33 protein-coding genes (1 of these 33 only partly in view) are annotated in these 57,671 nt (G+C 51.1%); 14 read left to right on the forward strand and 19 right to left on the reverse strand.

What is annotated here, in order from left to right; all coding sequences use genetic code 11:
* Positions 1–33 precede the first annotated feature (33 nt).
* The 9 genes from BUB73_RS04370 to BUB73_RS04410 form a co-directional block, all read right to left on the reverse strand.
* Positions 34–828 carry an ABC transporter ATP-binding protein gene (locus BUB73_RS04370; protein WP_073157190.1) on the reverse strand — a complete coding sequence of 265 codons (795 nt, stop codon included), beginning with the start codon at positions 826–828 and terminating at the stop codon, positions 34–36.
* Positions 829–840: 12 nt separating this feature from the next.
* Complete coding sequence (locus BUB73_RS04375) at positions 841–1,623, reverse strand: MlaE family ABC transporter permease (RefSeq protein WP_073157193.1); 783 nt, start codon at positions 1,621–1,623, stop codon at positions 841–843.
* Positions 1,624–1,635: 12 nt separating this feature from the next.
* Positions 1,636–3,153: a replicative DNA helicase gene (gene dnaB / locus BUB73_RS04380; protein WP_083539636.1), complete on the reverse strand. Its 1,518-nt coding sequence runs from the start codon at positions 3,151–3,153 to the stop codon at positions 1,636–1,638.
* Positions 3,154–3,261: 108 nt separating this feature from the next.
* Positions 3,262–4,209, reverse strand: a complete 948-nt coding sequence (locus BUB73_RS04385) for a uracil-DNA glycosylase family protein (RefSeq protein WP_073283866.1) — start codon at positions 4,207–4,209, stop codon at positions 3,262–3,264.
* A gap of 2 nt (positions 4,210–4,211) precedes the next feature.
* Positions 4,212–5,531 (reverse strand): bifunctional phosphopantothenoylcysteine decarboxylase/phosphopantothenate synthase, encoded by a 1,320-nt coding sequence (locus tag BUB73_RS04390; protein WP_073283869.1) that lies wholly within the window; start codon positions 5,529–5,531, stop codon positions 4,212–4,214.
* Positions 5,532–5,992: 461 nt separating this feature from the next.
* Positions 5,993–7,741, reverse strand: a complete 1,749-nt coding sequence (gene rpsA / locus BUB73_RS04395; RefSeq protein WP_073157201.1) for a 30S ribosomal protein S1 — start codon at positions 7,739–7,741, stop codon at positions 5,993–5,995.
* A gap of 35 nt (positions 7,742–7,776) precedes the next feature.
* On the reverse strand, positions 7,777–8,445 hold the full coding sequence (gene cmk, locus BUB73_RS04400) for a (d)CMP kinase (protein WP_073157203.1): 669 nt from the start codon (positions 8,443–8,445) through the stop codon (positions 7,777–7,779).
* An 87-nt stretch (positions 8,446–8,532) separates the two neighbouring features.
* Positions 8,533–8,997 (reverse strand): hypothetical protein, encoded by a 465-nt coding sequence (locus BUB73_RS04405; RefSeq protein WP_139258204.1) that lies wholly within the window; start codon positions 8,995–8,997, stop codon positions 8,533–8,535.
* 359 nt (positions 8,998–9,356) lie between these two features.
* Positions 9,357–9,971, reverse strand: coding sequence for a hypothetical protein (locus tag BUB73_RS04410; RefSeq protein ID WP_073157207.1), 615 nt, complete (start codon positions 9,969–9,971; stop codon positions 9,357–9,359).
* Positions 9,972–10,085: 114 nt separating this feature from the next.
* Here BUB73_RS04410 and BUB73_RS04415 point away from each other — a divergent pair, with 114 nt between their 5' ends.
* From BUB73_RS04415 to BUB73_RS04425, 3 genes are all read left to right on the forward strand, one after another.
* Entirely contained in the window at positions 10,086–11,270 is a 1,185-nt protein-coding gene (locus BUB73_RS04415) for a TraB/GumN family protein (RefSeq protein ID WP_073157417.1), read from the forward strand.
* Positions 11,271–11,561: 291 nt separating this feature from the next.
* The gene (locus tag BUB73_RS04420) at positions 11,562–13,343 is read left to right on the forward strand and encodes a pectate lyase family protein (protein ID WP_073283871.1); all 1,782 of its coding nucleotides are present in this window, start codon (positions 11,562–11,564) and stop codon (positions 13,341–13,343) included.
* 84 nt (positions 13,344–13,427) lie between these two features.
* The gene (locus BUB73_RS04425; RefSeq protein WP_073283873.1) at positions 13,428–13,979 is read left to right on the forward strand and encodes a pseudouridine synthase; all 552 of its coding nucleotides are present in this window, start codon (positions 13,428–13,430) and stop codon (positions 13,977–13,979) included.
* Between the two features lie 144 nt (positions 13,980–14,123).
* Here the strand turns inward: BUB73_RS04425 and BUB73_RS04430 are convergent, their stop codons facing one another.
* A complete protein-coding gene (locus tag BUB73_RS04430; RefSeq protein ID WP_073283875.1) occupies positions 14,124–15,758 on the reverse strand; it encodes a fumarate hydratase in 1,635 nt (544 codons plus the stop codon).
* A 1,073-nt stretch (positions 15,759–16,831) separates the two neighbouring features.
* Here BUB73_RS04430 and BUB73_RS17540 point away from each other — a divergent pair.
* A complete protein-coding gene (locus BUB73_RS17540) occupies positions 16,832–17,491 on the forward strand; it encodes a hypothetical protein (protein ID WP_073283877.1) in 660 nt (219 codons plus the stop codon).
* A 433-nt stretch (positions 17,492–17,924) separates the two neighbouring features.
* Here the strand turns inward: BUB73_RS17540 and BUB73_RS04445 are convergent, their stop codons facing one another.
* Positions 17,925–19,025, reverse strand: a complete 1,101-nt coding sequence (locus BUB73_RS04445) for a hypothetical protein (RefSeq protein ID WP_175547633.1) — start codon at positions 19,023–19,025, stop codon at positions 17,925–17,927.
* 136 nt (positions 19,026–19,161) lie between these two features.
* On the opposite strand from BUB73_RS04445, the gene BUB73_RS04450 reads away from it, so the two are divergent.
* From BUB73_RS04450 to BUB73_RS04470, 5 genes are all read left to right on the forward strand, one after another.
* On the forward strand, positions 19,162–25,824 hold the full coding sequence (locus BUB73_RS04450; protein ID WP_175552187.1) for a glycoside hydrolase family 9 protein: 6,663 nt from the start codon (positions 19,162–19,164) through the stop codon (positions 25,822–25,824).
* Positions 25,825–25,918: 94 nt separating this feature from the next.
* Positions 25,919–31,822, forward strand: a complete 5,904-nt coding sequence (locus BUB73_RS04455; RefSeq protein ID WP_073283886.1) for a glycoside hydrolase family 9 protein — start codon at positions 25,919–25,921, stop codon at positions 31,820–31,822.
* Between the two features lie 85 nt (positions 31,823–31,907).
* Positions 31,908–34,193, forward strand: coding sequence for a PAS domain-containing sensor histidine kinase (locus tag BUB73_RS04460; RefSeq protein ID WP_073235557.1), 2,286 nt, complete (start codon positions 31,908–31,910; stop codon positions 34,191–34,193).
* Position 34,194: 1 nt separating this feature from the next.
* A complete protein-coding gene (locus BUB73_RS04465; protein ID WP_073157234.1) occupies positions 34,195–34,569 on the forward strand; it encodes a response regulator transcription factor in 375 nt (124 codons plus the stop codon).
* Between the two features lie 24 nt (positions 34,570–34,593).
* Complete coding sequence (locus BUB73_RS04470; protein WP_073157238.1) at positions 34,594–36,120, forward strand: sigma-54 dependent transcriptional regulator; 1,527 nt, start codon at positions 34,594–34,596, stop codon at positions 36,118–36,120.
* Here BUB73_RS04470 and BUB73_RS04475 read toward each other — a convergent pair.
* The 3 genes from BUB73_RS04475 to BUB73_RS04485 form a co-directional block, all read right to left on the reverse strand.
* On the reverse strand, positions 36,117–37,070 hold the full coding sequence (locus tag BUB73_RS04475; protein WP_073283889.1) for a class I SAM-dependent rRNA methyltransferase: 954 nt from the start codon (positions 37,068–37,070) through the stop codon (positions 36,117–36,119). The genes BUB73_RS04470 and BUB73_RS04475 overlap by 4 nt on opposite strands.
* Positions 37,071–37,102: 32 nt before the next feature.
* Positions 37,103–37,546, reverse strand: coding sequence for a transcriptional regulator NrdR (gene nrdR / locus BUB73_RS04480; RefSeq protein ID WP_073157245.1), 444 nt, complete (start codon positions 37,544–37,546; stop codon positions 37,103–37,105).
* A 147-nt stretch (positions 37,547–37,693) separates the two neighbouring features.
* Complete coding sequence (locus BUB73_RS04485) at positions 37,694–39,763, reverse strand: transketolase family protein (protein WP_073157248.1); 2,070 nt, start codon at positions 39,761–39,763, stop codon at positions 37,694–37,696.
* A gap of 225 nt (positions 39,764–39,988) precedes the next feature.
* Between BUB73_RS04485 and BUB73_RS04490 the strand changes: the two genes are divergently transcribed.
* The 4 genes from BUB73_RS04490 (at position 39,989) to gmk (ending at position 46,168) form a co-directional block, all read left to right on the forward strand.
* Positions 39,989–41,953, forward strand: coding sequence for a M6 family metalloprotease domain-containing protein (locus BUB73_RS04490; protein ID WP_158535426.1), 1,965 nt, complete (start codon positions 39,989–39,991; stop codon positions 41,951–41,953).
* Complete coding sequence (locus tag BUB73_RS04495) at positions 41,950–44,556, forward strand: NPCBM/NEW2 domain-containing protein (RefSeq protein WP_073283896.1); 2,607 nt, start codon at positions 41,950–41,952, stop codon at positions 44,554–44,556. The genes BUB73_RS04490 and BUB73_RS04495 overlap by 4 nt, the downstream gene beginning before the upstream one ends.
* A 20-nt stretch (positions 44,557–44,576) precedes the next feature.
* Positions 44,577–45,488, forward strand: coding sequence for a glycosyltransferase family 2 protein (locus BUB73_RS04500; protein ID WP_073157257.1), 912 nt, complete (start codon positions 44,577–44,579; stop codon positions 45,486–45,488).
* Between the two features lie 119 nt (positions 45,489–45,607).
* Positions 45,608–46,168: a guanylate kinase gene (gene gmk / locus BUB73_RS04505; RefSeq protein WP_073157260.1), complete on the forward strand. Its 561-nt coding sequence runs from the start codon at positions 45,608–45,610 to the stop codon at positions 46,166–46,168.
* Positions 46,169–46,295: 127 nt separating this feature from the next.
* On the opposite strand, the gene BUB73_RS04510 is transcribed toward gmk, so the two are convergent.
* Both BUB73_RS04510 and BUB73_RS04515 read right to left on the reverse strand, forming a co-directional pair.
* Entirely contained in the window at positions 46,296–47,267 is a 972-nt protein-coding gene (locus BUB73_RS04510) for an L-threonylcarbamoyladenylate synthase (RefSeq protein ID WP_073235541.1), read from the reverse strand.
* 103 nt (positions 47,268–47,370) lie between these two features.
* Positions 47,371–50,271 carry a DUF349 domain-containing protein gene (locus BUB73_RS04515; protein WP_073283898.1) on the reverse strand — a complete coding sequence of 967 codons (2,901 nt, stop codon included), beginning with the start codon at positions 50,269–50,271 and terminating at the stop codon, positions 47,371–47,373.
* 128 nt (positions 50,272–50,399) lie between these two features.
* Between BUB73_RS04515 and priA the strand changes: the two genes are divergently transcribed.
* On the forward strand, positions 50,400–52,487 hold the full coding sequence (priA, locus tag BUB73_RS04520) for a replication restart helicase PriA (RefSeq protein WP_073283979.1): 2,088 nt from the start codon (positions 50,400–50,402) through the stop codon (positions 52,485–52,487).
* Positions 52,488–52,555: 68 nt separating this feature from the next.
* Here the strand turns inward: priA and BUB73_RS16570 are convergent, their stop codons facing one another.
* From BUB73_RS16570 to BUB73_RS04540, 3 genes are all read right to left on the reverse strand, one after another.
* Complete coding sequence (locus BUB73_RS16570) at positions 52,556–54,682, reverse strand: PEGA domain-containing protein (protein WP_139259113.1); 2,127 nt, start codon at positions 54,680–54,682, stop codon at positions 52,556–52,558.
* Between the two features lie 119 nt (positions 54,683–54,801).
* A complete protein-coding gene (locus BUB73_RS04535; protein WP_083539647.1) occupies positions 54,802–55,485 on the reverse strand; it encodes a M15 family metallopeptidase in 684 nt (227 codons plus the stop codon).
* A 42-nt stretch (positions 55,486–55,527) separates the two neighbouring features.
* Positions 55,528–57,671: the 3' portion of a peptidase associated/transthyretin-like domain-containing protein gene (locus tag BUB73_RS04540; protein WP_073283901.1), read on the reverse strand. The gene runs 202 nt beyond the window's last position; only the last 2,144 of its 2,346 coding nucleotides appear in the window; its start codon lies off the right edge, out of view — the gene reads right to left on this strand; its stop codon occupies positions 55,528–55,530.

Raw genomic sequence — 57,671 nt, forward strand, 5'->3', positions numbered from 1 at the left:
CTAAGTCAAAACGTTACAGGTTAAAGGGTGTTTTTACCCCTGATGATCCTCTTCTACAGAGATTTTACGCTGTCCCGTAATAAATTGGTGCACATATGGGTTACTGGTGTTCTTTATTTCGTCTACCGTACCCACTTCAATGATACGTCCATTGTAAAGCATGGCGATTCGGTCAGCCACCTTGAAGGCGCTCACCATGTCATGGGTCACCACCACGGAGGTCACACCAAGCTTGCTCTGCATATCCAGGATCAGGTCGTTAATCACGTCGCTGGTAATGGGGTCCAGACCGGTTGTGGGTTCATCGTACAGCAAGATTTCGGGATTCAGGGCAATGGCGCGGGCCAGGGCAACACGCTTGCGCATACCGCCAGAAAGTTCAGAAGGCATCTTGGTTCGGAATTCCGGTACCAGGTTGATCATCTGAAGTTTTTCGGTCACCACATCCTGAATCTGTTTTTCAGACAGTTCCGGATGATGTTCGCGAAGAGCGAAGGCAATGTTCTCACCGGTATCCATGGAGTCGAACAAGGCGCCCATCTGGAACAGCATGCCCATCTTGCGACGAATGGTATGGGTATCAAAAAATTTAGGCGTACTGATAGTCACACCGTCCACAGTCACTTCACCACCATCGGGCTGCAACAGACCGATCATGTGCTTCAGAATCACAGACTTACCACCACCGGACTTACCGATGATCACCATGGTCTCGCCACGGCGGATATCCAGGTTCACATCGCAAAGCACGTCCTGAGGTCCGAAGGACTTCTTAAGGCCCTTCAGGCGGATAGCGATATCGTTCGGGTCAATCTTCACATTGGGCATAATCTACCTGCTCTAGAAGAATAGGAATGCATCCAGGACAAAGTCAGCAATCAAGATCATAAGGCAACTGGACACAACAACGCTCATGGTCGCAAGACCCACACCTCGGGCGCCGGCCTTGGCATTAACGCCATGGTAGTAACCCAACAAGAAGATGAGGGTTCCAAAAACAAAGGACTTCAACACACCAGACCAAAGATCCATAGGATCGAACAAGTACTGCATACCCGTCACATAGGTGTAAGTCGTAATATCCAGACCCAACACGCAAACAATCCAACCACCGATAATGGCCAGGGCATTAGAAATAATGGTCAGACAGGGAATCATGGTAAAGAAGGCCACAAAGCGAGGCAACGCCAGGTAACGGTACGGTTCCAGTCCGAGCACGGTGTACGCCGCCAGTTCTTCCTTTTCTTTCATGGAACCCAGTTCTGCGGCAATGGCGCTACCTACACGGCCAGAAAGCACAATAGCAGTAAGCAGGGGGCCCAGTTCGATAAGCACCATCTTACAGGCCGCAGTACCGACAAACTTATCGGCCACCAAATTGTGGAATTCGAACTTTGCACAAACCGTAGCCACCATGCCCGTAAATAGAGAGGTCACAAACAACAACGGAAGAGACGATACGCCAATGGAAATCATCTGCTTCGCAATAAGGTCAGGATTCTTGTGGATGTAACGGAGCTGCTTCAGCGTATTCAACAGAATGCAGACAACCTCACCGATATTGGAAATACCGGTTACGATGATTTCGCCAATCCAGGCAAAAGGACGAAGGAGCAGAGGCATCAGAAATTCTCCTTAAAAGTCCGCAAAGTCGGGAGCGCCGCCCCCCATATCGCCACCATCATCATAGACGTAGGCTCCACCATCACCACCTTCACCCATATCATCGGGTGCGGCATCGTAGAAGGTGGTATATTCGGGAATGAAAGTCATCCTGATATCCTTAACGGAACCGTTACGATGCTTGGCCACAATTAGTTCCGCCTGATTGCGGTCTTCTTCCTTATGGGTCTGCACGAACTTACGTTCCACGAACCACACCATGTCGGCATCCTGTTCGATAGAACCTGATTCACGAAGGTCAGAAAGCTGAGGACGTTCGCGACCCTTTTCTTCCACCTTACGGGAGAGCTGGGCCAAAGCAATCACGGGCACCTGCATTTCCTTGGCCAGGATTTTAAGACCACGGGAAATGGCGCCGATAGCCACGGCACGGTTTTCTTCCTTGCCGGTCTTCATCAACTGCAAGTAGTCGATAATCAAGAGATCCAGCTTGTTCTTGCGCTTGAGCTGGCGGGCCTTACTCATCAGTTCCATAATGCCAAGGTCAGCATTGTCGTCCACGTACAAAGGAGCCTGGCTAATGGGAGTCACAGCGGCAATAAGCTGGCGCTTTTCGTCGTTGGTCAAGTGGCCGTTACGAAGGCGGCTCTGGTCGATGCCAGCCTGGGAGCTCAGTAGACGCTGAGCCAACTGCACACCATCCATTTCTAGGCTGAAGAAGGCCACGTTCTGATTGAACTTGATGGCGGCGTTTGCGGCAATGGTCATGGCGAAAGAGGTCTTACCCACACCAGGACGGGCTGCCAGAATAATCAAGTCGGACTTCTGTAGACCGTTGGTCAGTTCATCCAGTTCGGTAATGCCGGTTCGAATGCCGGTAATGCCATCCTTACGGTTATTCAGACGTTCCAGGAGAGGCGTCATGAACTGGTTAATAGGCTTCAGGGAATCGCGGACCTGGTCATCGGCGATGGCAAACATATCGCGTTCGGCATCTTGCAGCACCTCGTCGGGAGCGGCAGCCGGATCCATGGCATTCCTGATAATGGTGGAACTCATATCGATGAGTTTACGCAAAGAAGCCTTCTTGCGGAGCAGCTCCATATGCCAGGAAGCGTTTGCCGAAGACGCCACCGATTCCATCAAATCGAACAGATACTCACGACCGCCCACCAAAGACAGCTTGCCCATGGTTTCCAGTTCAGAAGCCAAGGTCACCAGGTCAATAGGGGTAACGTTACGATTTAACGTACACAAGGCGGTCCATATCAGCTGATGTTTTTCCAGGTAGAAGTACCCTTCATCTTTAATAATCATGATGGCTTCGCCCATCACTTCAGGATCGCGCAAGATGCTGCCCAGCAGGCAACGTTCCGCATCCAGGTCCATAGGGACCTGACGGCCTTCAAACTTTCCAGAATCGGAGCCACGCTTCTTCGGCGTATATTCCGGTTCGCTGTAGTTCGGTTCCGAATAGCCCTGATCGAATTCCGGCTCAGGGAAGTTCTGTTCGTTATCAAATTCTGACATAATAATTTTCCATTTTGAAATATAAAATTTGAAAAGGCTCCCATTTTCAGGGAGCCGTTATTCATCGTATCAAAACGGTGTTTTTTTGAAAGGATCGCAATGCAATTCCTAGACTTTTGCCTTGAACAAACCACTGCGGGGAATGTGAATTTTCCAGGTGAGCCATTTCATCTGCTTATCGTTCACCATGGCGTAGGGGTCCACCAGGCTTACGGTTCTTACCCCTTCGAAGTCCTGGGCGGTACCAGCCAATTCGTCAAAATTCTTGTTCTTGCCCATGACCTTGTAGAACAGGGGCTGACCAAAGGTGACCATGATTTCAGGCTTGATAAAGGAAACTTCCTTGGCCAACATTTTCTTGAGGGCCGCGTCCAATAGGGGGGCCAGGGGGCGATCCGTAGACTTGAAGAAGTACGTGATGCCGATATCCGCTACATCATAGCCTAGGCTAACAAAAAGGCGTCCAAGCATTTCACCCACAGGAGCGGTCAAGAAATTCTCAGTAGTTTCGCCCTGCTTGGCAGCCTGCAAAAGGAACAGCAACTTGGGATTGGCAGGTCCGGCATAACGCAAGACCTGCGGTTCCTTGGCGTACAAGGCCTCGGACTTGATGGCTTCGTAAAAGTCGTTCAGGCTCAGCACTGATTCGTAAGCGGAAGCGGCTCTCTTGACGGTGCGAGGTGCCGGAGCGGGAACAGCAGCCTGTGCAGGGGCTGCAGGAATATCCCCAAAGAAACTGCCCGTAAGTCCGGTATTGTCGGGAATGGGCATATTTGGAATAGACAAGCCTTCCGAAGAGTCTTCCATGGATTCCTGAGAAGCGGGCCTTGCATTGGGGAATGTAGGCGGCAAGTTCCTGGGAACCGGACGGGGAGCCGCTGCGGGGGCGGGGGCGGCCTGGGGTCTGGGAATCGGCGGCAGGTTACGGCCTGCAGGACGGGCGACAGCCTTCTTCACGGGAGCCCAAGGTTCATCCATCAGCAAGTCTGCATCACCCAGGTCAATCTGGGCGGCCAGATAATTGCGTAGAGCGCTAAAATTGTATTCTTCAGACATGCTTACCCCTCAACTCGATTTTGGGTCAGACGGGACATACAGAAACTGACGATGGTCTCTGCCAGGGAAACCTTGCTGCCCATGGAAAGTTCCGGAATAGGCTTGTCGTGCTCCACCAGGGCAAAGCGCACGTTATCCTTTCCGAAGCCGCTATCCGAAGCCACAGGCGCATTCAGGAGGAGAGCATCGGCTCCGGACTTCTGGAATTTTTCGGCAGCATGTTCCTTGAAATGATCTGTTTCCAGGGCGAAACCGACAATCACCTGTCCCTGCTTTCGGGCAGCGGAACAGTCCCGCAAGATGTTGGGATTGGGAACCAGTTCGATAACCAGCTGACTGCGGCTATCCTTGATTTTTTCGTTAGCCGGATTGGCAGGGCGGTAATCAGCCACGGCCGCACAATGGACAAGGGCATCTACGTGGGGCTGGCGGGCAAGAACCGCGTCATGCATTTCACAAGCGCTCTTGACTCGGGTCACCTTGACGCCACCGGGGAATTCAGCTTCCATGGGACCGGCCACCACTTCTACGTCAAAACCATTTGCCAGGAACACCGCAGACAAGGCGACAGCAGTCTTTCCGCTGCTGCGATTAGAAATATAACGGACCGGATCGATAGCTTCTTCGGTTCGACCGGCAGTAATCAGAACTCGGCGAGTCGAGGCTTCAGGCGACAGGTTACAGGCACCAGGTAAGTCAAGTTTAGCAGACTCCTCAAGGAACTTCTGAGCGTCAGAAACCTGCGGTTGGGCCACAGACTTTTCGCACTCCGTTCGACGTTCCTCTCTCGCCTCCAAAAAATCCGCAATCTGCGCGGGTTCCAGAAGCCTTCCCTGCCCCACTTCGCCGCAGGCCAAAAAGCCAGCGGGACTTTCCAGCACACAGGTATTTTCAAAATGACGAAGTGTTTCCAAATTGCGCTTGACCGCCGGCGAATTATACATAGCCACATTCATGGCAGGCGCCACAAAACGTTCGCAAGTGCAACTCATAAAGCAAAGGCTTACAGGATCATCGGCAATGCCGTAGGCGAACTTACCGATTACATTGGCCGTGGCGGGGACCACCAGGTAGATGTCGGCCCATCGGGGGAAATCAATATGCTGGAAAGGACGAGCCTCCACCGCCCCGTTCTTCAAATACACGGGACACTTGGAAAGGCTAGCAAACGTCAGGGGCGCCACAAACTGAGTTGCAGCCTCCGTCATGCAGACGCGCACCTCGGCCCCCTTCTTTTGCAACAGTCGCAAAAGTTCGCAGGACTTGTAGGCGGCAATCCCGCCAGAAACACCAAGTAGAATTTTCTTTCCAGCTAAATCCATGTCCTAAATTGTAGAAAAATTAAAACTTAAATCCTGCAGAAAATCTAACAACATCAGGTCGAATTTAAATGCAAAAGGACCGTTTCGGGCATAAATGGGCTCCAAACCGAGCGATCATGTTTATTTGGAGTCCATAATTTAGAATAAATTAACGCAAAAAGTCAATTATCCCCATTAATTTTTCTAACAGATGGGCTCCAAATTTCCCCAAATACGCTAAATGGAGTCCATATTGACCTTAATCGCACTCTCGTATATACAAACAACGTAAATAAAAGGACTCCAAACCATAATTTTTCCCGCAATTGGAGTCCAAATTTTCACCAAATCAAAAAAAGAAACCCCGCGGCGTTAACCACGGGATTCCTCAAGCTATGTGTTTTGAGAAATGAGGCATGAGTCTTGAGTCACCTCAAAGCAAGCCGAAGGCTTGCGACCTCATACCTCACAGCCCTTCGCTATTAAGCTTCCTTCTTAGCGGACTTCTTAGCCTTGGGAGCAGCGTCACCGATAGTGGTGCCGTTTTCGCCCGGCTTATGAGAGTCCATCCAAGCCTTCAGTTCAGCAGATTCACGGCTCTTGAAGTAGTCGACAACAGAGAGGTAAATCTTGCGGTTGTTCTGATCGATTTCAGTAACAACAGCCGGAACTTCGTCACCAACCTTGAATGCATCGGCAGGAACCTTGATGTATTCAGCAGTCAGCTTGGAAACGGGGATGAAGCCTTCGATGCCTTCGCCCAGTTCAACAACAACACCGCGGTCCAGCATGCGAACGATCTTGCCGTTCACTTCTGCGTTAACCGGATAAGAAGCATCGATGGAATCCCACGGATCTTCGGTGAGGTGCTTCATGGACAGAGAAATGCGGCGCTTTTCCTTATCGACAGCGAGAACGACGCATTCGACCTTGTCACCCTTCTTGACCATTTCGTTCGGATGGGTGATCTTCTTGGTCCAGGACATGTCAGAAACGTGGATGAGGCCATCAACACCTTCCTTGATTTCGACGAATGCGCCGAAGGAAGCGATGTTGCGGATTTCACCAACCACGCGTGCGCCCGGGGGAAGTTCGGTTTCGATGGTATCCCACGGATCGGATTCCAGCTGCTTCATGCCGAGAGAGATACGTTCTGCATCTTCTTCAACCTTGAGAACGACAGCTTCGACTTCCTGACCGACGGTGAGAATCTTGGACGGGTGCTTGACGTGCTGAGTCCAGGACATTTCAGAAACGTGGATGAGGCCTTCAACGCCGGAATCCAGTTCAATGAATGCACCGTAATCGGTGATGGAAACAACCTTACCCTTAACGATAGCGCCTTCGGGGTAACGTTCAGCGATATCCTTCCAGGGATGCGGCTTAAGCTGCTTCATGCCGAGAGAGATACGTTCCTTCTTGTCGTTGAAGTCGAGCACCATGACTTCCACTTCCTGGCCGAGCTGGACCATTTCGGTGGGGTGGTTGATGCGCTTGTAGCTCATGTCGGTGATGTGGAGGAGGCCATCTACGCCGCCGAGGTCAATGAATGCACCGAAGTCGGTGATGTTCTTGACGATACCCTTGCGAACCTGGTTCTTTTCGAGGGTTTCGAGAACGTCGCCACGCTGCTTGTTGCGTTCTTCTTCGAGAACAACACGGCGGGAAACGACGATGTTACGACGAGCCTTGTTAACCTTGATAACCTTGAGGTCGAAGTCCTGACCGATGAGGGCATTGATGTCCGGAATCTGGCGGAGATCGATCTGGGAACCCGGGAGGAATGCATCGATACCGAACAGGTCGACAACAACGCCGCCCTTGATGCGCTTGGTGAGGGTACCCTTGACCACTTCGTTGTTTTCGAATGCAGCATGGATGCGATCCCATACGCGAACGAAGTCAGCCTTCTGCTTGGAGAGGATGAGACGGCCGTCTTCATCTTCAAGCTTTTCAACGAAAACTTCAATTTCAGAACCGATTTCCAGGGAGTCAGAGTCCTTGAATTCACCGCGTTCGATAACGCCTTCGGACTTGTAGTTCACGTCGATGAGAACTTCCTGATCGTTGACCTGAGAGATCTTACCGGTAACGAGCTTGCCCTGTTCGAGGCAGTCCATACCAGCGTAGATGTCAGCGTTAGCCTTGCGGAAGTCAGCAGTGCAAGAAGCCTGTGCAGCAAGGATTTCGTCGAGGTCAGCCTGAGAACCGAATTTGATTGTGTTTGCCATATTAGTTTGTTTGGTTGCGGTTAATAAAATTCAAGCTACGCCACTACACCTACGTAGTCGAGAATTTTTTGAACCTGTTGTTCAATTGAGGTTTGTGTAGTGTCAATTTCAATAGCGTCGTCGGCCTTCTTGAGAGGGGCCGTAGCTCTAGAGGAATCCAGACGGTCACGTTCGACCAGGTTCTCCAGAACTTCCTCATAGGTCACCTTTTCTCCGCGTTCAAGGAGTTCCTTGAGGCGTCGTTCGGCGCGAACCTTCACGTCGGTGACGAGGAAAAACTTGTACTTGGCATTGGGGAAAACCACGGTACCGATGTCGCGGCCATCCAGGATGCAACTGGAAACGGCACCGATCTCGCGCTGCTTGTCGGTCATGGCGCGGCGGACAGACGGCAGGGCGCAGTAGATGCTCACGTTAGAAGAAACGCGCATACCGCGGATGTCGGATTCGTAAGACACGCCGTCGATGAGGATGTGGTTTTCGGAGTCAAAGCTAAGCTTTAGATTCTTGAGGAGTTCATCCATGGCAGGACCTTCCTCGGCAGGAAGTCCCTTCTCGAGGGCGGCGAAAGTCACAGCGCGGTACATAGCCCCTGTATCCAGGTAGGTAATGCCCAGCTTCTTGGCAATCAGCTTTGCAGTGGTGCTCTTACCGGTACCGCTGCCACCATCAAGTGCAATAACAAAGTTTTCGGATGTACTCATGAGTGGCGCGTAATTTAGAAAAAATAAAAAGGGGCTTCAAGTAGAGCCCGCTAACCGATCTATAAAAAAAGGGAATAAAACGTCCTTTTAGTACGGCAAATCATAATAATAGAACGTGACATAGCCATCATCGCCCCAATATGCCATCAATTCCCCGCTCTTATAGACATCAAGGCGGTCTTCATCCTCATAAAAACTGTAATAACCGCCAAAGTCATCGTCGTAACCGCGGCCATATTCACTAGGCATATAATAGTAGTACGTCCCATCCAGATTCAAGGTTGCAAAATCATCGGAATCGATCCGGAGCCTCACCTTGAACGAAGGGCTGATGGATTCCAGGCGGCCGCAGTCATAGGCGCCAATGGCATCGTACCTGCAGGTCTCGGAATAGTAATAGTAAAAGCTCTTGTTGAACTGATATCCGTTTGCCGCCGGGTCCCCCGCAGTCAAGTCACCACACCCCACCAGGAGCAGGGTCAACAGCGCCAACGGGCAAACAAGTGTTTTAAACAGTTTGACTTTCATCATCCGATAAAATAGAAAGTTCATCAAACCACAGGCATACCCCACGCCTTTTTTACTAACCAAAACTCATTTTTTCGCGCATTTGGAAGGTAGTTCCATTACACCCTACGAACCAATCCATCCTAAAAAAGCCAAATGGTTAGTAAAAAATTAATTTATCCACACTCCCTTTTCCCCATTTCCAAGGATCTTTACTAACCCAAAGCCATCTTACTGTCCATTTGGTCAGTAGCGATACCACCTCCACTCCAAAGCACCCTGTGATTTTTCACATTTTTACTAACCAAATCGGCCTCCACCCCTATTTAGTTAGTAAACCCGCCATCTGCCACTCATAAAAAAAAGCGAGCCGAAGCCCGCTTCTTAAATTCGTTGCATTCCAATTACGGATTGTCGTAGTCGCCGTTGTAGATTTGTTCTTCAGCGGCCTGGGTATTCTCGTCAGAGAATTCCTCGGGAGCCTGCAGATCGCGGGTGCTACCGTACTTGCGCTTTTCTTCTTCAGTCAGCTTGTTGGAATAGACAATTTCTTCCTGTTCCTGATTAGCAGCTTCTTCTTCTTCCTGCATAATCTTCTGACCCTGTTCGAGGCGGCGCTTGATGCGTTCGTCTTCCATCTGCTTCAAGTTGGTACCGACCTTGGCCTGTTCTGCAGACATGACGTTACGTTCGTTGGCTTCGTCCATGGCATCCTTGATACCTACCAGACGACCCTTGGAGTCCACTTCCAGACCGGCGCGGCGGAGGGTGGAAAGGGGCAGACGACGTGCGGCGACCTTGTAGTCTTCCTTAAATTCGTAGCCGTCAGAGGTTGCGATAGCATCGGCTTCATCCGGAGTCACATACTCCAGAGCTTCCTGCCAACGGGAACCCTGCACACAAGAAGTAAATGCAACCAGTGCGTTATCCAAGGCTTCAGGATCGTCAGCCTTAGTTCCGCTACAGGCAGACAGAACCATAGCAGCCAAAGCTGCAAAGCACACCAGAATTTTTTTCATAGGACATTCCTCCGAAAAAATTTAAAAATCCCGCCTAAATATACACACTTTTACGAAATATTTGCAAATTTCAAAAAAATTTTTACGCATCTCTTTGCTACATTGGCATTCACCATGACAGAAAGCGCAGACATCTACCGTATAAACAAGGAAAACACCCAAGGCACCCCCAGGGAAATCATCCTTATCGGCACAGCCCACATTTCCCAGGCCTCCAAGGACCTCGTCCGCGAGACCATCGAGGCCGAAAAACCGGATACCGTCTGCGTTGAACTGGATGACGGCCGTCTCAAGTCTATCAAGGACCCCGACCGCTGGAAAACGATGGACCTGCGACAGGTCATCAAGAACAAGCAATTAGGCACCCTTATCGCCAACCTGGTGCTGGGCTCCTATCAGAAGCGCATGGGCGCACAGACTGGCGTCAAGCCCGGTTCCGAACTGAAAGAAGCCGTTGACGTGGCCGAAAACGCCGGACACGAGCTGGTCTTGGCAGACCGCGACATCAAGATTACCCTCCGCCGCACCTGGGCCTGCACTCCCTGGTATCGCAAGCTCAGCCTTTTGGGCGGTCTTTTCGCCAGCATTTTCGACAAGACCGAAGTCAGCGAAGAGGAACTGGCAAAGATCAAGGAACAGGACGCCCTGAACGGAATGATGCAGGAATTCGGCAAGTCCTTCCCCGAAGTGAAGCAGGTCCTCATCGACGAACGCGACCAGTTCCTGGCCAGCAAGATCAAGAACGCCCCCGGCAACAAGATTGTCGCTGTAGTCGGCGCAGGCCATATGCGCGGCATCGCAAGCATCATCGAAGAAGACAAGGAACTCCCCAGCGAAGAATCCATCAGTGTCATCCCCAAGAGCGCACCCATCTGGAAAATTATCGGCTGGGCCATTCCCATCGCCATCATTGCAAGCATTATCGCCGTGGGTATTCACGCCGGAGCCGCCAAAGCTGGAGAACTGAGCCTCCAGTGGGCCATGCTGACCGGCGGTGGAGCCATGCTGGGAACCATTATCGCCGGAGGTCACCCTCTGACCATTTTGGTGGCCCTGATAACAGCCCCCTTCACAGGCCTTACGCCCCTCATTGGCGTTGGATTCTTTACCGCCCTTACCCAGGTCTACATGCGTCCGCCCCGCGTGGCCGAAATGGAAACCCTTACCGACGACATCTGGCAGGTCAAGCGCTGGTGGAAGAACCGTGTGACCCGAGTGATCCTCTGCTTCCTGTGCCCGGGCCTCCCCGCTATCGTGGGCAAGATCCTGGCAATTTTCAATATTTACCAGGCTCTGTAAAAAAAAACAAATTCAGGCCGAATCTCATTTTTTAAAAGCCTCCGCAAGCACGGGGGCTTTTCTGTTATACAGGAACGTTCAAAAACACGGCATTCAACAAATTTTGAGAACACAAAATCAAACTTTCAAAATATTTGTTTAAATTTTGTGTAAAATTTAAACAAATATTCACCATCCCCTATTGACACGCCTTAATTCCAGGATTAAATTATAAGAAAGATTTTGAGAACATTAAACTTTAAGTAAAAACGATTGTCTCAAAATCAAGGTGTTATAAAAAGGGATGTGGGTATGAATTCCAAAATTTTCACAGCAATGGCCTTTGGCCTCGCCACCGTCGCAACGGCAGTTACTTCTCCGGACTTTCCTATGACCGGTTTCGCCACCCAGAACGGCGGCACCACCGGCGGCAAGGGCTACGGCGAAGTTACCGTCAGCACCACCAGTGAATTGGCCAATTACGCCAAGGCGGGAAACAAGATTATCTATGTAAAGCCGGGTACTTACGCAGGCCCCATCAACGTGGGTAGCAACGTAACCATCTACGGTTACCAGGGCGCAGTCATCACCCAACCCACCACCGGCAGCGCCATGAAGCTTAGCGGATCCAAGAACGTCATTATCCGCAACCTGAAATTCCAGGGCATCGGCGCCCACGACGATGACGACGAAGATTGCCTCCAGGTGAATCACGAATCCAAGAACGTCTGGATTGACCACGTCGACATTTATGACGGTCACGACGGCAACCTGGACATCACCAACGCTTCTGACTACGTGACCATTTCCTGGACCAAGTTCAGCTATACTAACAAGAGTACAGGCCATCAGTTCAGCAACCTCATTGGCAACAGCAAGACAAAAACTTCAGACCGAGGCCATCTCAACGTCACCTTCCATCACACTTGGTGGGCAGACGGCGTTGTGGAACGCATGCCTCGCGTGCGCTTCGGCAAGGTCCACGTAGCCAACAACCTGTTCGATAGCAAGGACGCCAGCTACTGCGTTCGCGCCGCTGTTGAAGCCGACATTCGCATCGAAAACAACGTGTTCTTGAACGTACAGAAGGCTCTAGACTTGTACACCAGCGACGGCACCATCACAGCAGCCCAAATGATCAACAACTATGAAGAAAACGTGAAGAAGAAGCAAGCTGGCACCGGCACCGCATTCAAACCCAGCTATTCCATGAGCCTTACGGACGTAAGTACCCAAGCCAAAGCTTACGCCCTCCGCGATTCCATTAAACAGTATGCAGGCGCCACCTTGCCTAACCCAGGAAGCAGCGGAACCGTCACTCCGGCAAGTTCATCCTCCGAAGTTCAAATCAGTTCTTCAACCACCGCCACCAACTCTTCCAGCTCCCGCAATGACATCTCCAGCAGTTCCGTAGCCGTCTCTGGCGAAGCAAGCCTTACAAAACACGGCTCAGGCAACTCCAGCCAGACCGTCGCCGCCGGCAGCGCCATCGATGAATTCTACTACACCATTGCAGGCGCCACCGGCGCAACCGTCACCGGATTGCCCGAGGGCGTCAGCGGAACATTGAAGGGTTCCGACTTCTACATTTCGGGAACCGTTTCTGCAAACGCAGCCGCAGGTAGTTACAAGTACACCATCACCACCACAGGCGGCAACTCCACCGCAACGAAGAGCGGAACAATCACCGTTACTGCAGGAACAGAAAGCGGCAAGACCGACGAAAACGGAAAAGACGAAAACAACAAGAATCCGGAAAGTTCCAGCAGCGTAACCAAAGAAGATTCATCCAGCAGCGAGCCCGTCGAAGATTTCTCCAGCAGCGAGCAGGATGCAGAACCGACTAGCAGTTCCGCAGAAAGTCAAACCCAGGCCATCGCAGCCACCACAAACTTCAAACACACCATCACTACAAATGGTCACGCCGTCACCATCGAAGGCGCCAAGGGCAAGTCATTCGCCATCTTCGATATGCAAGGCCGCCCACTAAAAGTCGGCATGATTAACAGCGAACGGATCGTAACCGACATTCCCAATTCTGGAAGATACATGGTCCGTATAAATCGCGTTAACCACATTATCTCCATTCGTTAGAATTCTTCCACCAATAAAAAAGCTCCGTTCAGAATCGAACGGAGTTTTTTCTTTTATGAGTTCAGCTTTTTTATATTTGAGTCAATGTCTACCGTCATCCTGTTCAACAAGCCTTTTGGCGTATTAAGCCAGTTCACGCCGGAGTCGGGTCACCCCGCTCTGGACACCTTCGGCTTTCCGCCCGGAGTGTACGCTGCTGGCCGCCTGGATCATGACAGCGAAGGCGCCTTGTTGCTGACCGATAACGGCAAGCTCATCAAGAAACTTCTGGACCCCAAGTTCGAACATCCTCGCACTTATCTCGCGCAAGTTGACGGACAAATTACCGAAGAAGCCGTGCGACGCCTCGCCGCTGGAGTAGACATCAAGGGGTATCATACCAAGCCCTGCAAGGCCCGCATCGTGCCAGCACCAGACTGGATCTGGGACCGCAATCCGCCGGTCCGTTTCCGCGCCAACATTCCCACTAGCTGGGTAGAGCTGACTCTCATTGAAGGAAAAAACCGTCAAGTCCGTCACATGACCGCCGCAGTGGGCTTCCCTACCCTGCGTCTGGTCCGCGTGAAAATCGGGAACATTCCCCTTGGCGATTTACAGCCTGGTGAATGGCGGGTTGTGACCGAGAAAGTGATTTAAGTTTGCCTTCTAAAAGATTGCCACGCCTTCAGCTCGCAATGACACTCTAAAAAAACACCCCGCCGGATTTTTCCGACGGGGTTGTTTTTATGCTAGGTCCCTCGACTTCGCTCGGGATGACACCGCGCTTTCGCGCGTCGTCAGTTACAGCAGACCCTTAAAGAAATCATTACCCTTATCGTCGACCAAGATAAAGGCGGGGAAGTCCTTAATGGTGATCTTGCGGATTGCTTCCATGCCCAGTTCCGGGAAGGCCACGATGTCGTTGGACAGAATGTTCTGTTCAGCGAGGATTGCTGCCGGACCACCGATGGAGCCCAGGTAGAAGCCGCCGAACTTCTGGCAAGCGTCGGTAACGTCCTGAGAACGGTTGCCCTTAGCCACCATGATCATGGAGTGGCCCTTGCTCTGGAAGCGCATGACGTACGGGTCCATACGGCCTGCAGTAGTAGGACCGAAGGAACCAGTGGGCATGCCTTCCGGAGTCTTAGCCGGACCGGCGTAGTAAATCGGGTGGTTGGAAACAACTTCCAGAACCTTCTTTTCGATGTCGGAAAGTTCCTGACCGGCTTCCTGCTTGTCCAGGATTTCTGCGATCTTGGCGTGAGCCATGTCGCGAGCCACGATCATGGTGCCCTTCAGGTTCAGGCGAGTTGCAACCGGGTACTTGGTCAGTTCAGCGCAGACATCCTTCATGGGACGATCAAGGTCGATTTCCACTGCAGCGGCGATCTTTGCTTCGCCCTTCGGCAGGTACTGTTCCGGATTGTGTTCCATCTTTTCGAGCCACAGACCGTTTTCGTCGATCTTAGCCTTGATGTTGCGGTCAGCAGAGCAGGAAACGCCGATGGAAACCGGGCAGCTTGCAGCATGACGGGGGCAACGGATCACGCGAACGTCGTGGACCAGGTACTTACCGCCGAACTGAGCGCCGATGCCAGTCTTCTGGCAGATGTGGAGAACCTTTTCTTCCATTTCCACGTCGCGGAACATACGGCCGCCTTCGGAACCGGTGGTCGGAAGATCATCATAGTAACCGCAGCTAGCCAGCTTAACGGTGTGGGTATTCATTTCGGCAGAGGTACCGCCGATAACGATGGCCAGATGGTACGGCGGGCAAGCAGCGGTACCGAGAGTCTTCACCTTTTCGGAGATGAACTTTTCAAGGTTCTTCGGGGTGAGGAGGGCCTTGGTCATGGGCCAGTAGTAAGTCTTGTTGGCAGAGCCACCGCCCTTGGCAACGAAGAGGAACTTCATGTCTGCGCCTTCTTCGGCATGGATGTCGATCTGGGCAGGCAGGTTGCAAGCGGTGTTCTTTTCTTCGTACATAGTCAGAGGAGCGATCTGGCTGTAGCGGAGATTCTTGGTGGTATAGGCATTGTAGATACCTTCGGAGATGGCTTCGAAATCATCGCAGCCAGTCCAGACCTGCTGACCCTTGTGGGCGACGCAGATAGCGGTACCGGTATCCTGGCAGAACGGGAGCACGCCCTTGGCAGCAACGCAGGCATTCTTCAGGAGGGTGAGAGCAACAAACTTGTCGTTGTCGGAAGCTTCGGGATCCTGGAGGATCTTTGCCACCTTCTGGGTGTGAGCCGGACGGAGACGGAAGCTGACTTCTTCAAATGCGGCCTGAGCGATCTTGGTGAGGGCTTCCTTGGAAACCTTCAGGATCTTCTTGCCTTCGAATTCGGCTACGGAAACGCCTTCCTTGCCCAAGTTGACGTATTCGGTGGTGTCACCGGTGTGCTGTACGGTTGCTTCGTACTTGAATGCCATAAATATGCCTCATGAATTCGGCAATTACAAATTACGAATTACGAATTACAAGATTTAACCAGGCAGCGCAGCTGCGATTATTCCTCTCATAATTCATACTTTATAATTCATAACTCGTAATTACCCGTAGGGTTAAAGTTACATGGGAAAAATTACATAATATTAGCGGAAAGCGGAAAGATTAAAGCGAAAAGAAACAGCTGTGAGGCGTGAGGTACGAGGTACGAGGTGCGAGCATTATTCTTTATACTTTAAACTTTAAACTATAAGCTATTCAGTTCGGACATTGGGAGCGGGAGCGCTAACTATAGAGTGGATAGTGAACAGTGAAGTGCCGCAGAGAAGTACGAGGCGTGAGGTGTGAGGTGTGAGGTACGAGGCGCGAGCATTATTCTTTATACTTTAAACTTTAAACTATAAGCTATTCAGTTCGGACATTGGGAGCGGGAGCGCTAACTATAGAGTGGATAGTGAACAGTGAAGTGCCGCAGAGAGGTACGAGATACGAGGTACGAGGCGCGAGCATTATTCTTTATACTTTAAACTATAAGCTATTCAGTTCGGACATTGGGAGCGGGAGCGCTAACTATAGAGTGGATAGTGAACAGTGAAGTGCCGCAGAGAAGTACGAGGTGTGAGGTGTGAGGTACGAGGCGCGAGCATTATTCTTTATACTTTAAACTTTAAACTATAAGCTATTCAGTTCGGACATTGGGAGCGGGAGCGCTAACTATAGAGTGGATAGTGAACAGTGAAGTGCCGCAGAGAGGTACGAGATACGAGGTACGAGGCGCGAGCATTATTCTTTATACTTTAAACTTTAAACTATAAGCTATTCATATCTGATCCCCCCCCTCAGCACATCACTCACCACTCATCACTTTTATCTGAACCGCCTCCGCCAGTCGCCGACAGCATCAAAATGCGGTTAGGCCGCTCTCCAAAGGTAAAATTTGATGGTCTGGTGACGTTTTTGAGGTATTTTTGTATCTTTTTTTTCATAAAACTCATCAAAACGGCTCAATATGAGTTATTTTTTGGAATGTTAAAGTTTTTAAATAAAGAGGAATCCTATGAAGATGAAGAATCTGATGCTGGCAACTATGTTTGCCTCTGCAATTGCATTCGCTGCTGAAGCTGCAGCACCCGCTGCCGCTGCTGCACCCGCCGCTGCACCGGCTCCCGCTGCCGAAGTAAAGGCTGAAGCCGCTCCTGCCGCTGAAGCACCGAAGGCTGAAGCTGCCGCTCCCGCTGCCGAAGCTGCTGCACCTGCTGCCGAAGCAAAGGCTGAAGCTGCTCCTGCCGCCGAAGCCGCTCCCGCTGCTGAAGCTGCCGCTGCACCTGCTGCCGAAGCCGCTCCCGCTGCTGAAGCTGCTCCTGCCGAAGCCGTAGCTGCAACTGATTCCGCTGCCGCACCTGCCGCTGAAGCCGCTCCTGCTGAAGCCGCACCGGTTGCTGAAGCTGCTCCTGCCGCTGACACTGCAAAGGCTGAAGTTCTCGAAACTAAGGCAGAACCCGCACCGGTTGATTCTGCTGCTCTCGCTAAGGCTGAAGCCGAAAAGAAGGCTGCCGAAGCTCAGGCAAAGGCTGAAGCTGAAGAACGCGCCAAGATGGAATCCGAATCCATGGGTTCTGCAAAGACCACCATCATGGAAAATCCCTGGGAATTCCTGATTGTCTCTGCAGCATTCGTTGCATCCGTCCTCGTCATCATCTTCACCGGCAAGGATTAATGACCGTTCGCATAAAACGTCTGGTCTAGTACCTGCGTCAATGCACACTCTCATAAGAAAAGACTCCGCTTATCACGGAGTCTTTTCTTATTCACGGTACAAGACAAAGGAGGGCTACGCCCCCCTTAAAATCTCCCCTGCTAAAAACCTGTCCCCAAAGGCAGGTTTTTGCGTTTTTGACCGTTCGCATAAAAAGACTGGTCTAGTGCCTGCGTCTTGGCCCAATCTCGCTAGATGAGACAAAGGAGGGCCACGATCCGCTAGGGAGGTGTTTTTTTTTCGCCAATTCATTATGACGTTTATTTTATGAGCGTCAGGAAGCATTAACGAAACCTCCTGCATGACAGCGGTTTTCTTTATGCGGAAAAGGCCCGGTTTAACACCGGGCCCTTGTCCATAAGGTTTGCTTTACCTTTCCGCTTTCACCTATATACTAGTAAGTGACGTAGCAAAGTACGTTCATGGAAGCGCTAACCGTGATCTTGGTTCCGGCGGCAGAACCGTCGGTACAAGCAGCAGGAGTAAGGTTTGCAGAGTAGTCAATGGTGTATTCCTCGCCATCGATATTCAGAAGGATTCCATTTCCGCTACCACCGCAGACCAGGCCACAGTTAACAGCTTGAGGCGGATACTGGGCAACGATGGTTTCGCCACCCGGGAAGGCCTTGGAAGAGTCTGCCATGGAGTGAGCCATAACCACATCAACCTGATTGGGGTCAACCACGGTAACCGGGTCACAGCTATAGGTCTGCACGGTTTTGTCTTCGTTGGTGACGGACACAGAAACCTTAACAGACTTCTTATGCATTTCGCCAGTTGCGGTCATAGAAGCCGAGGCACCAGATCCAGAAATAGCACCATCATCGGAACTCCAGCTATAGCCGGTAATCTTGGATTCGGATTCAGCAACCACATTCCAGCTCATGGTTTCGCCAGCATTGACAGAAGCCTTTTCGGCGGAGCAGGATTTCACCACAATGGGCACGCCCTGAACCTGCAAGGAACCGCACTGCACTTCGCTACCATCGACATTCAGGGTCGCAGTATAGATGCCGGATTCGGTATAGGTGATGTTCACGGAATTCATGCCGTTACCGGAAACAGTCTTATTCAGTTCCGGGAACTTCCAGACGAAGGGAGACATGATCGCATCGAAGACATCGCCGGATTCACGATAGAAGGACCAAGTGGCAATTTCACCTTTTTGAATAACGTCTGTAGAAGGAGAGCAGGATCCGTTCACGACGCCAGAGGGTTCGTTAAGCACTTCGTCAGAGCTTGCGGTTTCGGATTTCTTGGCGGAAGAGGACCTTGCCTGCTGTTGCGCAGCGGAAGAGGCCGGACCAACGTCAGAACCGGAATCAGGGGTAGCGTCGGAATTGGAACTGGTCACAACATCTACTCCGGCACTGGAGTAAACATTGGCTTCGTGAGAAGGTTCGTTAGCACTTGTAGCATCTTCGCCACATGCCGCCAAACCAAAGGCAAGACCGGCCGCCACTAAAGAAAAGTTTTTTGTAAGATTGCCAAACACAGTCATGCATGTAAATATAGATAAAAAACACGTTTTTTCACCTTTTAGTCTTTGTAATTTTTTTTCGGTGAAACAAGTCACGAAAAAAAGGCTATCTTGTTCCCGTGTTGATGGGATTTTTTCTAAAGGAGGCTTTATGCCGTTTTTTGTTGTACCCGTATTGTTGCTAGCGACAGCGTTGTTCGCTGTAGAACAGGAGCAACCGACCCCGTACGATCTGATTCGACCTATTTGGCCGATGACGTGGGATACCGCCGCTACTGATGAAGGCGGTACCGTACAGAGTTTTAGTAAGTACGTGCCCAACGCAAAGAAGCACAATACTGTGCCCGCAGTCGGTTCCATGCCTCAGGACTTCGTTCCCAACGGACTGATTCCTGACTCCCTGAACCAGGCATTCCGCGACGCGCAAAACCTCCGCATCGGTCGTATCCGTATTAACCAGGCAGGCTACCTGCCCGACGATCCGGAAATGCAGTTCTACTACGTTTCTGACGGAAACTGTACCGAAACCTATTCCGTCGTTGACCTGGATGGTAACGAAGTGGCCAAGGGTGGTACCTTCATGTCGTCTGGTCTGACAACGACCTCTTCCTGGAACATTAAGGCTGGTACCGACGCCGCAACAGCCAACCAGGGCCGCTATACATCCTCTGCCGACGCTCCCGAAGGCAAGGTCTGTATCGGTAACCTGACCCAGCTTGCCGGTGGCCTCGCCCAGGACACCCGCTACCGCGTGAAGGTCCTCAAGCAGTACTCATCAACATTCATCATCAGCCCCCGCGTTTACTCCATGGTTCGCGACGCCTTGCTGAAGTTCTACGGCGTCAACCGAAGCGGTAACTCTGAATCCTGGTTCCACAAGCCCAGCCATACCAAGGATGGTGGTGGCCCCGTGGTCAACAACATTACCGCTGGTGCAGCAGCAACCCCCATCTCCCCCAAGGAAGGCGACCTCCAAGGTGGCTGGTACGACTGCGGTGACCATCTTAAGGAATCTTACACCCAGGCTTATGCATTCATGGTTCTTGCCATTACCGCCGCCGGCAACCCGGATCGCGACGATGACAACTACGCCTACAACCACGCCGAAACAGTCAACACCGACGGTATTCCCGACATTCTCCGCGAAGCCAAGCATGGTGCAGACTACTTCCTGAGAGCTTACCGCGTAGCTGGCGGCATTGTAGACAATATGCCTGTTTCTGTGGGTAACTTCGGCGCTGACCACGGCTGGTGGGGCAGACCGGAAAACCAGGACGCCCTTCCCGCAACCTTGAAGGGTAGAGGAGGTCCTCATGAACGTGACGTCCGTCTGGGTGAACTGGGCGCCAACGTTTCTAGTGAAATTGCAGCAGGTCTCGCTATTCTCGGTAAGGAATACGCCTTCTACGACAAGGCTTTCGCCGACTCCTGTAAGATGGCAGCCGTAGCTATCTATGAATTCGCAAGAGCTCTCGCTCTGGACCAGCCGACCTACGGCAATGGTTTGAAGTTCAACAACAACAAGGAAAAGGGCGAATGGGGCACTCCCGCCTATAGCGGAAGCAACTCCTACATCGACGATATCAGTATCGCAGCAGTAGCCCTGCATTATGGAACCTACCCCGATTCCGGTATGAAGTACCTTAACGATGCCGTAGAAGACAAGACCATCGGTACCGATCAGGAACCTGGCGTAGGCTTCTTCCGCGGTGGCTGGATGGCAGCCAAGCGTGACGGTATGCGTAAGAGCAGTAACACCGACTGGGCAAACGTTCAGACCTACGCCCTGTACGGTTTCTACAAGCTCCTCCTCAAGAACGACAGTATTTCTACCCATTACGGAATCACTCACGACGAACGTCTCTGGTATGCAGAAAACGTCGCCTTCATGTTGGCTAACAACGTAGCAGCCCGTTCCGGCACAGGCTCCACCTCTATTCCTATTCCGAACCCCAGCGATGGAACCAAGAACGTTTCTGCAAGCGACCTCTGGTACCAGATGCAGACTCAGATGGCCTGGATTTACAACCGCTACCAGGCAGGCAACATCTTTGACGTGTTCGCATACGCAGACGTAACCAAGGACCTGGAAGGAGTTAGACTTCCCCAGAAGGGCGTTCAGAACTGGAATTCCGAAAAGATGAAGCAGCTCGGTATCAACCAGCTGAACTACCTCTTCGGTGTGAACCCCTGGGATATTTCCTTTATGATCGGCGTGGGCGACAAGAGCGACAACCACCCCCATCATCGTGCAGCAAACCCCGAAGGCAAGAACATGCCGGGTGCTGGTTATACCTATAAGCCCCCTGTAGGCGCCTTGTTCGGCGGTGTTCCTCCCGAAGGCGACAACGAATGGGATCCGTCTACCCTGAGCTGGGAAGACTACTACAAGTCTGAAACCTGTATCGACGCAACCGCAATGTTCCTTGCCGCAGCCTCTGCCGCCATCAAGGAAGAAGATCGCAACCGCGCACCTTCCGAAATCAATGTGGAAATTCGTTACGTCGGCTATAACAGCGCAATCATCAAGGTTGGCCAGGATGTCCGCGGCCCCGCAATGATTCTGTACAGCACCAACGAAACTGGTCCTTTCAATACTCCGGTCAAGGACACCATCAACAGTGTCACTCACGAATTCAACCTGACTGAACTCCAGAACGGAACCACTTACTACTTCAAGGTCATTTCCATTAACGCACGTAGTGAAGCCTACACCACCAAGTGGCTTGTAGACAGCACCAGCACCCCCTTCTCCTTCACGACGCTCGTAAGCCCTCCGGGCGATGCCGATATCCAGAACGTCAAGATCTGTAACCTGACTGCAGATACCGCCGAAGTCATGTGGTACACTCCTAACGGTCAGTACGAATCCAAGGTATACTGGGATACCGAAGTCAAACCCTACGACCAGATGATCTGCCCGGGTGCAGCAGCCCAAAGTTGCGACATCGTCGGCAACGCTGACGTTTCCGGCATCCCCACCAGTTTCCATTACGTCAAGTTCGGCGACCTGGAAGAACAGACTACCTATTATTACTGCGTCGAAAGTAACGGTTCCATCCGCTGCAACGACGACAAGGGTCAGCCCCTCAAGTTCACCACCCCCGTTACCCGCTACAACTTTGATGTCAGCGTCTATCAGTATGAATTCGGTGGAATGGACTTCCTGAACCTGAACCTTATCAATAATGAAGACCGTCAATTCGACAATATCGAACTGCGTCTCTACGTGACTGCAAAGCCCGAAGAAATCGAAGCTGTTCCTGGCGTGAACAACCAGCCGGGTACTTGCCCGCTGCTGATCGACTCCGATATCTGCCAGGCTTACGATGAAGCAGGCTTCAACAGACCTTGCGTAAATGCCGCAGGCGAAAACGTTGACGACTCTCTCCGCTATTACTTGCGTCATGCCGTTCCTGTCAAGCTGGAAGACACCTACAACCCGGCAACGGGAGAATACGACTGGTACATTCCTATCCCGCTGGGCGGAACTCTCATCAAGTCCTCTTCTCGTATGCGTGTTGACGTAGGCTTCTCTTCTGGTATCTATCAGAACAACATGTGCGAAACACTGCGTACTCCTGGCAAGAAGCGCTTCCTCGTCCCCAATACCAAGGACTGGACCTGGATGGCCCACTCTCGTGAAGTTGACGGTGCCGACTACGCAGGTGTTCCTTCCTGGGAAAAGGACCAGGGCGATATTGAACAGGCTCCTGTGAACCCCTACATTGCAGTTTACCGCAAGGGCGAATTCATTTCTGGTTTTAGCCCCTCTTACGACGAAATGATTAACAAGCGCGCCAACTACGAAATCACGATGAGTTTTGACGCCCCCTTCAACGTATCTAACGGTTCCTACATCCAGATTGACTCTACCACCAGCACCATGCATGTCAAGGGTCAGGCATTCATCACCGAAAGCGGTTACGTGAATTCCATCTGGGTAAACGGTGTCGCGCTGACCAACGAACAGCTGGCCAAGGCAGCCATTTACGACAATTCTACCGGTCGTTATGCCCTGGATATTCCGGTCAAGCTGACCATCGGTACCAACAAGGTTGACATTACCGTATTTGCAGGCCCGGATCCGTCATGTTCCTACTGCGTAGAAAACGGTGGTTGCGCCTTTATCAACCGTTCCTACTACATCCAGTTCAGCAAGGGTGACCGCACTCAGAGTTCTCTGTTGCTCATTGCCCAGGATGGAAATTCCGTCTCTAGTCCGGCTCCGATCGATGGTTCCAACAAGTTCCATATCGAACTCCGCGACAAGGACAACCGCAACAATTCAACGGTAACCGTTTCTGTGCATAATTCCCGCACAAAGGATTCCGCAATTGTAACCCTGAAGAGAACTGACGAAAATCTCGGTTACTTCAGCAGCGATATGCTCAACGCCTCTGCTAGCGAAGGAGGCCTCCCCCACATTCCGTTCTACGGCGGCGACACCATCATGGTGAAATACGTCGACGCAGAAGATGAAGATGACCGCGATTCTGCCTGGTTCTACGCTGAAGCCACCAAGCCGACCCCGAAGGAAGCAGTCGTGCAGAACAATGTCTGTACTTTGACTGGCGATGCCCTGACAAGTGCAACATTGACCGTAAGCTTCGACAACGCCTCCTTTGACGGCACCGACATCATCATGGATAGTATGATTGTGGTTATGGAATCTGAAGGCTCCTCCGAAGGCGATAGATTCACCCTAGTTCCCACAGCAACGGTTACAGGCAAGGAAATATCATTCTCCGTCGCAGACTCCCTGGTTGGTGCTAACCCCGTCGGCAAGGTGATTGTCTACATGCGAGAAAAGGGCACTGCAAGTTCTGCAGAAGTCGCTCTCACCGATCGCGTAAAGCCCAAGTTGACCAGCGTCTCTATCCTCGAAAACGAAGATCATGTGAATGCTCAGGATACCCTGAAGCTGGTATTCTCTGAACCGGTCAATATTGTTGATACCAAGAGCTGGCCTCTCTCCGTATACGAAAACCAGACTGCCGTGGATTTGAGTTCCATCAAGGTTGTCTCGGCAAAGACGGATGACAACGGCAAGAGCTGGCAGTACGTTATCGAAGGAAACGAAAACTTCGCAGTCAAGGCAGGTAAGCAGGCTGAAGTTCCCCAGGCCTTCAACATTACAGACCTGTTTGGCAATAAGCTCGCAACTTGCGCCCCCGTGACCATCATCGAAGCCGTTCGCCCCGTTCCCGTTCAGTACGCAAAGATTACTGACGTTACTGGCGATGGACAGCCCGATGAGATCTACGTGGAATTCGTAAGGGCTCTCCGCGACAAGGACATCCCGGACACCATCGATGTATACTGGGGTAACCCGGCAGTATACCAGGCATTCACTATGCCTGTTAACGGCTGGACCATGGAGAAAATCGAAGCAGGAACCGTTACGATCTACGACACAAAGCTGGACTCCGCAAACGGTACCTGGATCAAGGGTAGCATTCAGAAGACCTGTGTTGAATTCAAGGATATCATTGTTGTAGAAACAGATACTACCTGGAACTACACTTATCCTGCCAATGATTCTACGCTCGCGCCCACCGACAGTACCGTATTGAAGGTCGATACCACTTCTACAATGACAAAGCAGACCTGCTCTACCTACGAAACCAAGCAGGATTCCACTTTCGTCCCGAAGATCGACACCCTGGGAACCAAGGATTCTATTCTCTACCACTCCATCATCCGTGTGGCTGTTGAGAAGGGCATCTACAAGAATATGACCTACGGTTCCAACAAGGATCCCAAGACCAACGAATACAAGGGTACCGTGCGTCCCCGTCTCGGCCCCATTGAAAGCCAGATTTCCGACAATACTGCAGACCTCCATGATAACTGCGCCCCGATTCTCCTTTCTGCTCAGTGGCGAGGCTTCGACATCGGTGACGAGGAAAGAGGTTCTCAGGATGAAGTCAATCTGACCTTCTCTGAACCGATTGACACCGTATATCAGCCCCGCGTGGTGGAAAGAAGCCGCGAAGGTGCCGCAGGCGTATTCTACAGCCCCATGAATACTCCGACCCTCGCAATGATTCTTTCTTCTGGATCTTCCTCGATCCGTCTGAGTTACATGCATAAGGAAGCAGCAGCCATCTGGATTGGCGACTCCCTCCGCATGGTTTCTGACATAAGCCTCGGCACTCTCAGAGATATGGCAGGAAACTTCCCGGGACAGGAAACTCCCTGGGTCCCCGTCACCGGATCTGTATCCAACGTGAAGTTCACAATTGTCTCTACCGAACCGGTTACCAAGTCCAGAAACAATTATGATGTTTACTACGGCGGCACACCTTTTGCAAAGGGCGAAAACTTCCGTCTGACCGCAAAGAACAAGGCTGGCGAGACCATCATCCTGGCTGCAGGCGACAACGTACTCAACAAGGTAGGTTCCGCTCCGATTCCTAACTACAAGAGCGCAGGCCCTGTATTCGAAATCGAAGTCGCACTGCCCTTCGGCAACACCCGTGAATACGGTTTGGGCTTTGACCTGAGCATCTTTACAAACATCGGTGCCTATGTCATTAACACCCATTATGCCGATTCCACCAAGTACCTCAAGGATTTCATCTCTGCAGGTAGCACAATCACCTTCTATCTGGAATGGTGCGCTCCTGAAGATTACCCCATGAGTGCCGACGGAAAGAAGATTGGTACTGGTCCTTACATCGCCAAGTTCAAGACCCATGCCTCTAGCACGGTCTTCCCGGAAGTTAAGGAAGCTGGCGACACCAGAGAAGACATCAGCGGTTCTGACACCTTCACCAAGACCTTCGGGTTTAGGCGAATCAAGCAGTAAGATGCAGGTGTTATAAAACTTATGATAGCGAGAGAATGTGGTCCAGAAAGACCACATTCTTTTGTGTTATTTGAAACGGGTAGGAGTTTTTTTTATGAGTAAAAGTTTCAAGAAACTAGTTGGAATTTTATTGTTTTTAGGCATGGCGGCATCCAGTGTAATTGCAGCCGACCTTCCAAACCTTGACAGGACCGACAAGGTCCATGACCGTCGCTACCAGGACTCAGTCAACGTTTACGGCCGACGTTCTATTCGTCTGAACCAAAGTGGTTTTAGACCGCAGGATTACAAATACGCCTATGTGGCCGACCCAAAGGCCACCAAGTTCTCTGTCGTTGACGCCAAGACGGGGGCAGAATCCTTTAGCGGATCATTAAGCCTAATCCGTTCTAACGCCATCAAGCCAAACATTTGGATTAACGGAGCTTTTAATTCTCTTGAAAGCGTTTATGAATTCGGCGATACGACGGAAACAACCAATACAGAAAGTCTCTATAGGGCAGACTTCACCAAGTTATCCCCTACCACACCTGGCGAATACTTTGTCGTGGTGGGAAATGATACTTCAGCGACCTTCCATATCCATCCGTCTATATACAACGCCATTCTTGAAAACTCTCTGAAGTTCTTCGGCATTCAACGTTGCGGAAATACGAAATCCCATTTCCATGGAGCATGCCATCTGCAGGACGGTTCCAGAGTAGGCCATGACTTGACAGGTGGCTGGCACGATTGCGGTGACCATTTCAAGGTTGCAGAAACCGTAGGCTATGCCTCATACGTTTTATCCATGGTCTACCTCACCTACCAGGACAAGGCCGAAGACCGTTACGGGAACTCCTATGCCGACACGGTGTTTACCGATGGCATTCCCGACGTTCTGTACGAGGCCAAAGTCGGAACCGATTACATCATGAAGCTCTATAACGCTTCTGTGGAAGATGGTCTCATTGAAAAAGGCGATATGTATCATACCGTGGGCATGAGTGACTTTGACCATGCCTTCTGGGATTTGCCCGAACGTCAGGACAAACAGTCTCAGGCAAAAGGTGGTCCTGATCGACTGGTTCTCAAGGACATCGGAACGAACGTTGCCGGCGTTTATGCAGCGGCCCTGGCCAACGTTGCCGCAGGCTATAAAGTCTACGACCCCGATTATTCGGATTCCCTCCTAGAAGCAGCCAAGACAATCTATTCCAAGATTGTCAAGCCCACATTCATAAAATACGGAAGCGAAAAGGAAGGGGAATTTTCAGAAAAAGCCTGCGCTAGAAAAGGAAAGGCCACTTTCTACAAGACCGATCCTACCGATCCAATCCAGTTTAATGGTAAGGGTTACTACTCCGGCATGGGTCTCTGCGAAGACGATGCGGCAGCGGCCGCCACCTCTCTTTGGTACGCAACCGGAGACACGACCTATAAATATGACTTGTTCAACAACAAGGAACTGAATGTCAATAGCCATGCCGTATATGACCTAGCCTTCTTTGAAGCTGGTTATCTGGGAACAGGTCCGGGTTTCAACAATTCCTGGGCAACAGACTATCAGAATCTTTTTGCCTATGTCCTGTTCTCGATCCAGAAATTGATTCTTAACGATCCGCAAGTTACAGCCAAGTACAACATTTCTGAAACGGAACGAGATGCACTCACAAAGCGAGTCATGGCCGCTTTCCGCAAGCAGATCCAAACAAACACTAGCGGAGATTCCACCGCAGTTACCTATCCGGGATCCGCAGGAGAACCCAGAGAAAGCGAGACTAAGGTTCAAGTAACACCGCCCTACAACCTGGTATGGCCAGGCTTTGACTGGGGTGTTGTCCGTTACAATATGGGTTCGGCCGTCGCTGTGTTCCTTCTTTACGAACTGATGCAGGATGAACGCTACCTGAGAGTTTCTCTTGACAACATGTATTATGCATTAGGTGCAAACCCCTGGGATATTTCTCTGCTACTGGGCGCTGGCGACAAGAACCCGCAGCACCCCCATAACCGAGCCGCCAACCCCGATGGATATAATGCAGGCGCAATGCCCTACAAGTACAAGTGCCCCATCGGCGCCCTCATGGGAGGACGTGAACCCACAAAGACATTGATTGAAGACTGGAGCAAATTCACCTCTACAGAAACTTGCATTGACTTCTCTGCACAGCTTCTCTTCCCGGCTCAGAGTTTGGCACAAACCTTGCCCATCGATGCAGAAGGTCCGCTGTTCAGCAACATTGCAGGCACTCCGATTTCTGACACAGAAGCCATTATTAGCTGGGACGCAAACGAAGTCGCCCTGGTAACCGTATTCTACAACACCTCCCCCGATCTTTCTACCGCCAAGTCCGTGCAGCAATCAAAGGCAACCAAGGGCGGCGCCATTACCTTGGAAGGTCTGACCTTGGGTGAAACCTACTACTTCTTCCTGGAAGGTATGGACACCAAGCGCAATATGACCACCGATGACAATCATGGACAGTGGTACCAGTTTACCATGACCAAGGCCGCCACAACGATCAGCGGCGTAACCATCTGCCAGGTCGACAATAGGAGCGCAAAGATTTACTGGTGGTCTTCTGACCGCATGAATGGCGTTGTCAATTACGGCACCTCCATGAGCGCCCTGAACGAAGCTCAAAATGCAGAAGGCGGAGCTGTTCTGTTCCACGAAGCAAAACTTACCGATTTACAGCCGGGCACGACATACTACTTTACCGTTTCTTCAGGCATCACCACCGATAACAACGGCGGCACAGGTTACAGTTTCACAACGGATTCCTACGCCACCTACGCCGACCTGGAAATATATATCAAGCCCAGTTCCTACCAGGCAGAATGCACCAACTGGCAAGACTGCCATGAATTCTTCATTTCTATATCCAACAACGATTCCATCAGCTTCCATGATTTTGAAGTCAGACTCTATCTGGGTAAATCGTCAAACTTCCAGGTAATCACCTGGACTCCCCTTACCCAGAACTGGAATGGCAATGGAACCATGAAATCGATCAAGGAGATTTCTTTCGGAAACCCCACTCCTACAAATGGCGAGTACTACCTGCCCATTACCATCAAGGATACCTTGAGCGTTTCGGGCCAGATGATTTTCCAGGTCAAGTTTATGGATGGCGGAGCCACCTTCAAGGACTTTGATGGCGGCTGGTCCCTCATTCCCCATACAGCAAGCAGCGACCCGGCCTATTTCGCAGGCGTAGACCTTACACAGGCTCCCTACTTCACCGCCCAGGAAACTGAAGCGGTGGAAACCGATGCCAACGGCAACAAGGTTATTTCCTACGTGGAAGACCCCTACATCGTTGTTTACTATCACGGCAAGCATATCTACGGCTATGGCCCCGACTACACTCCGGAAAATGGTCCCCAGGTCAACCGCACCGTAGCCCTGAATTTCACCTCGCCCTTTATCAGCCCCCATTATTCTGTTGAAACAGTTGACTCCGCAATCTCCTATGTGGGATCCAGCACCGTAAGCCCCACAGGCTTCCTGGATGACCTGGAAATGAATGGAGTCTCCCAGGACTTCGTATACGACGCCTCTCCGCGTACCGACTCCTTCATCTTCAAGAAGGATTCCATTCTAGGTTACGGTAACAACTACGTAGAATGGGTCAGCTGGCACAACCATGGCGCCAATAAGAGTTCCCAGAATCAGTATGACTGCGCCTGCGCCATCTATAGGACCAACGTAGAAGTCGACACCATTACAACCCCGCCGGAACAGCGCTATCTTGTTTTTGACAAGAAGCAGTATGTTACCTACAAGGGCGAAAATGGAGCCCACAAGGCCGAAGTTCACGTATCCCTGCTAGACAGTACAATGGCCCTTATGGATACGGTTAGCATTACGCTGGAACTGACTACAGACAACAATACGGTTCAGTTCTATGCCACCTATGATGCCACAATCTCTATTACCAGCATCACCCTGATTAATGGAGAAGCCACATTCTATGTCGCCTCCAGCATTGCAGACACGACCATAATGTATGCCCGCAGCAGTGGCGGCTCCAAGATTGAGTACCAGCCAGCCTCTGCGGAACTATTCATTCAGGATCTGCCGCCCTGGCCCATTATCGAAGTGGCCAAGATGGTAGACACCGATTGCGACAACAAGCCAGACGCATTGAACATCACCCTGTCAAAGGCTTACGACGACAGTGCCTCCTTCATCGAGGTCAGATACCTTTATAAGTCCGATACCCTTACAACAACCAATATCGTCAGCCAATCCGGAAAGGACATTGTCCTCGCTCTCAATATCAGCGACACCACAACGAACACGAATCCCTCCGGATACATAGCCCTCCTCTCTAACTATAAGGGAGAAATCAAGAACGAGGAAGCTCAATACCTAGACGGTATCGCACCCACTTTGCTGTCAATCTCCGTTCTGGAACGTATGGACACCGCGAAAACAGATAAGGTGTACATGAAGTTCAGCGAACCGATTTCGGCCCCCGGCGAAATCTGGCCCATCCAGCTTTTCGCAACGGATAAGTCGACTAAGGCAGAGGCCCCCACCGTCTTGTTCTCTCAGCTTTACAACGACTCCTTGAACGTTTGGGAATTCGAAATTGCCTTCAACGCTGATGGCAGTTCCGCCGTAACAGAAGGCATGTTCGGCCAGCTGTTGACCACCAGTTCCATTACCGACAAGAGCGGCAACAAGGTATCTGAAGTCTGCGGGCAGCCCATCCTCCCCATAACTCTGAAGTTACTGCCAATCCCGCTGCAGTATGCAGTGATTTCCGACGCAGACGAAGACGGCTCTGCAGAACATATCGACCTGCAATACTCCCGAGCCATGGACAGAAAACACATTCCTGACCAGATATCCATTATCTTCGGCAAGGCAAAGCCGGAAACTCTGTGGGTTGCAGGCACCTCCCTGACCTTCACTCCGGACAGTCTCTACGCAAGCCTGAATCTCCCTATTCCCTTCAGCTACGGTAACACAAGCGGTCCTTATGATGGAGGAACCATCGGGATGAACAATGCAGGTAAGGTTGCACAGCACCTCGGTTCAGACGCATCCTACGAATCAAACGAAATTCTCGCAAAGGATTCTGTCGGTCCCGTGTTCGTGTCCGCACACCTCACAAGGACAGACAAGTTTGACCTGCTGGACATCGAAATTAGTGAACCGGTAAATATCCACGACATAAATCAAATTTTCTACCGCCAGAAAAATGGCGACGCGGATTCGGCAATCTATCAAAACACGATTCAGTCTTGCGCGCTACTCGGCGGAAATTCTCATATACAGGGAATCTACCTGCAGAATGACAAGATTACCATTAACGACGGAAGTCTGCTCCGTATGCAGCCCAAGGAATTCAGCGCCCTGGTGGACCAGAACGGAAACACCCCCTCGCTGAACAACCCCTGGATTCCTATTTCTGGTTCTGGTAATCCGACCATCAAGTTTGACATTCACCTCCGCGAACAGGTGACAAGACCCCTTGCTACCGACTTGAGCCTTCCCGGAAAGTCCGGTATAAGATTCTATGCACTTGACGTAAATACAAAAAAATTAGACCTTATAGAGAACGGTCAAATCGTTCAAACAGGAATCAGTCCCGATCTTCTCCGTGGAGCCATCTGGGAAATCGAGATGGAAGTCCCCCGTGGAGCCTCCACTTCGGAATCTGCAGCATGGGACGCACTCACATTCAAACTTAACATGCCTATCTACTCCAACCTGGGCAGCTATGTTAACCGTTCCCTGGTTCGGTACGTCTTGACTTCCGACAAGCATCTGTCAACTGCCGGCAAGATAAAACTCTACCTGGAATGGCCCAATATGGCAGTAACAGGCCTTCAGTCTGAAAATGGACGCTCTGTGGGAACAGGTGCCTACATATTCAAGGCTCAGATAGACTACATTTTCACACCGAACCTGTCTAAGGATAGTAAGACAATCAGCAGATTCAATTACAAGGATTCCTACGACAAAACCGAAAAGTTTGGTGTAAAACGAGCAAAATAAAATGTCCGAGATTATCTACTCAGATTCCCCATACTTGTTAATTCTATCGGCAATAGCACTTGTGCTATCCTGCTATTTTCCGACAATGCTCGGAAACAAGATGACGGTTCAGCTGATACCGAAGCCGCTCCGTCGTCTGATCTTGATTAACATCGTCTGGAACCTGTGTAGTATCATCGGCATTCTCTTTTTTAGCGGAATCATGGAACCCGGTTCATCGGCTCATATCGGGCGCCAGATTGTATTCGGGATCCAGGCTCTCGCCTGGATTAGAGTCGGTAATGAATGCTACCATATTGGAGAACAGGTATCGTTCAAGAAGCACGAAAAATTCCGCACCCTATCCAACACCATCGGAACTATTATCATCCTAGCATTAACTCTATTGCTAGCGATTGCTCCCGAAGCTTTGACCAGTTTGACTTTTTGGGAAATCCAGCCGTTTAAGGAACGTCCAATTTTCATTGCATTCGTTCTTATATACATGGTCTTCCTGTTGCCCAGCTACATAGCCGTCATTTATCAACTGGGACGAAACGGACTCAGCTCCATCAACGTCGTGGCGGCCAAGACCAGTTCTTACATGGGTGTGTCCTTCGCTATCATTGCGGCTCTGGCCTTCTGTTTCGACATCATCATTCCCTTGCTGAAGGGAGTCTATACCGGCCCCGAAAAATTCATACCGGGCACAACGCAGCTCATGATCTGGAACCAGTTCATGGCGGTATTCCTCACTCTTCTTTGCGGTCAATACTACACCTCGGTATCTTATAAAAATAAAAGTTCCTACTGGTTAGTTAACAAGCTGATCAGCAAGATGGAAGAAGGCATCATCTATTTCGATGACAACGGACAAATCGAGCATGCCAACCAGGGCGCCGCTAAGTTGTTAGGAATTTCCACGACCAACATGAAAGGTCGTTCCATCAAGAGTATCTTCCCGCCCAGTCTGGAATTCTTCAAGGAAACGGTCTACAACGACATTCGCATTACCATCAACGGCGAGACGCACTCTTTCAAGATTCATTTCTTCAAGAACAGTCAGACCTTGACCACCGTGCTGAACATCGCCTTTTTTGTAGACCAGTCAAAGACCTTGCTCCTACAGCAAAATTTGAAGACGTTGAACGACCAGTATGTGGAATACACTCACGACCTCGTCCGTTACCAGGACCGTCTAAATAGAGAAGCCAGCATCAAGGCCGAAAAGGAAAACGTCCTGAACACCTTGATTAACGCGCTCCCCTTTAGAGTGTGGTACAAGAACGAACTGGGTGTCTACCAGAAACAGAATCAGCTGGATCTAGAAAAGAACGGTGCCCGCGAAGGCGCCAGCGATGACGCTCAGGACATTACCAGTTTTGAACGGGATGCAAGAGAACTGGGCGAAGTCCGCGTACACCCCTCCATCGAAGATAAGGACGGCAAGGAGATTACCCAGGACGAAGCCAACGCGCTGGCCAAGAATGGGGAATCCTACGGATTCTTCGACAACATGTACATTCCTATTATCCAGGGCAAGGCCCCCTACAAGACCCTGTGTATCAAGGTGGACATGACGGAACAGCGCAGACTGGAACAGGAACGTAACATGCTCCGCGAACAGAAGTTCATCCATTCCCGCCTCGAAGAATTGGGTACTATGTGCGGTGCATTCGCCCATGACTACAACAACATTCTCGGTTCCCAGATTGGGTTCTGCCAACTTGCCCAGGAAATGCTTCCCGAAGGACACCAAGCCAGCATGTTCATCGCCGAAGCCCTGAAGGCCGCCCAGCGAGGCAAGACATCCCTAGAAGAACTGTTGAACGCCATCCGCGGAAACGCCAGCGCTGCAACGCCGGCCATGGTGTTCTCTCCCTACATGATTATCGAAGATGTGGTTAAGAAGGTTTCGCTGACTCTTCCGCCCAACATTACGCTGAACAGCCGAGAACTGGACCACAGCCTAAAAATCAAGGGCATCGTCGCCTCTTTGGACCGCATCATAAGCAACATGGCCAACAACGCTATTTTCGCCATGAAGAAGACCGGAGGCACCCTGACATTCACCCTCCACCAGGCAATTCTGGAAAAGGAACTGATTACCCCCTATGCGCCCCCCGTACCGGCAGGACAATACGCCCAGATGGACATTTCGGATACCGGCAGCGGCATGGATTCGGGAACCCTGGAACGCATATTCGCCCCCTTCTTTACCACCAAGGCACCGGGCGAAGGCCTGGGATTGGGCCTTTCTTCGGCCCTAAGACTGCTAAAAGAGGGAAATGCGTACTTCACTGTGCATACAACCTTAGGTAAGGGCACAACTTTTAATCTATATTGGCCTTTGTATATAGAAAGTGAAACTGAAACGAAGAAGGAGGACTAATATGTCCACTATTTTGGTTATCGATGACGACGAACAGTTCAACCTGATGTTGAAATCCGCTCTTGAAATCAAGGGCTATTCCGTCGAAACAGCCTCTAACGGTAAGGACGCCAAGGCCCTTTACCAGAACAAGACTTATGACGTGATCATCACCGACATCATCATGCCGGATGTTGACGGTTACGAAGTCATCCTGGACCTCCGTCGCCTGAACATGAGCGACCGTACCATCGCCGTTAGCGGTGGTGGCAGAACTGCAGCCGACGACTATCTGATTACCGCACAGCACTTCGATGTTGCCGCTACCTTCAACAAGCCGGTGGACCTGCAGGCTCTCCGCGCCAAGGTAGAAGAAATCATCAAGGCTCACGCCTAATCGGTTGTTTAGGTTCAGTAGTCCATGAACATCCTGATCGCTGACTTTGATCAGAAATTTATCAGCGACATCCAGCGTTCCTGGTCTGTAGCAGGCACCAACCTGCGTACTTGCAGTACCGAGAGCGAACTCATGCCTATTGCAAAAGAAGGTTCGATAGACCTTGCGTTTATCGAGGTTCCTTTCTTGATGCAAGACAATATGGATATGGTGAGCTACCTCAAGGAACGCCACCCGGGAATTGAAATTTTTGTACTGTGCGATGACCGCAACTGGCAGGGAGCAGCCAGCGCCATCACCCGCGGAGCCAACAGTTTCTTAAAGAAACCCGTAACGCTTTCGCTACTGGAAAGCACCGCACAGAAAATCCAGGCTCAGCTTCAGAACAAGTCCAACAACCAGCTCATGGAGTCTCAGGTGCTGGACAGCCTTTTGGGAAACACTCCCGAAATGCGAAAGATTCTGAAGACGGTCTACAAGATCGCCCCTACCAACAGCACAGTCCTCATCACCGGCGAATCCGGTTCCGGCAAGGAATTCCTGGCCAACGTGGTACACCGCTACAGCAAGCGAGCCAACGAGCCCTTCGTAGCCGTAAACTGCGGAGCCATTCCCGAGAACCTTGTGGAAAGTGAATTGTTCGGTAGCAAGAAGGGAGCCTACACCGGCTCTACCACCGACAAGAAGGGCTTGTTCGAATCCGCCAACGGAGGCACGCTCTTCCTTGATGAAGTGGGCGAACTTTCTCCTGCGACCCAAGTCAAGTTGCTGCGATTCTTGCAGAGTCATGAAATTCGCAGGGTAGGCGAAACCGAAGCCCGCTACCTGGACGTTCGCATTATCGCCGCCACCAACAGGAACCTGCAAGACCGCATGGTCAGCGGAAATTTCCGCGAAGACCTGTACTACCGACTGAACACGTTCCATCTGCAATTGCCGCCCCTTCGCGAACGAAAGGCTGCGCTTCCCAACCTGATTAAATACTTTATTCTAAAGAACAAGGAAAGTCAGGGCAAGGATATCGTAGATGTGGAACCGGCGGCCTTGTATGCCCTGACCAAATACCCCTACCCCGGCAACATCCGTGAACTGGAAAATATTCTGGAACACGCCATCGTGCTATCCGAGGGGGGCATCATCCGTTTCGAAGACCTCCCCGAAAACGTCCAGAACGTTTCCCGAGAAGCTACCGTCGCTATTCCCCATATCAAGCGGGAAGCAGACAGCGAGACTGAAGAATCTGCTGAGCAGAATGCCGCCACGGAATCTATCGATTACGGAACGGTGGTTTTCAACGCCCCGATCAGCCCCATTGCCATCGCCCACGAAAGCAGCCCCGCAACGCCGACTGTCGCCGCCCCCGCAGCAGCACCCGTCGAAGAAAACGACGACCTGATTACCCTCGAGGAAATGGAACGTCGATATATCCTTCGTGCCCTCAGCGTCTGCAAGAACAACAAGACCCTGGTCTGCAGCAAACTAGGCATCAGCCGCGCCACCCTATGGCGCAAGCTTAAAGACCTCAAGATTGAAATGAACGGGGAAGATTAGACTTCAACGAGAGTTGCCACCAGGCAGCTATCCTTGGTGTTACCGCTTCCATTAAAATCAATGTCCTGGGAACGTTTCCAGGCGGTCTGTGCGTTTCCATGTACAGAAGCCACCGCATCCCGGACATCGCGGGCAAAGGCGTTCAAATTGAATTCGCTGTAGTTGGAACTGACCATGAAAAAGCCACCCTTGTTCAGGATGGTCGCACAGTCTGCAACCAGCGGCATCAAGTGTTCCCTGACGTTAAAGTTCGCACCCTTGAATCGGGCAAAGCTGGGCGGATCCAGAACGATGCCGTCGAACTTGAGGCCTTTCTTCTGAGCCCAGTGAACGTACTCGATTGCGTTACCACGGAAGAATTCTCCCGGGCGCAAATCCAGTCCATTCAGCTTAAAGTTCTCGCGGCCCTTGTCCAGAATCTTTCCGCTAATGTCGGCATTGGTAGCGATTTCAGCACCGCCGAGGCGTGCATGAACAGAGAAAGAACAGGTATAGCTGAACAGGTTCAAAAAACGCCTGCCAGCACAGCGTTTACCTATTTCCAAGCGCACAGAACGCATATCCAGGAAGAGTCCCGGATTCACCGTATCCAGCAGGTCGATGTTGAATTGGGCAGGTCCTTCGTGAACAATTCCCACGGAATCAGCAGGAGAACCAACTAGGACCTCCATAGGGGCGTTTTCAAGGGACTTTCCAGCCCGAGAAAGGCGTTCCTTAACCACAAGGCATACGGGATTAAAAACGTCTGCTATGGCCGTGGCAACGGTCTTTTTCTGACTCAACAGTTCAGGTCCAAAAAACTGAATCTGAAAACGGTCGCCAAACTTATCCAGAGTCAAGCCGGGAAAGCCATCTGCTGCCCCATTGACAACACGATAGGCATCCGTCACATCAAAGAGAGGCGAACGTTTTTCGTGGGCTTGCAGCAGAAGATTCTTGAAGTCGGCCATAGAACAAATAAAAAGGAGCCCACAGGGTCTCCTTACTTATCCATAGTTTTGATCTGATTGACGAATTCGTCAACTTCCTTGAATTCGCGATAGATGGACGCAAATCGCACATAGGCGACCGCATCCAGTTTCTTCAGTTCCTGCATGACCAGGTTACCGATCTGATCGTAAGTCACTTCGAAATTTTCGGTAACGGTCAAGGCGTTTTCAACGTTGATCGCCAGCTGTTCCATATCAGAAACGGAGACAGGACGTTTCTTGCAGGAGTTGATGACTCCGCGAAGAAGTTTTTCGCGCTGGAACGGTTCATGTTCCCCGTTGCGTTTGATAACAGTCAAGGGCTGAAGTTCCACGTACTCACGAGTGGAGAAGCGGCGACCGCATTCCACGCACTCGCGACGGCGCCTGATGTAGGAACCGATAGCGCGGCTATCAACGACCTTGTCGTTATCTTTTTTGCAAAACGGGCAAATCATATTGGTATTGAGGTATGAGGTCGGGCCTATGGCCCTAGAGGAGTGAGGTTCCGAAGATAAAACAGAGATTTCACACTTGCTTTACCCCAAAGCCTTGCGCAGCAAGGCGAGCTCACACCTCGAAGGCGCAAAGCGCCGCCCTCACAGCTAGTTATTCTTCTTGAATTCCTCTACGTTAGCCTTGTATTCAGCCAGGTATTCCTTGGCTGCGGCAACAACGGCTTCCGGAGTGTAACCGAATTCCTTTTCCAGGACGCCAGCCGGAGCGGAAGCACCGAAGCGTTCCAGACCGGAAACCTTACCAAAGCCACCTACAACCTGAGCGAACAGCAGCGGGAGACCGCTGGACTTGGCAAACACCGGAGTCCACGGAGTGATGACGGAGTCGCGGTATTCCTTGCTCTGGCTCATGAAGAGGGCCGGGCTAATCATAGAAACAACGCGAACCTTGAGGCCTTCGGCACGGAGCACTTCAGCAGCGTCGTGAGTCAGGAGCACATCGGAACCGTTAGAGACGAAGGTGAGGTCCGGACGGGCGGAGCCGCAGTTATCACTAACAACGTAAGCACCCTTGCGGCACTTGGCAGCTTCAACCTTGCGATCGCCGGGGAGAGTCTTCACGTTCTGGCGGGTCAGGATGATGGTAGTGGGGCTATCGTTGTTTTCGAAAGCCATTTCCCAGGCAGCCACAGTTTCAAAAGCGTCAGCCGGACGGAGGACCAGCATTTCAGACTTACCGTTAGCCTTCTTGAGGCCTTCCAGAAGACGAATCTGAGTTTCGTGTTCGATGGGCTGATGAGTGGGACCGTCTTCGCCAACGCGGAAGCTGTCGTGGGTGTACATAAACTTAACAGGCAGACCCATGAGAGCAGCCATACGGAGCACCGGCTTCATGAAGTCGCTGAACACGAAGAAGGTGGCGCAAATCGGGTAGAGACCGCCGTGGAGAGCGATACCGCAGCAGATAGCACCCATGGTCAATTCTGCAACGCCAACCTGGACGAAGCCGCCCTTGAAGTCGTTAGCGCGGAAGATACCGGTCTTGTTCAGGAAGGCCTGAGTGTTATCGGAGTTAGAAAGGTCAGCAGAAGAGCAGATGCAGTTCTTCACATTTTCAGCCAGGTGGCCGAGGATGGTACCGGAGGTAACGCGAGTTGCAACGCCTTCCTTCAGTTCCAGACCGGAGAGGTCGATCTTCGGAGCCTTGCCGGAGAGCCATTCCTTGAGGGTTGCAGCCTTTTCGGGATTTGCAGCGTCCCAGGCAGCCTTGGCCTTCTTCCAGGCTTCAACTTCCTTGCGGAGTTCGGCCTTGCGGGCTTCGAATGCTTCTGCAACTTCGGGGAAAATTTTGAACGGATCAGCCGGATCGCCACCCAGATTCTTGACGGTAGCGTCGGTAGAAGCACCAGCGGCATTCAGCGGCTGGCCGTGAGTGGAAACAGCACCTTCGAAGGACTTACCGTCTTCAGCAATGGCACCCTTGGCCATGGTGGTGTGACCAATCACGATAGTGGGCTTTTCAGTTTCTGCCCATGCTTCCTTGAAAGCCTTACGGAGAGATGCAATGTCGGAACCATCAGCCACGTCGATAACGCGGAAGCCCCATGCTTCGTACTGCTTCTTGAAGTCGTGGCTCATCACGTCTTCGCAACGGCAGGACAGCTGGACCTGGTTTGCATCGTAGAAGAAAATCAAGTTAGAGAGTTTGAGGTGACCAGCAACGCGGCCCACGCCGTAGGCGATTTCTTCTTCAAGACCGCCGTCGGAAACCAGGCAGACCACCTTGTGGTTCAGGATGTCGCCGAAACGTTCCACCATGAAGCGTTCTGCAATGGCGTTACCCAGGGCAACTGCATGACCGATGCCCAGAGGACCACTGGAGTTTTCGATGCCAAGAGCCACTTCAACTTCCGGATGACCGGGAGTACGGCTGTTCAGCTGGCGGAAGTTCTTCAGGTCTTCCATATTGAGCTTACCCTGGAGGGCAAGTTCGGAATAGAGAAGTGCAGACATATGGCCCGGATCCATGAAGAAACGGTCACGAGCTTCCCAATTGGGGTTTTCAGGATCGAAGCGGAGGAATTCTGCGAAAAGCAGGCTGATAGCATCAGCTGCACCCATGGCTCCACCCGGATGACCGGACTTAGCCTTCTGCACCATGGCAGCGGAAAGAATTCGAACGTTGTCAGCCGCTTTAGTAACGATCGCGTCTTGCACTTTTTTACCTCTCTCTATATAATAGGCGATGAGCCGCCCTTAAAATTTGAGCCAAATTTAGTTTTTTACATAAAATTCTCAAGGCCACATATCCCACTACGTGAACGAAAACGGGAATTTCAGCCCCAAGCAGTACACAGACGTTCACTAAACGAAACAAAAAACCTCATTTCTATAAAAATTTGAGTGTTTCTCTGCCATCTTATTTTTTTTATGTTCATTATCATGAAAACGTCTCGTTGTCCTATCTGGGTCTTTGTATGGTCACTCATCCTGGCGACCAGTGTCTGGAGCATACCCGCCCCCGAAAAGAACTACGAGGTAAGACAACCCGACGGAACCACCCTAACCGTAACCAAGAAGGGGGACGAAAGATTCCATTACGTCGAATCCGTTGACGGCTACCCCATGACCCGCGACAGCAAGGGCGTACTCCGTTACGTAGGCGATGACGGCAAACCCTCTTCCAGAAAGCCGCACAAAAAATCAGACGCCCTCAGCAAACTCCGCGAACAAATCAGCAACCCTATCAATCCGGACGCCCCGGCAAAAATGGATAGCGCCAATACGGAGCAATCCACCCCGTCGCCCCTCCGTATGCCCGCCGTAAATCCCAACCTGAAATCCGGAGAAAAAAACGTCCTAGTCGTCCTCGTCCAATTCCAGGATGTGAAATTCTCATCCGAGAATCCCCAGGCCGTTTTCGATAGTCTACTCAACCAGGAAGGATACAAGCTAGGCGGAAATCAGGGCAGCGCCAGAGATTACTATGTAGACAATTCCCTTGGCATATTCAAGCCCCACTTTGACGTGGTCGGTCCATTCACTGTCAGCAACACAGTAGCCAATTACGGAGAACTATCCCGCAACGGAACCATGGGGGCGCAAAACGCCTTGAAGGAAGCGCTGGACTCTCTTAAAAAACAGAATTTTGATTTTAGCAAGTACGACAACGACAACAACCGTTACCTAGACTTCGTCCACATGATCTTTGCCGGCTTCGGCGCCCACGATTCCAAACAGGATTCATCCATTTGGCCCCATAAATGGATATTCAGAAGTCCCTACAGGGTTTCGACATCCCTGAGAAAGACCTACTACGTAGAACCCTATGCCTGCAGCGCCGAACTGGATGGAGCAACGAACCTGCAAGATTCCACGACAAAAATAACATCGGGTGTCGGGCAGTTCCTTCATGAATTCAGCCATCTGTTAGGTCTTATGGACCTGTATTCAAACAACGATACCATTTTCACTCCTTCCACCTGGGACCTTATGGACGCCGGAGCCTACGACCGTCTAACGACTAAAGAAGCGGCAGGAACGGTTCCGCCAAATTTATCTGCATTTGAGAGACTTTCACTGGGCTGGATTTCTACTACGGAATTGAATATAAAAGGATCCGTCAAACTGAGTGGCCTCCAGAACAACGTCGCCCTGCAAGTGACCAGCCCCAAAAATCCCGACGAATTTTTCTTGATGGAATACCGCAGTTCCTCGGGATGGGACAAAGCCTTGCCTACCCACGGCATGCTCATATGGCATATCGACTATAACAAGAATGCCTGGGATTCCGCCGCCGTAAATACGGGCGTTCACCTGCACGTAGACATCGAAGAAGCCAGCGGAAACGGAAGCTATCAGAACCGAACAAGAACGCCATTCCCCGGAAGTGCGCGAGTCAGAAGTTTTAACAAATTCATCACCTGGGGCAACACAGACCTGGGGGTATCCATTAGCAATATTTCCGAATCTCGCAACTATTCCTACATCACGTTCAATGTGGATATGGACGCCGACTCAGGAAGCATCGACCTGATGGAAGGTACTGCAGAGGACCTGATGGAAGTACCCTCGGACAGCGTTCCCGTGGATGAAGAAATCATCGATCTCCAGGTATCTTCCAGCAGCAAAGCGGAAGTGGAACCGGAGCCTGAATCCAGTTCCGCCCCCTGGATTGAAATCGCCGAAGAGGACGTTGCCGGAAACAGGCTTTCGCAGACAAATTTTGAAAGCACGCAAGTCAAGACCTTGCAGGTTTTCTCTATGAACGGTCAGCTTTTATTCCAGGAAGAATTCACCGGCAGCATGCCCACAGAAAAGCTTCGCCATTATAGGCAACCATTGATGCTATCGGTAAGCCGCAACGGCAAAAAAATCGGGCACAGTTTATTTATATTTAGGGAATGAATTCTCTAAAGAAACTTTTGAAAAATCTGGCTCATGGTGGAACCATTGTCGGTCTTATCGTAGCCATCATAATTCCCTTTCTCATTTACCTCGGACCTAATGTAGGCCACAAGTCCACCATACAGATGCTGGATCTTAAATTGCCTATGCCCCTATTCCTCGTGCAGCTCGCCGCAGGGATCGCCCTGCTTGTCATGCTTCACAAGGATTTACGCGATTGGCTCAAGTCCATCCTTCCGGCGAAACCTTACTGCATCGCCATCCTGGTCTTTACAGCAGCCATTACCATTTTTGCCGGCACCCAGATTGAGGCCCGCCATCGAGTCCAAAGCGATGAAAGCATTTTCCTTTCTGTTGCACAGAACATGTTCTACAACCAGGAATCAGGAACTTGCAACCAGGGGTACTTCGAAAACGGTTCCCTGAACTGCATCGCCAAATCCAACAGCTTCAAGACCAAGGGTCTGGCATTCCTCTACCTCATCGGCATGCCGTTCCTCGGCACTGATCTTCATTGGATATTCAACATGGAATTGGCCATGCTTCCTCTGGCCATCCTGCTCATGTTCCTGGCCGTGGTCGCCTGGACAAGGCAACCGCTCCTAGCCTTCTTCGCCTCCCTGTTAATGGCGCTACAACCCACCGTACTTTTCCAGTTCCGCGCCATGTCCGTGGAACCCCTCTACATTTTCCTTTCGGCCCTGGCACTCCTGGTTTTCAAATGGACCTATGACCGTAACACAATCAAGCATTGGGCCATACTGGCACTGGTTCTGGCCTTCTTCGCCCAGACCCGTCAAGAAACAGTATTCTGCTTTGCGCCCTTCATCCTGTTTGCATTACCCAAACTGTTGGATTCCAAAAGCGCCAAGTGCCCCACCTTCTTCGTTATCCTTTCCGTATTCTCTACCCCCGTTTTGCTGACCATCAGCTACTTCCAGGGTTTCGGTTTCCAGGGGGGCGAATTCAGCGCCCACGGCCACTTCCTTGAAGACCTGGTCAAGAACTGGCAAGAGATGACCTTACCCCTCAAGGAAAACGGCGAACTGACCAACCCCTTCCTGACTTACTTCAACTATCTGTTTGCCGTTGGCGGAATCTACCTGCTATGCAGAGCCGTCTGGGATTCCGTTAAGGGATCCGGAGAAAGCCGCTACTTCTATCTGAAAATGCTGGCGTTCCTGCTCCTCTATCATATCCAGACCTACATGATTCTTGAAAACGTCTCCGGGGATTTCGGCATCCAGATCAACCAGCGCTACAGCCTAGTCATGATTCCCAGTATGGCTTTCGTGGCAGCACTGCCCATAGCCCACTTGATCCAGGCATTGGCCAACAGCCTAAGTGACAAGAAGCCTTCGCCGGTCACTCTGATCGCCATTATGATACTGGTCGCCCTCGGCTTTACCGGGTGGACGTTCCACTACAAGGCAGACTTCAACAACAACATCATGTATAACCGCAATCACCTGACCGTAGAAGAACATTCCATCCTAGAATGGCTGGGAGAACTTCCCAAGAAACCGAGGATGTTTATCTATGGCAGACCTTGGCACTTTGTCGGTTACGGAATTTCTTCCATTCATTATGACAGGGCCAGAAATCTGTCCTCCGAAGATATGCAGAACTTGATAGATCGCTACCAGGGAGAAGTCTATTATATCCGTGGACTGGATTGTTGGGATAGCAAGACCTACCACAAGAAAGCAGTGGAACACCGCATCCCCACCACTTGCGACGTATTCGAGCGCGAAATGGAAATGGACGGAATCAAGAACATCCTTATTACGAACAACTACTGGGTTCAAATCGCCAAGTTTAACGGTCGCAAGAACTACAATACTCAAAAGATTATTGACGTCCAGGAACCCAAGCTAACCGAAGCACAGCCCGCAGAAAAAAACTTGAACGAGGTTGATGAAAACACAGACGTAAATAAAGTCGTCACCGACACCTTGAGCATTTCCTACTCCCTAAAGGAATCTAGCGAAGCCATCGCAAACTGGGAACTGATCATTACTCTGAACAACAAGATTATGATCCGCAAGCCTTACCAATTTGGTGAGTTCCAGCAGGTCACCTCGACGGAGGCCTTGCAGCCCGGTTTCAACCAGTTCCGCTTTATAGTTAATGACACAAGTAAGCAGAAAAAACTGGCAGACAAGGTGATTAACTATATGAACAAGGAAGGTGGCGCCATTCCGCTAACCGAATTGAATTATGAAAGTCATCAGCAAGGCTGGGGCAATCTTCACTTCAACACAAGCATCGAAGGGAAGAAGATGACCGTTGACGGGCAAAATTACGACAGCGGACTGGGAACCCATTCCCCCTCCCAGACGACTTACGATGTCGGCGGCAAGTACTCCCTATTCCGCACCACAGTGGGTCTGGATGACGAATCCCTCTGCAGTGACGGCGTTTTTGTAGAAATTGAAGGTGACGGAAAGGTGTTGAATTCTACACCGGTCTTCACAAATGGTACCGCACACACCTTAACAGTTCGTATTGAAGGTGTCCAAAAGCTAACTTTGAAGTCGACCCCCAAGGGCAGCAAGGACTGCACTCACGTAGACTTCGTAAATGCAGTTCTTATTCCCTAGTTTAAATCGGTTAGGTTAAAATGCTTTTATCTGTTATTATTCCCGTCTTTAACGAAGAAGAAATCGTTGCCAAGACATACGAAGTTCTTGAAGAAGAACTGAAAAACGTGGAACATGAATTAATTTTCGTGAACGACGGATCCAAGGACCGCACTCGCGAAATTGTAGAAGGTTTACTTCCCAGCAACCCCAACAACAAGATCGTGAACTTCAGCCGCAACTTCGGTCACCAGGCAGCCTTTAGCGCAGGCCTGGACAAGGCTTCTGGCGATGCAGTCGTCATTATTGACGGTGACCTGCAGGACCCGCCCAGCCTGATTCACGAAATGCTGGAAAAGTGGCGTGAAGGTTATCAAGTTGTCTACGCCCAGCGCAACAAGCGTGCCGGCGAAACCATTTTCAAGAAGTTTACCGCATTTGCATTTTATCGCCTTATCGGCAAGTTGACCAGCATCGAGATTCCGCCCGACACAGGCGACTTCCGTCTTATGGACCGTTGCGTGGTGGACCAGCTGAAGAACCTGCCGGAACGTAGCCGATTCCTCCGCGGTCTCGTGTGCTGGGTAGGCTTCAAGAAAATCGGAGTCAAGTACGATCGAGCCGAACGTACTGCAGGCACCTCCAAGTATCCCCTAAAGAAGATGCTCCGACTGGCGTTCGACGGCATTACTGGATTCAGTTCCGCCCCCTTGAAGCTCAGTTTCTACGCAGGCATGTTTGCCACAATCGTGGGACTCGGTCTGTTCGTCTGGTCCATTATCGAAAAGATTTTCTACCCCACCACCACGGTTCCCGGCTGGGCATCTCTCATGACGGCCATCGTGTTCTTTGGCGGTGTACAGTTGATTTCCATTGGAATCATGGGCGAATACATCGGACGAATCTATGACGAAGTCAAGCAGCGTCCCCTGTACATCGAAGACAAGAAATAGTAGACAGCCACGATTGATGAGTGGCGAGCATTGAGATTTAAACAAGGCGGCGAAGCCGCGTTAAACAGAGCAGAAAGCAACGCAGTTGCGAGCTCGAAACTGAAAACTGAAAGCAGAATATGAACAACAAATTATTCGTTATGAGTGCCGCTAGTGGCGCAGGCAAGACCACCCTCAAGGACCTGGTCATCAAGGACTTTCCGGACATCAAGTATTCCATCTCTGCAACCACCCGCCAGCCCCGTGCCGGTGAAGTCGATGGCGTTCATTACTTTTTCAAGACCAAGGAAGAATTTGAAGAACTGATCAAGAATGACGGTCTGATTGAATGGAATGAAGTTCATGGAAACTACTATGGAACTCCCAAGAGTTTCGTTGAACAGACTCTGGCCGAAGGCAATCGAGTCCTGTTTGACCTTGATGTTTTCGGCAAGGTGAATTTTGACAAAGTCTATCCCACCGCAACAGGCATCCTGATTCTCCCGCCCAGCGACGAAGAATTGGAACGTCGCCTCCGCGGTCGTGGCACCGACTCCGAAGAAGTCATCCAGCTCCGCCTTGCAAACGCCAAGAAGGAAGTTGAATTTGCTAAAACTCAGGGCAAGTACGAACACATCATCGTCAACGACGACCTGCAAAAAGCCGCCGACGAACTCCGCGCCATCCTGAAAAAGAAATAAAAATTCGTTGAAATAAAACAGTCAATCCCGAACCCTCTCGGGATTGACAAACAAAAAAATCGTTGAAGCGAAACTCAACGACCAGAATGTGCAACGCACATTCTGAGCAGGGGGTCCAGGAGGGCAGTTAGCCCCCATGCATCTTTATAGAAGCTCTCTTTAGGCGATCGTTCAAGGCCATCCCCACCCCAACATTGGGAATCGGGTCCACCAAGATCAAATCGTATTCCGGCAAATCCAGATCATGCATGTAGGCATACAGTTTGGCGGTCGCTTCCAACATATCTCCCTTTTCGGAAAGATTAAGGGTAGCGGGAATCGGCCCGACGGTATCACCAAATGCAATACGCACAGTATGTTCCGGAAGTTTGAATCCGGCAGGAACCTCGCCGTAATAAAGAGGCACCTGAGGGCGGTAATGGGTATCGCACTGGCCAGGAGCGGCCATGGGTTGACCCGGCTTGGATGTAGATTCCTTGATAGCCACCTTGCCCAAGACCTTCTCCACCATTTCGGGAGTTATGGCACCGGGGCGAAGAACCGTAGGAATTTCCGTCACCACGGATATGATGGAACTTTCAACGCCCACGTCGCAGGCGCCACCATCAACAATACCCGCCAACCCACGATCAGCCAGCTGGTCTGCCACATGCTGGGCGGTTGTGGGGCTCACGTGCTTAAACAGGTTTGCGCTAGGGGCCGCCAAAGGCACACCAGCCTTGCGGATAATTTCCTGGGCAATGGGATGAGCCGGGAAGCGTACAGCTACAGAAGGAAGGCCGCTAGTACACAGGTCAGGGATGCAATCCTTCTTGGGAAGGATCAAGGTCATGGGACCAGGCCAATAAGCTTCAGCCAGCTTGTAGGCCGCCTCGGGAATATCCTTGGCAATATCCTTCAACTGTTCCACATCGCAAATATGAACAATCAGGGGATCAAAGGTCGGACGTTCCTTAATGGCAAAAATCTGTGCCAGAGCCTTAGGCTCGTATGCATTGCCGGCCAAGCCGTAAACCGTTTCGGTAGGAATAGCCACCACCTGCCCGTCTGCCAAAAGTCGGGCGGCTTCATCCACTGATGTCCAAGGGGGAAATTTCATGATGGCCCAAATTTAGAAATTTGACACCGATTCTGCTAGATGCAAAAAAAGGATGGCCCAAAGGACCATCCTTAAATTTTTGCATTTATCCTTAGGTTTCCGCTTATTCTGCGGTTTCGGCAGCGGGAGCCTCTGCAGCAGCAGCAGCAGCTTCTTCAGCCTTGGGTTCATCCTTGCGGCCAAAAGCGAACACCTTGTCGCAGGCGGAGTTAAAGCGGTTCCAAGTCTTCTCGGAATGTTCACGGGGAACGGCACCCACTTCCTTCCAGAGGCGACGGAGGTGCTTCACCTTGTTCATGGAAGCGCCCACGGTAGCTTCGCTCAGGTCGGTCAGCAGGTCTTCGGCCTGTTCGCAGAGCAGCAACTTCTTCTGAAGGTTGTTCTGGCGAGCCTGTTCCTGAATGTCCAGCTGGTCACGACGGCGGGTGAAGAAGTCATCGCAGATTTCGCGGAAGCGCTTGTACATAGTCATGTCTTCGGCTCCGCAAGAACCGGCTTCACGCCATTCCTTCTGGATTTCGCGGACAGCATCGGCCAACTGGTTGGAACCGGCGCTTTCTGCAAATTCAGAAACCTTGTTGATCATTTCCTGCTTCTTGGCCTTGATTTCGGCAAGGGCGGCAGCCAGGGTTTCATCGGCTTCTGCCAGGCGGGCAAGAATCTTATTGTAAACGGTATTGAAGCGATCGCTGATAGCTTCTACGGCTTCCTTGGGAACCATACCCAAAGACTTCCATTCTGCTTCGGCGGCCTTCAATTCTTCCAGGGAAGTCTGTTCGCTAGTACCTTCCAGCTTTTCGCAAAGGGCGGTCTTGGCCTCCAGATTCTTCTGCTTGGAAGCATCCATTTCTTCGAAGTGAGCACGCTTCTTTTCAAAGAAGGCATCGCAGGCGGTACGGAAGCGAGTCCAGATTTCGTCAGACTTGCTCTTGGGTACGGGGCCAGTAGCCTTCCATGCATCCTGCAGCTGTTTTAACTTGTTAGAAGTTGCATTCCAGTCGCTGGATTCCTGAATGGCTTCTGCTTCCAGGCAGAGGGCAACTTTCTTTTCGTAGTTAGCTTCGCGGGATTCATCTTCAGCCTTCAGGTTTTCCTTATGCTGAGCATAGAAAGCGTTGGTAGCGGCCTTGAAACGTTCGGTAAGGGCAGCCACGTTTTCCTTGGGAACCATGCCGATGTTCTTCCAGGATTCCTGGAGTTCCTGAACGGACTTGAACTTGTCCTTCCAGAAAATTTCAGCATTGGCAACCAGTTCTTCGATCTTCTGGCAAATGGCTTCCTTGTCGGCCAGGTTCTTAACGCGTTCTGCATTCATCTCTTCGATAAAGGCAGTGCAGTTTTCCTTGACCTTTTCATAGTAACCCTGGAAGCGATCGCGGTAGTCCTGAAGCTTTGCTGCAGATACGGGGCCGATTTCCTTCCAGCGGTTGCTGAATTCGCGGAGCTTGCTAAGAACGTTCTGGCTAGCTTCTTCCTTGGTCAGTGCTTCCATTTCGGTCAGCAGTTCATCGCGAGCCTGTTCGTTACGCCAGTTTTCCCACTGCTGCATTTCCTGGAAACGGCTGGTTGCAGCCTTATATTCCTGCCACAGGTCGTGGTACTTGAACTTCTGTTCGCCAACGATTTCCTTCCACTGGTTGTAGCATTCACGAACCTTCTTGTTCAGTTCGCGGAAGTCTTCATTTTCGTCGAAGGACTTGACCTTTTCGATAATGGCCTTCAGCTTGACGGAGTTTTCTTCAACCATCTTCTGAGCGGATTCAGTGAAGGAAGAAATCTTTTCGGAAAGCTTATTGCGGAGAGCATTGTAGGACTGAAGGATCGGATCTTCACCTTCAAGCAGGGGCAGCTTTTCCCATTCGCGGACAATGCCGTGAAGGTGCTTACCGGTAGTTTCATTTACGTCGGTGTCAGCCAGAGCCTGCAGACGTTCCAGCAGTTCCGGACGGGCGGATTCGTCAGCAGCGTCTACAGCAGGAGCATCCACCACCACAGGCTTGCGGACTTCCTGAACCTTGAAGTAGGCGTTGTTAAAGCGCTTGATCAAGGCGGCATCCATCATGGACTTGCCTTCGGCCCAATCGTTCAAGATAGCGTCAACGCGTTCTGCGTTATCGGCCAACTTGTTTTCGGAAACCAGCTGTTCCAGTTCTTCGAGGCTAGCAGAAAGAGCGGCAATCTTGGCGGCCTTTTCGGCGGCAGCCTTTTCAGCGGCAATCTTTTCGGCATTGGCTTCATCGCAGAACTTATTAAAGCTTGCATAAACTTCATCCAGGGCAGCCTGCTTGTCACCCATGCCCAAGGCGCGGGCTTCGGCCATCAGTTCTTCAAACTGAGACTTCACAGCCAGAGGATCCTTCTGGGCAGCCAGGTGATGTGCCTGACCCAGCAGAGCCTCCTGCTTACCTGCCAACAGAGCAGCAGCCTTCTTGCCACCATCTTCGGCTTCCTTCTTGGCGCGAATCTTATCGGCCACCATCTTACGGACGGAAGTATGCTTGGAGCTCTTGGCGATGTCAGCCATAAAGGATTCAGAAGTCACCTTTTCGGCAGCGGCCATGGCAACGGATTCCTTGGCATCGCGGGTAGCCACAATGGTAAGAACGCTAGCCTTGGTGCAAGACTTCACCAGTTCTTCGCGAATGGCATCGCAAGTAGCGGCAGCCTTCAGCAAGTCATCGGCGAAGTGAGTATCCTTAATTTCAGAAAGCAGTGCAATATCTTCACTCGTTGCAGAATCCAGGGACTTCAGCTTCTTGACGATTTCTTCCAGATAGCGGTTCTTTGCCAGGGACTTTACACTTTCGTCGGCATCATTCTGAGAGATGCGCTTGAGAGTATCCAGGCTAGCCACCTTCTTGACGGCAGCTGTACGAACACGAACATCCACGTCGCTGGCAAGACCTTCAATAATGTCCTGATCGTCGACTTCGTCTACTGCCTTGAGGCGGATAGCGGGGTCAGACTTTTTCCAGTTCGGTTTTACAAAATCAAATAAGCTCATAAATTTCTCCAATAGGTAGACAAGCCCTTGGGGGCTCGTGTATAGCATAATCTAACTAAAAAAAGTTTTGTCAATAAAAAAATGGCAGAAATTAGGTGCTTTTTACACTATTAACTATCTTTGTTGCCGTGGCAAGACGAATTCCCAAACTAAACGCACCCGAAGAAGTTCATAACAAGCTCAAACCCGAGCTGCTGACCGACTTCTGCGAAGTGTACATCCCCATGGCTCCCGATGTCTATACATACGGAGTCCCTGTTGGCGTCACCCTGAAACGCGGTGATGTTGTATGGGTTCAGTTCGCCACACGCAAGAAGCCTGCCCTGGCCGTAGTTTCCAAGGTACACCAGCAGCGGCCCTCATTCCAGGTGCGCCCCGCCTACCCTCACCAATCCGGATTCTCCTTTAACGAACGATACATGGAAAATCTGGAATGGGTCGCCAGGTATTATATAAGCACGCCAATGAAATCGCTATTTGTTTTTTGGCCTGCCGATTTTGAAAAGTTCCTGGACGCCCTGGCCGCATCGAAAAATTCAGACTTGCCGGCAGACACCCCTAGTGCAACCGTAAAGCCATCCGCAGAATCTACCGCCCAGCCGCCGCTGACGTTAGAACAAAATAACGCACTGCAGTCCCTAGTCGCCGATCTTAACGGCACAGGTTTCCGCGGCACCCTCCTTCACGGCGTTACCGGTTCCGGCAAGACCCGCATTTATCAGGAGTTAGCCCGAGTCGCCCTGAGCCAGGGCAAAAAAGTTTTAATCCTGGTTCCCGAAATCGGTTTGACACCGCAGACTTCCAAACGGTTTGAAGACTTTCTGCAAGTTCCCATCGTGGTTCTGCACTCCGCCCTGTCCGCCCCCAAAAAGCGAGAAGGCTATCTGTCCATTATGCGCGGTGATGCAAAAGTAGTCCTTGGTACCCGCAGCGCCATTCTGGCTCCCTTCGACTTTGACCTTGTCATCTTAGACGAAGAACACGATTCTTCTTTCAAGCAGCAGGACCCTGCCCCACGATATCACACCCGTGAACTAGCATTCCACTTGGCATTCAAGCATGGAGCCCTTGTGGTTTTAGGCAGCGCAACTCCTTGCCTTGAAACCTACACAAACGCACAAACCGGAAAGCTAAAGCTGTTGACGCTAAAGGAACGCGCCACCCAGGCACCCATGCCTCACATCGACATCGTAGACATGGGCAAGAACCGCCAGCAGAAAGGCATCATGCTCTCCCCCGCCCTCCGCGAAGCCCTGACCGAAAACGTGGCCGCCGGAGACCAGGCCATCATCCTGATGAACCGCCGCGGTTATTCAAAGGTTCGAGTCTGCACGGAATGTGGAGAAACCCTTTACTGCAAGAACTGCCACATTCCTCTGGTATATCATAAGCAGTACCGTTCTCTCATGTGCCATTACTGCGCCACCCTCTACCCCGTAAACACCCCCTGCGGCAGCTGCGGAGCAGACACCTACGAATTCGTGGGCGGAGCCATCGAAATGCTGGAAGAAGAAATCAACGGCTGGGTTCCCGGAGCCAAAGTCATCCGCATGGACCGCGACACCACCCAGAACGTAGGTGCCACCGAAAAAATTCTGGACCAGTTCCGCAGCGGTGAATTCAACATTTTGCTTGGCACCCAGATGGTTGCCAAGGGCCACGACTTCCCCGGAGTTCGCTTGGTAGGAATCGTCGGAGCCGACAGCGGCACAGGCATCCCCGATTTTAGAACAACCGAACGTCTTTACCAATTATTGAGTCAGACGGCAGGTCGAGCCGGCCGAGCCTCCCGCAAATCCGACGACCCGCAAAGCGACCAAGGCCGAGTCTTCATTCAGACTTTAAAGCCCTCCGAGCCGGTGATGCAATTTGCCATTCACCATGACTTCGAAGGTTTCGCCTCCATGGAAACTGACGACCGACAAGCCGCCTGCTACCCGCCCTTCTGCAAGCTGGTAGAAATCAGCTGCGGCAGCAAGGACCCAGACCTTTTACGCCATACGGTGGAACGTCTAGAAAACATCCTCCGCGCCGACAAGAGCTTTATGGTATTAGGCCCCGTAGACGCCTTCGTCCCCATTGTGCAAAACGTACACTGGACCAGACTCTACATCAAGACACAGGATCTGGCCCCCGTGCGGAGAATTCTTTCGCCCATCGTCAACTCCCCCAAACCCTGGGTTATGGGAGTAGATATAAAGGTGGAAATTCAATAGGAAACGCATACAAAAAAAAACGGATGTTCCTTATAGGAGCATCCGTTCTTCATTAGAAACGTTTTGACTTAGAACACAAAGGTAATCACACCAGCCAAAAGACCTGCACCGGCAACGCCATAGAAAACGTTACGGAGCGTCTGATGATGGTCGATATCATCTACAGCCTTTTTCTGAGCAGCCTGTTTTTCTTCGTAATTGCTGAACACAGAAGTGTTATAATCGTTAGCAACATCATTAGCCTTTGAGTTCTCATAGATGCCCACACCTACACCACCGGCAATAAGAACTGCGGCAGCAATTCGGGTCCATGCGCGCCAAGTCCAGGACTCGCCAGACTGCTGCTGAGTCGAAGGCATATCGCTACCGTAGGCATATTCTGCAGTAAGGCCGCGGGTTTTCAATTCACCAGCAAGAATAGAATCGGACTTGGCTTTCCAATTGACAAATTCAGGTTCATTGGCAAATTCATTCACAGAGAAAGAACCGTCCACGTCAAAGGGAACTCCGCCACGGCTCAAGTAAAGATTGGACATTGCGATATAGCGGTCGCCAGCCTGAGTCTTCAACGGGAAATTCAGATATTCCACTTCGGTCTTGAAAGGAGCGGAACGATCAAAGGTTGCAGCCTTGTCAATCGGCATTTTCATCACACCGCTAAACAAGAACGGAGTTGCGACGTCCAAGGAATCCACCACGGACACGCTGAAGGTTTCAGCTTCAGAATCATAAGAACCAATGGTCACCTGAGCCTTGGGAGCTTCGGCACGAATAGTCTCCGCCTGAACAGCAACCATGTAGTCGTTCAAGACTTCAATGGCGCGAAGCAGACGTTCACGATACTTGTCACAACGGGAAATCAGTTCACTATACTGACGGTTTCCTTCTTCTTGCCACTGATCCCTACGGCGAGCGAATTCTTCGGATGATTCGTTGGGCTGCTGGGGAGACAACTTGGGGTAAGTGGCCATAAACTTGTTGATCATCTGAGTACGTTCACCATCAGTCTGTCTGATACGATTTTCGATGATAACCACACGAGCCTTATACTCTTCAGACTTTGTGGAATTCTTGAGCAGAAGTTCAGAAAGTTTGATTTCACCTTCTCTAGAGAAAATGCTCTGTTCTTCAAGAACAACATCAAGTTTCAACTTGGTATTGGCCTTCAATTCAACTTCTACAACTCTTGTTTCGTAAGAGGGATAAGAAACGGTCACCGTCAACTTGCCAGGAACAACGCTTTCGAACTTAGCGGGAGCTTCCAAGGACTCACCCGTAGTAGAGAGAACCACTTGAGCATTTTCGGGGAAGGTACGCACTTCTACATCGGAGTACATACCAGACTGAATTTTTCTGATTTTATCAGCCGCTTCTTCAAGTTCAGCGATACGCTTTACTGCAACGCGGGAACGTGCTTCAGAAAGTGACTTAACTTCCTTGTCGTAGACAGCTCTGCGTTTTTCAAAATCAGCCATCTTTTCAAATTCGCCCTTGGGAGCCAGAGGGGGCAATTGAGCCTTGACATCGGATTCAATCTGCTGTACGAAAATGTGAGCGGCGGTAACGCTGTCCATAATCAGCTGCAGTCGGTTGGAATAAATGTTAAAGTCGTCGGTATCCTTGGCGGTCAACTTATCCAGATCCAAAGCAGAACCAGCAGGAGCCACATTAGCCACAGGGGTAGGACTCTGCGGAGCCGGTTCTGATGCTACGGGAGCAACCGACGGTACGAAAGTAGCAGGTTGTTCGGCAGCCGGAGCGGAGGCCGGAGCAGGAGCGGGCTGTGCCACAGGAGCGGGTGCCGGGGCAGGAGCCGGAGCGGGCTGGGCCACAGGGGCGGGTGCCGGGGTAGGAGCCGGAGCGGGCTGTGCCACAGGAGCGGGTGCAGGAGCTGGGGCCGGAGCGGGCTGTGCCACAGGAGCGGGTGCCGGGGCAGGGGCCGGAGCGGGCTGGGCCACAGGAGCGGGTGCAGGAGCTGGGGCCGGAGCGGGCTGTGCCACAGGAGCGGGTGCCGGGGCAGGAGCCGGAGCGGGCTGGGCCACAGGGGCGGGTGCCGGAGCAGGCTTAGGAGCAGGTTTTGCCGCGGGAGCAGGTTCATCCCAACCAGCGTCGTCCCAACCTACAGAATCCCAATCATCAGCCAAAACAACCGAACTGCAAAGCACTAGCGCTCCAAAAAGAACTTTTAAATTCATATCGCGTCCCTCAAAATCTTATGTAATAGAAAAGATACATTCTATATGATTTATATGCAACAACTCACCACTCAAAAATCAACCCTAAAGGGTATGTAGGAAAGCAAGCATAGGGGAAATTAGATGCCAAACTTCTCAAAATTTTCGTAGGTATAATCTCGGGTAAAGGCATTAAAATGCCACCATTCACTTCCTAGAGGAACCCATCCCGCCTTTTTCATAATAGAACGAAGTTTATTGCGATTGTCTATCTGCTGTTGAGTCAAACGACCACTTTGCAAAGCTTCAGACTCCCCTACAGAACCCGCACAGCGTTCAAAGGAATCAAAATCAGTCCCCATATCCAGCAAGTTTCCTTCTGCATCCGTAAGACTCAAATCCAGAGCAAGTCCGAAATTATGAAGTCCCCCTTTCACCGGAGAAGAAACGTAATGGGAATATGGAGTTCCTCGCACGGTATTCCTCAGGGCAGCCTGAGCGTAAACAGGTCGAGCGGCATCAAAGATGACCAGCTTGGCTCCCGGGAATTCCTGTTCCATGACATGGATGGTTTTCTTCAGTTTCTCGTAGGCTTCTTTGCGGACAAAAGCCCGCTGCACGCCGCAATACAAGTCATGTCCCGTTACGTTATCAAAAGTCGCATAGCGTAAATTCATGCGCAAGCCTTTCATACGGGTAATTTCCACAAGGCTGGAATCCTGTTCGGCAAAGGCAATCCACTGCTTTACTGCGGAACAGAATCGCAAAGGTTTTTCGGGCTTAGGCGGAACAAAGGCGACATCCGTAGGATTCGCCAATGCCATACCACAAAGGGCCAAAATTACAAGAAGGCGGAACAAGCTAAACTAGAACTGAACTTCTACACCAAACTGAGGGTACAATCCCAAGCCCTTAGCCATAAAGGGAACCAGATCATAACCGTCAGCAGAATTCTTCTTGCGGTCATCACGAGTTACATAAGAACGTTCGCGGTAGTTGTCGGAACCCAGGAATTCAACATCCAGATTTGCAAAGATGTTATCCAGTTCCAGATAGAACCTGGCCGTACGGAAGAAACTCTTCTTGGGAATCAAATCCAAATTGACGCGAAGGTCTGTGCGGAAGAAATCCGTAAACTGGTGATAATCTTTCAGTTCTCGAGTGCCAATGGAATTGGCTGTAGCCGGGGTAATCGAATAGTAATACAGCGGACGATGCAAGGCTGCATGATGAGTCAAAATTACAGACACGATAGAGTCCTTGCGGGGATAGTAGCGGAAGTGAGAAAGAATATCAAGACGGGAATTGGCTTCCCAGGGCAAGCTCCTACCGCCATCCAGTTCATATTCACCGTAGACAGAGCTGATGTTTGTCGCCATGGAGAAATGGTGAGAAGTCTTTAATTCTGCAGAACCCGAAGCACCGGCTACCCAGGCGAAATCCACCGGAGTCACATCATTATAACGGGCATAGGCCTTAGGCAAGGGCAGCAGCGGATCCGCATAATAACGACCAAAACCAGAAGCCTGGGCAATGAAGTACTTGGAATTATAACCAAGGCCCAGCTTAGCGGAAACACCCGATTCCAGACGTCCCGTCAGTTCGCCATCATCAAAGTAAGGTTTCCAGTCGCTGCGGTAGGCGGCATTACCAAAAAGGCGCCAGAAAGCAGTATCGGTCTTAGAAAGATTCTGCTGATAATCGAAAGAGGCCGTAGGAGCGGCTTCATGTTCACCCGCATCGGCAACAGCACCCAAAGAAAGAATCTTCTGAGAGTAGTCGCTCTTCCAGTTCAGACGACCCGCTCCAGAAAGCACTCCCGTCTGATGATCCTTGGATTGAACACCACCAAATTCAGGATACTTATGTTCAAGAACATGATGTTCATACAGAAGAGCTCCGCTTAACTTTGATCCATAGATATCACCTTTGAATTTCTTATCCAGGCCACCGCTAAGAGTTGTGTGGGTCTGTTCGTAGCTGTCGATGAAAGCCTTTGCCATATCCTGGTCGGTACTGCCCGGGCTACGGAAACCAATCGTATCGCGCAAGGTGTCGCCCACATGTTCGCGAACCATACCTGCGTGGAAGCTGGTACCAAAACGGGATTCATATTCGGCGCCAATGACCAAGTAAGACTGCACACCTTCAATGATATCGATAAAGGCCACAGAATCAATGCGTCTAGAAGTATCCTGGTGTACGCTATATTCGTCGGAACTATACAAGGTTCGCAGAGCCCAGGTATTTCCTTCGGAATCCGAGCCGTTAAACTGGGCATAAACATCCATGGCGCTCAGGTCATAGGGGTTCGATTCAGCCACCTTGCAATCCTTGCAATCATCGGTATTCTTACGGAACTCAGAGAAGAACTTTTCTCCCATGTTCTTCAACATGTCTGCGTCCAGCATTCGGAATGCAAAACGGAAACTATCCCAGAAGAGCCACGGAGCATCCACCACAACTTCTCTCATGGTAATGCCAGCAGTTCCTCTCAAGCCCCAATCGCCCTTGGTCTGTTCGGGAATGTATTGCACAGAAGTTGCCAGGCCCTGACCGATGGGACCTTCGCCATAGTTGTCATGAATTTCGATACCGCTCAAGGTATGAGGGTTAATCACAGAAAGGTTACCCGGGAATCCCACATCCAGATGACGCATGTTGGGAATGCGGAGACGACCTAGATGGTAAGCCACATCACCGGCACGGGAACCATCATAGTAAAGAGCACTACTAAAATCCTTCTGGCCAGAAATACCAGGCATCTGACTCAAATGTTCCGTAAGGTCGAAACGCATACCGGCAGCATCTTCAAGCTTATCCAGATTAATCTTGCGTTCAACTTCCCACTGAACTTTTTCGGCGCTACCGCCAACAATGGTACTTGCACCCAGGCTACGAACGTTGGTACTCAAGGTAACCACCATATCGAACAGGTCGGCAAAATCCTGAAGTTCCACCACAACGCTATCAAAGCCATCTTTCTTAAAGACGAGGGATGCATTACTGG

Source organism: Fibrobacter sp. UWH6, from assembly GCF_900142465.1.
Lineage (GTDB): Bacteria > Fibrobacterota > Fibrobacteria > Fibrobacterales > Fibrobacteraceae > Fibrobacter.

Coding starts and splice junctions, on each gene's coding strand:
- BUB73_RS04515 (WP_073283898.1), bottom strand. CDS start 50,271: ATGAGCTTATTTGATTTTGTAAAACCGAACTGGAAAAAGTCTGACCCC.
- BUB73_RS04425 (WP_073283873.1), top strand. CDS start 13,428: ATGTCTACCGTCATCCTGTTCAACAAGCCTTTTGGCGTATTAAGCCAG.
- BUB73_RS04390 (WP_073283869.1), bottom strand. CDS start 5,531: ATGGATTTAGCTGGAAAGAAAATTCTACTTGGTGTTTCTGGCGGGATT.
- BUB73_RS04510 (WP_073235541.1), bottom strand. CDS start 47,267: ATGAAATTTCCCCCTTGGACATCAGTGGATGAAGCCGCCCGACTTTTG.
- BUB73_RS04465 (WP_073157234.1), top strand. CDS start 34,195: ATGTCCACTATTTTGGTTATCGATGACGACGAACAGTTCAACCTGATG.
- BUB73_RS04385 (WP_073283866.1), bottom strand. CDS start 4,209: ATGTCTGAAGAATACAATTTTAGCGCTCTACGCAATTATCTGGCCGCC.
- BUB73_RS04405 (WP_139258204.1), bottom strand. CDS start 8,997: ATGAACTTTCTATTTTATCGGATGATGAAAGTCAAACTGTTTAAAACA.
- BUB73_RS04450 (WP_175552187.1), top strand. CDS start 19,162: ATGCCGTTTTTTGTTGTACCCGTATTGTTGCTAGCGACAGCGTTGTTC.
- BUB73_RS04375 (WP_073157193.1), bottom strand. CDS start 1,623: ATGCCTCTGCTCCTTCGTCCTTTTGCCTGGATTGGCGAAATCATCGTA.
- gmk (WP_073157260.1), top strand. CDS start 45,608: ATGAACAACAAATTATTCGTTATGAGTGCCGCTAGTGGCGCAGGCAAG.
- BUB73_RS04415 (WP_073157417.1), top strand. CDS start 10,086: ATGACAGAAAGCGCAGACATCTACCGTATAAACAAGGAAAACACCCAA.
- BUB73_RS04495 (WP_073283896.1), top strand. CDS start 41,950: ATGAATTCTCTAAAGAAACTTTTGAAAAATCTGGCTCATGGTGGAACC.
- BUB73_RS04460 (WP_073235557.1), top strand. CDS start 31,908: ATGCTCGGAAACAAGATGACGGTTCAGCTGATACCGAAGCCGCTCCGT.
- BUB73_RS04500 (WP_073157257.1), top strand. CDS start 44,577: ATGCTTTTATCTGTTATTATTCCCGTCTTTAACGAAGAAGAAATCGTT.
- BUB73_RS04410 (WP_073157207.1), bottom strand. CDS start 9,971: ATGAAAAAAATTCTGGTGTGCTTTGCAGCTTTGGCTGCTATGGTTCTG.
- nrdR (WP_073157245.1), bottom strand. CDS start 37,546: ATGATTTGCCCGTTTTGCAAAAAAGATAACGACAAGGTCGTTGATAGC.
- BUB73_RS04455 (WP_073283886.1), top strand. CDS start 25,919: ATGAGTAAAAGTTTCAAGAAACTAGTTGGAATTTTATTGTTTTTAGGC.
- BUB73_RS04470 (WP_073157238.1), top strand. CDS start 34,594: ATGAACATCCTGATCGCTGACTTTGATCAGAAATTTATCAGCGACATC.
- BUB73_RS04490 (WP_158535426.1), top strand. CDS start 39,989: ATGAAAACGTCTCGTTGTCCTATCTGGGTCTTTGTATGGTCACTCATC.
- BUB73_RS04370 (WP_073157190.1), bottom strand. CDS start 828: ATGCCCAATGTGAAGATTGACCCGAACGATATCGCTATCCGCCTGAAG.
- BUB73_RS17540 (WP_073283877.1), top strand. CDS start 16,832: ATGAAGATGAAGAATCTGATGCTGGCAACTATGTTTGCCTCTGCAATT.
- cmk (WP_073157203.1), bottom strand. CDS start 8,445: ATGAGTACATCCGAAAACTTTGTTATTGCACTTGATGGTGGCAGCGGT.
- dnaB (WP_083539636.1), bottom strand. CDS start 3,153: ATGTCAGAATTTGATAACGAACAGAACTTCCCTGAGCCGGAATTCGAT.
- BUB73_RS04430 (WP_073283875.1), bottom strand. CDS start 15,758: ATGGCATTCAAGTACGAAGCAACCGTACAGCACACCGGTGACACCACC.
- BUB73_RS16570 (WP_139259113.1), bottom strand. CDS start 54,682: ATGAATTTAAAAGTTCTTTTTGGAGCGCTAGTGCTTTGCAGTTCGGTT.
- BUB73_RS04420 (WP_073283871.1), top strand. CDS start 11,562: ATGAATTCCAAAATTTTCACAGCAATGGCCTTTGGCCTCGCCACCGTC.
- BUB73_RS04475 (WP_073283889.1), bottom strand. CDS start 37,070: ATGGCCGACTTCAAGAATCTTCTGCTGCAAGCCCACGAAAAACGTTCG.
- BUB73_RS04535 (WP_083539647.1), bottom strand. CDS start 55,485: ATGGCATTGGCGAATCCTACGGATGTCGCCTTTGTTCCGCCTAAGCCC.
- rpsA (WP_073157201.1), bottom strand. CDS start 7,741: ATGGCAAACACAATCAAATTCGGTTCTCAGGCTGACCTCGACGAAATC.